Raw genomic sequence first — 44,986 nt, forward strand, 5'->3', positions numbered from 1 at the left:
AGCGTCAGCAGAAGCTGCTGCAGCCTTGCCCTGGAAGAATGCTGAGAAACCGATTGCGATTCCGCCGAAGATACCGATTCCGAGTGAAAGAGCCGGATCGATAGTTCCTGCATTCCATGCACTTGCGATGAAGTTCATGAGAAGGAAACCGTAAATTGTCTGTGTAAGAGGTGCACCTGCAAAAGCTGTCATGATGAATGGAGCCTGCTTGCCGGCTGCATAACACTTCTTCCATGCTCCTACTGCTGCCTGTCCTGCCATACCTGCACCAAAAGCTGATCCTAATGCAGACAGACCAAGTGCTGCTGCCATACCAATATAAGCGATATTCATAGTCTTTCTCCTTTAAATTTAGATTTGAACTTAATTCTTTATTTTATCGTTCATTTTAAATGGCTCATACGCTGTACCTGTCCATTCGAGACCAACCTGTCCTGAGAACTCAAGTACGTTAAGACGTACGCCATGTACTACTACTGAAAGGATACACATAACGATGTTGATTACGTGTCCGATGATCACAACTATAGCTCCCGCTATGATGAGCGGTCCGGAGGACATTCCGGCTGCCATGTTGTTGAAACTCTGTGAGATCGCAAGACCTGCCATTCCTACTGCAAAGAGTCTTATGTAACTCATTACGTTACCGAAACAGCTGATGGTGTTCAGGAAGCTTGTAAATGCTCCTCCGAGACCTGCCTTAACTCCCTCAGCAAAGCTCATTCCAGGAGCCATGCCGCTGAAAAGAACTACCAGCACGAAGCCTACTGCGATTGCCGCAAAGACCGGTGCGATCTGGATGCTCTCTCCTATTACCAGATAAAGTGAAAGGAGGTACATTCCAACGATAGTGATCATCCATCCTATATCCGATACAAAGCTTAGATCCTTTTCTCCCAGCTTCTTCTTTACAGCGAGCAAACTTCCGACTTCCATCTGCAATGCACCGATTGAGAATGAGAATTTCATGATGTTGTTCTGCTGTTCTGCTCCGGTGAGTCCGAAATATTCAGGATAGTTCGCAAATCCCGGAAGTACCATCGCCTTTAGGATAGGTACATTCATTGCCGATTCCATACCGAACCAGGTTCCTGTAACGGCACCCCAGATAACGGTTGAGATGGAAAGGACAAGAAGCAGGAATACAGGTGTTGTAAGCTTCTTGGTCTTTGCAATAATTACGATGGCGGCAATCAGGAAGATCATTCCGTATCCTCCGTCACCGATGATCATCGCGAAGAACAGTGCAAAGAATATCAGGAACCAAAGCGATATATCCGCCTCTCTGTAACCCGGAAGTATACCGAGCATATCATAAAGCGGTGAAATAAGCTTAGTCACCTTGTTATAACGGAGCTTTGTAGGGATGGTCTCATCTTCCGGTGAAACATCTTCTACGGCGTAAGCCCAGTTGTTTGTCTTAGCACCCGCCTTGAATGCCTCGAGATCAACCTCAGGGATATAACCGGATATCCAAACCAGCTTTTCATCACTCTCTGCGGTCTCACTGGCGGAAGAAAAATCTTCTTCGTTCTGTGCCTTCAGCATCTGAGACTGGAAGCTGTTCTCGTATACGGCTGTGTCCGTGAGTGTCTTGACACACTCGGATTCTTCCTTACGGAAGATATCCATATCCTTACGGAGTTCATCCAGTCCCTTTTCGGGAAGGGAGAATTCCGTTGCCGGAATATCCGGCGGAAGTGTTCCGATTACTGCAAGTGTATCGGTCTTTTCTACTGATGCGAGTCTGATGGCCTTAATGTTTTCGTCCTGCAGTATCTGCTCACACTCAGCCTGACCAACCCTGTAAAAATGGAGGTCGAAACCGAGCTTCTTCAGCTCTCGTACATCAGAAGGAGAAAAACTGCCCCATGGCTCGATTCTTTCGATCTCAGCCGCGGTAGTAGATATCTCCTGAGAAAGACTGTCTTTTTTGCTGAGTGCCGCTTTGGCACTCTTGTACATTTTGTCAAATGCTTCATCAGAAAGAACCGGAGGTGTTGTCGTGGTTTCTTTTGATTTTTTGTCCGGCGCGTAATCGAGAAGTCGAGAAACTGTTTTTGCAAGATCACTGAACTTTTCGGTTGCAGCGTGGGTTGCGCTCTTCCTCTCTTTAATGTGCAGGAGACCTAAATCACGTAAGCCCTCCAGCATTTCGTCTTTATGAGAAACAGTGGTAACGACGTGGACCATTTTCATCTTTTCTATCATCGGCCTACCTCCACAAGTTTCTTCTTTGAAATCTTTCCGCGTACAACTGCGGCAGTCTGCTGGTCACCGAGATAAACACCGATGACGCGGATATTTTCCTTTGCCTCCGGTATCTTGACCTTCTCGAAGAGGTTTACTCTCTGGGATGTGGAACGAAGTTCCTTATCCAGAAGTTCTACCTGTTTTCTCAAAGTAGATACCAATGCATCCAGACGCGCAATCTCACGCAGCTTTATAAGTGCAGTGTCGACCCATAAAGGATAGTCGTCAACGCTGTAGGATATATCTTTGAAGGTGAGCTCCTTGAAAGCCGGAAGCTTTACACCGGCGATGTTCTCAGTCGTAACAATTACTTTGTCCGGCTGCACCAGAGTGTTCAGCTGCTTTTCAGCATCGAAAAGTGTATTCTCAGCGAAAACAGCGATCCAGTCATCAAGGTTTCCTATCATATCCTCGCGTTCGGCCTGCTTCTTTTCAAGATCAGCCTTTATCTGCATGATTACCGACTGCAGCTGCTGCTTTTTAAGCTGCAGGGTAGGCAGATATCGTTGATACTGTTTCAGGTGATCTTTCTGCACTTTCTGTTCATTTTTAGTGAGTTTGATCGCCATAAACTGCTCCTTTAATCATCCAATGTCTTTGGCCATCTTTCCTTGATAAGACTTGTCTTAAGACCGGTTTCGTTAGGCTCAAAGCAATCTGCAAGGATTTCCCATCCGAGATCAAGAGCAGCTTCCAGCGGAATGTTTACACTGAGGTCCATAAGCTTGGACTCGAACATCTCACCATACTTCAGAAGCTTGTCATCCCATGCACTCATGGTAAAGCCCATTGACTTCTTCTCAAGACTTTCCTTGTACTGTGCATAAAGCTTGATCATACCATCCATCAGTGCACGATGGTCATCACGGGTCTTGCCGTTAACGTTCTGCTTAAGTCTGGACAGGGAACCGAATGGCTCGATGTGTCCGTTCTTTAAGTAGAACTGACCCTCTGTGATATATCCTGTATTATCAGGTACAGGGTGTGTAACGTCATCACCCGGCATGGTAGTAACACCGAGAATAGTGATGGAACCTGCGCCTTCGATGGCAACCGCCTTCTCGTAACGGGAAGCGAGCATACTGTAAAGATCTCCCGGGTAACCACGGTTTGAAGGAACCTGCTCCATGGTGATCGCGAGCTCCTTCTGAGCATCGCAGTAGCTGGTCATATCTGTAAGAAGTACAAGTACCTTCTTGCCCTCAAGAGCGAACTGCTCTGCAACGGCAAGTGACATATCAGGAACCAGTGTACTCTCAACTGTAGGATCCGCTGCAGTATGGATGAACATAACTGTGTGGCTCATAGCGCCGCCCTTTTCAAGAGTATCCTTGAAGGACAGATAGTCATCATACTTAAGACCCATACCACCGAGAACGATTACGTCAACCTCTGCCTGAAGAGCGATTCTTGCGAGCAGCTGGTTGTAAGGTTCTCCGGATACTGAGAAGATAGGGAGCTTCTGGCTCTCTACCAGTGTATTGAAGAGGTCGATCATCGGGATACCGGTACGGATCATCTTCTTGGGAACGATACGCTTTGCCGGGTTGAATGAAGGACCACCGATATCTATCATGTTATCCTTGAGAGCAGGTCCGTTATCTCTTGGGACACCTGCACCGTTAAAGATACGGCCTAAAAGGTGCTCTGAGAAGGACACCTGCATCGGTCTTCCGAGGAAACGTACAGGGTCGTTAGTACTTACACCCTGAGCGCCGGCGAAGACCTGAAGAGAAACCATATCACGGTCGAGCTTGATAACATTGGCATAGCTGTCACCAACCAGAGCGAGGTCTCCGTTACGGATGCCATCGGCCCTTACGGTGATAACATTGCCGACTATTGACTCAATTTTTGTATATACTTTCTGCATAAGACCTCCTAAGCTAATGCCTTTGATTTAAAGAAATCTGTGATCTTATTCTTCTGAGCTTCAAATTCAGGTGTTTCAAAAACAGTTCCGTGCCAATCGAGGAATTCCTGTCTTAACTGGTTGAAGAAAGAACGGATCTCATCTTTATCTTCGAGGTCATATTTAAGCATCAATGCTTCGTAGAGAACATCGAATTCGATTCTCTGTCTCTCAGGAAGACATGCTGCGTCGATAGGATCAAATGAGTTCTGCTGCAGATATACGGCATCAAGCAGCTCACCCTTCTGATAAGTGATGTAGTCTTCTGCTGTAGTACCTTCCTCACCGATAACCTTCATCATCTGGTTGATCTCGATACTTCTGCGGAGGATTCCACGAGCCTTCTCAACGAGATCCATATCGATGATTCCCGGATACTTTGACCATGACTCCATAGGGTCGATAGCAGGATACTTACGTGCATCGGATCTCTCACGTGAAAGTCCGTGGAAAGCACCTACGACCTTAAGAGTTGCCTGTGTAACAGGCTCTTCGAAGTTACCGCCGGCAGGTGATACTGTACCACCGATGGTTACGGAACCGATTGAACCATCCTTCAGACGAACCTTACCGGCTCTCTCATAGAAGGATGCGATGGTTGACTCGAGGTAAGCAGGGAAAGCTTCCTCACCAGGAATCTCCTCGAGACGTCCGCTCATCTCTCTCATGGCCTGAGCCCAACGTGATGTTGAGTCTGCAAGAAGGAGAACGTTTAATCCCATCTGTCTGTAGTACTCTGCGATAGTTACGGCTGTGTAGCAGGATGCTTCTCTCGCTGCAACAGGCATGGAAGAAGTGTTACAGATGATAACTGTTCTTTCCATAAGTGAACGGCCTGTACGAGGGTCATCCAGCTCAGGGAACTCTGTAAGAACTTCAACTACCTCACCGGCACGCTCTCCGCAGGCAGCGATGATAACGATATCTGCTTCACCGTTCTTAGCCTCCATGTGCTGAAGAACTGTCTTACCAGCTCCGAAAGGTCCAGGTACACAGAAGGTACCACCCTTTGCAACAGGAAGGAATGCGTCTACGCATCGAAGCTTCATGATAAGAGGCTCATCAGGCTTCAGTCTCTCTTCATAACAGCTGATAGGCTGCTTTACAGGCTGAGTGATGACCATGGAAAGCTCCTTCTCCTCTCCTGCGCCGTTTGCGATAACGCAGATGGTAGAACGAACATTGTATGAGCCCTTTTCCTTAATGGACTTAACTGTCCAGTCACTTCCCTTTAATGTGAACGGAACCATGATACGATGGGTGAAGATACCCTCCGGAACTGTTCCGATAGTGTCTCCGGCGGAAACAGAGTCTCCAACCTTTGCTACAGGAGTGAACTCCCAATCCTTGTTTGGAATAGCGTCAAGGTATACACCTCTCTGAAGGAAGAAACCACACTTTTCTGCAAGCTCAGGAAGTGGGTTCTGAAGTCCGTCATAGATCTGTGTCAGAATTCCCGGTCCCAGATCAACGCTCATCAGTTCTCCGGTGAACTCTACCGGATCCCCGATTTTGATGCCGTTTGACATCTCATAAATCTGCATACTGGCTACACCGTTAGTAATACGGATGACCTCGCCCTTCAGACGCTTGTCATCTACAAGAATATAACCAACCTCATTCTTGCGGACAGCGCCTTCGAAGCTGACATTCGCCAAGTTACTGTTGATGCCAGTCACATGTCCTGTTACTGTTTCCATATAAGTCTCCCGATAAATTTATCAAAATTACAAATTGTAAACACGCTGCTGTACCTCACTGAGTAGCTGTCTGAATTCCGAAGAACCCTTGTCGTGATCAAAGCAGCCCTGACGTTCGAGTAACTTCAGCTTCACAGCATATCCGAACAATACATAATCGTCGAACATGTGAAGACCTACAAGCTCGTCAAGCTGCTGGAACTCATAATCCAGCATGATTTTCTCTGCCTCGAGTGGGTCCTTAGCTGCCAGTGCGGAGCTTACAACCTGAGCAGTCATGAAGTCCTTATTTGCCGGAGCGGGATAAGATTTTCCCAGTTTCATGCTTCGCTGATAATTAAGCTCTTTTGTCAGTGAACCATAAACGCGGTTCCACTCCTTTACGAGAGGACCGTCAGTTGAAGAAAGTGTAAGGTCTCTAAGGAGCCTGTACTTATCTTCGCTTACTGTTGACACACACAAATCAAGGAATTCCTGATAGCTGAGAGGCATTTCTCCGTCACTTCTGAGTTCCGGCAAGCTCGATACTAGATAATAATATGCAGCCATCATTCACCTCCCGTTAGATGTCAAGGTTTCTGAAGTACGGCATCACCATCTCGGCAATTTCAGCTTCGGTACAATCAAAATATCCGGATCCATCCTTTGCTGCGAGACGGAATCCTGCCTTGACGCCCTTTGTAGGTTTGATCTCAAGACCATCCTTGATCTCCTGTGCCAGCTGGCTCTTTAAAGCATCTGAAACCTCAGCTATCTCTGCGGTGTACTTGGATACATCCTCACCGGTGACAGCTGCTTTGATAAGTTTTCCGAGAGCTTCTCCGGTCAGCGCCTTTTTTACGTCATCCTTGAGAATTTTCTCGTATGCAGCCTGTACCTCTGTCTTAAATGCAAGCACAGCATCCCGTTTTGCCTGCTCGGCGCTGACAGAAGCACTTTCCTTCATGATTCCGATCTCCTTTTCAGCCGAAGCCTTCACGCTTTCAGCTTCAGCCTTAGCATCGGAAACAATTGCATCTGCTTTTTTCTTTGCTTCTGCAATGATAGATTCTGCTTGTGCGTTGGCAGCATCGATACCCTCTTTACGGATCGATGTGACCAAATCCTGAATCTGTAATTCCATAAGTTTCCTCCTAGTAAAAATCGATACGCTTTTTGATCATACTTTTCTACACTCATCGCTTGTACCACAGATAAAGCTAATGAAATTGCATATTAGTGATTTCTGTGCAAGGAATTAAGAGCAGATGCCGCCTGCCTGCATCCGTTCCGGGAAAAAGACGCGGTTTGACAGCTTACTTTAGTAACATCGGCGTAATTTGGAATAAAATTAGTTTTCATGATTTATAAAGCGTTAATATTTTTATGTAAAAAGAAAATTAATTTCTCCGCTACGATGTATACAATGATAAATTCTACACTAAATTTTTAACAATGGCAATAAAAGAGAGGGCTCTGATTATGCATAATCGTCTATTTTGTGAATGATATATAGCGTTATATTGTAGTTTGTGCCCAAAAAAGTCCCGGGCTGAAAATAGAAAAAATAGATGCTATCCCATTTTTTGAGCATATTTTTAATCAAAGTGGAGGAAACAAATATTGCCATGGTGAACTGTAAGCGGATAAGTGGGAGGAATTGTTAATTTAATAACGATAAATATTTTTGATGGATTTTATAAGTTTTTATCCTGTGTATTTTATAAATACATGGAAATCTGACATAAAAAAAGAGATAACTCACACCCTTAACAGGGAGTGAGTTATCTCTTCTTGGTCTATAGAAATTATTTCTATCAGGCGTTGGCTGTATTATCAGGCTGCTCTGCAGGCTTTTCTGCAGTAGCTGGAGCCGAAGCCTTGGTTTCTACAGCAGCTGCAGCCTTATCGGCTGTGGCAGGTGCTGCCGCAGCAGCCGGTGCCTTTGGAGCTGCCGGCTTAACCGGACGCTTACCTGTGATTGCACCTACAGGGCACTTCTGTGCACAGATGCCGCAATCCTTACACTTGTCATTCATAACTGCAAGACCGTCGATAACGTGAATTGCATCGAATGGACAGTTCTTTTCACACATTCCGCAGGCGATACATCCTACTGCACAGGCATCCTTGACGGTCTTGCCCTTCAGATGATTCTGACATGCAACTATGTGCTTCTTCTTATAAGGAACGAAATCAATGATATGCTTTGGACAAGCCTTTACGCAGGCGCCACAAGCTACACACTTCTCCTTATCTACCTTTGCTACTCCGTTTACGATGTGAATAGCATCGAACTTACAAGCCTTTACACAGGTGCCGTATCCACAGCAGCTGTATGGGCACTCTTTTTCAGAGCCGTTAGGTACTACAGAAAGATCTGAACAATCTGCGATACCTGTATAGTGGAAGGCCTGCTTAGCCTTTGTACAGTCACCCTGACATCTTACGAAAGCAACCTTCTTATCAGCTGTTTCGCCTGAAGCGTCAGTACCCATGATGGCAGCGATCTTCTCTGCTACAGGAGCACCTCCTACAGGACACTGATTAACAGGAGCGGCACCGCTTGCGATAGCCTTGGCACAACCGTCACAGCCCGGGAAACCGCAGGCACCGCAGTTATTACCTGGAAGCGCAGCTCTTACCTTTGCTTCTGTCTCATCAACTTCTACCTTGAACTTCTCGGAAGCAACTCCGAGGAACATTCCAAGGATCAAACCAGTCGCACCGACAAGTCCGGCAGCGACAATAATAAATGTAACTATCATGTCGTTACCTCCTTAAACCAGACCGGCAAATCCGAAGAATGCGATTGCCATAAGTCCTGCTGTAAGAAGTACTATCGGGGATCCCTGGAAAGACTTAGGGATGCTGTCATTGCCCTCGATAACGTTCTCACGGATAAATGCCATCAGGATAAGTGCAAGTGCAAATCCGATGGAGATACCAAGACCATAAACAAGACACTCTGCGAAATTGTATCCATAAGTTACGTTATTCAGTGCTACACCGAGAACGGCACAGTTTGTTGTGATAAGAGGAAGGAAAACACCGAGGGCGTCATAAAGACCCTTCATGTTCTTCTTCATGAACATCTCAACCAGCTGAACCAGTGCGGCGATTACGAGAATGAAAACGATGGTGGTGAGATACTCAAGACCATCCTTCAGACCGAGTGCCTTGCACAGAGGTGATGATGCAGCCATGAATGCCACGTAGATAGCGTGGGAAACTAAGGATGCAAGTACGATTACGAAGATAACGGCTGCGCCCATACCCTTTGAAGAATCTACTTTCTTGGATACACCGAGGAAAGCACAGATTCCGAGGAACTGGGCAAGTACTACGTTTGATACCAGTGAATATTTAATTGCAATTAACAGTAAATCGATCATTCTCATGCCTCCTTCTTCTCTTCAGAAGCTGGAGCTTCTTCTGTCTTGTTGAATGCGCCGAGTACATCACCTGATGTAACGAACTCAGGAACTTCCTCTCCGTTGTTTGTTGCGGATGGAAGTCTCAGCTTGTTCTGAAGCGCTGAAAGGAACGCAAGAACGATGAAAGCACCTGGAGCAAGGGCGAAGATACCGATGCTGAAATCAGAAGGGATAAGCTGGAATCCAAATACAGAACCCTTTCCGATGAGCTCACGTACTGCGCCGAGTACTGTCAGTGAGAATGTGAATCCGATACCCATACCGAGACCGTCACAGAAGGAAACGATAGGAGCATTGAAAAGCGCATATGCCTCTGCTCTTCCAAGGATGATACAGTTAACAACGATCAGAGGGATATAGATACCCAGTGACTCGTATACAGCAGGTGTATATGCCTGCATGAGAAGCTGTACGATGGTAACGAGAGATGCTATAACTACGATCTCGCCCGGGAGACGTACTCTGTTAGGAATAACGTTTCTTAATGCGGAGATCACCATGTTTGAAAACATAAGTACGGCGGTAGTGGAAAGACCCATACCGATGGCATTGAAGGCACTTGTTGTTGTAGCAAGTGTCGGACACATACCAAGCATAAGAATGAAGGTAGGATTTTCCTTGATGATGCCGTTATAAATTCTTTCAAGATACTTATTCATTTATCACGACCTCCTTCACTTTACGATATAGTTCTGTACAAACTCAGTTGCTGCATTTGTTGAGTTAACAACTGCAGTTGAAGTCATGGTAGCGCCGGAGATAGCGTCGATCTCGTTCTCTCCTGCTCCGCCGCCCTTCTTTACGCTGAGCTTTGTGCCCTTGCCTGCAAACTGCTCATAGAATGCCGGCTCAAGAGCTCTCTGACCGAGACCTGCTGTCTCAGGAAGTGTCTCAGGGAAGGAAATACCTGTTACCTTAAGGTCTGAATCTACACCGATTACAACTACAACGTTTCCGCCGTAACCTGCAGCCTGAGCCTTAACGATATATCCGATCTCAGCGCCTGTTGCGTCCTTTGCTGCTACTACAGATATAAGCTCTGCGCCGCCATTGTCGGCTGAAACAGTTCCGTCGCTCTTTGCAGTCTCGAGAGCATCATAGTAAGTTTCGTCATCATACTCTTCTGCTGCCATAACCTGCTGGTAGGAAGCGATAGTGGAAGCATTGTTTATAGCTTCGATCTGATCCTTGGTCATGCCGTATACCGCACCGAGGAGAAGTCCTGATACAAGTGTGATGGCTGTGAGGATGAGGGCATCTCTTACGAATGAATCTTTTTTCATTTCTTCTCGCCCTCCCTTCCGAATGCTACAGGTATAGTCTTTAAGTTAATGATAGGAACGATGATGTTGGTAAGGATGATCGCATAGGAAACACCTTCTGCTGAACCACCGAAAAGTCTGAAAAGACCTGTCATGATACCAAGGATCACACCATAAACTATCTGTCCGTTTGGAGTGATAGGTGATGTTACATAATCAGTTGCCATGAAGAAGGCACCGAAAATGAGTCCGCCGCCCAGGATCTCGCTTAAGAGATAGGTCATGTCGAATCCGTGTCCACCGAAAAGCAGTGTGAATACTGCTACTGTTCCGATATAAATAAGAGGAATCTTTGGAGAGATAACCTTCTTGATGATGAGGTAAGCTGCACCGAAAAGTAAGCAGAGCTTTGAAACCTCACCGATAGTTCCCGGTATACGTCCGAGGAACATGTCGCAAATGTTTATCTTCGCCATGTCTCCGCCTGCCTTGAGGTAAGCAAGAGGTGTAGCGCCTGAAAGTGCATCTGCGCCGATAGTTGTCCAACCGGTCATTTTGCCTGCAAAAGAGATAAGGAGGAAACATCTTGCACCGAGTGCAGGGTTCATCCAGTTCTTTCCGAGTCCGCCGTAAAGCATCTTGATAGCGATGATGGCAAATACTGCACCAACGCAAGGAATCCATACAGGGATATCAGGCGGGCAGTTAAGTGCGAGGATAAGACCTGTTACTGCTGCTGACCAGTCGCCTATGGTGATAGGCATCTTCATGAACTTCTCATATAAGAACTCGGATAACACAGCAACTGCTACGGTAAACAATACAACAAGTGCAGGATTGAGACCCCACTGGATGATACCGTAGAGTGTTGTAGGAATCATGGCGATAACGACATCACGCATGATCTCCGCTGTATTCACTTCATCACGAATGTGAGGATTTGAGGAAAGATTTAACATCTTTTTCATTTCTTCACCTCCTCAGTAGTATTTGTCTCTGCTGCCTTTGCTTCTTCTTCAGCCTTTGCCTTTGCGGCAGCAGCCTTACGCTCCGCATTCACACGGCGCTTCATCTCCTTGAAAGCCTGTGTAAGAGGTCTCTTTGCCGGGCATACATAAGCACAGCATCCACACTCTATACACTCCATTCCGTAAAGAGATGCGAACTTCTCTGTATTCTTGCTGAGAGAAGCTTTCATAAGCATGGTAGGAATGAGGTTCTCCGGACATGCTTCTACGCAACGACCGCAGTTGATACATGCAGTTGTTGGCTCTGCGGAAACCTGATCGTGAAGCAGTGCAATGATTGAAGATGAATTCTTTGCAACAGGAACATCAAGCTTGAAAAGAGGTATACCCATCATAGGTCCGCCGCAGATGATCTTTTCAGGGTCATCCTTGAAGCCGCCTGCCTGATCGATGATCTCCTGATAGCTCATACCGAGAGGTACCTTGAAGTTTGCAGGTTTCACAACAGCGTCACCTGTAACAGTGAGGATCTTGCGAACCAGAGGCTTAGACTCGCATACAGCCTCGTAGATCGCTACCATGGTGTCAGCATTGTCAACGATGCAGCCTGCATCGGCAGGAAGCATGGAAGAATTGATCTTGCGTCCGGTTGTGGCGAAAATGAGCTGACGCTCTCCACCCTGTGGATACTTTGTCTGAAGAGAAACAACTTCGATATTTGACTCGCCTGCAGCCTTCTCAGTAAGAAGCTTGATGGCATCAGGCTTGTTGTCCTCTATGCAGATCATGCCCTTTGCATTAGGGAAAAGAGAAAGCACGACTTTAAGACCTCCGATGATTTTCTCCGGGGTCTCCATCATGTCTCTGTAATCAGATGTAAGAAATGGCTCACACTCAGCGCCGTTCACGAGGAAATACTCGATCTTTGAAGCGTCCTTAGGCATGAGCTTTACGTGTGTCGGGAATCCGGCACCTCCGAGACCAACTATACCTGCATCCTTAACGATGTTAACGATCTCTTCGCTGCTGAGCTTGGTATAGTCTCTGGCCTGACCAAAGCCTTCGATCGTTTCGTACTGCTGGTCGTTTTCAACAACGATTGCGTCTACCATGGCTCCACCGGCAGAAAGACGCTTCTCGATAGCCTTAACGGTACCGGAAACGGAACATACTACCGTACTGGAAATGAATCCTGCTGCCTCAGCCAGCTTCTGACCAACCAGAACACGGTCTCCCTTAGCCACTAAAGGCTTCGCAGGAGCGCCGATATGCTGAGAAAGCGGATATACCATGAGTCCCTGCGGCTTAAGCTCTACTATAGCCTGATCCTTTGCAAGATCCTTGCCGTCATAGGGATGAACGCCACCCTTAAAAGTGGTAACACCCATGTTTATATACCTCCCAAAATAATTTCATAGACTGTTAGTATTATAACGAAACTTGCTAATCATAACAATAAAAAACGCAAATGTGTATTGTATTTAGTTCATATTTTATACAAAAAATTTGTTAATTTATTGTCGCTTTATACAAAAAAACAAGGCGTATTGCTTGAAATCTTCTGATTTGGGATATTGTATACAACAAATGCCGCGTGATTCGAAGCCGAAAGATTAAAAGACCGATGTTTCTTTGTAAAATTAATAAATATGCATTGTCCGTACATTAATACCTCGGTAGAAAGGAAAATGATTATTACATAAATATTCGGAATATACAGTATTATTTCCCGACGTAAATGAGTGACGGGTATATATTGGGATGTGAGTGTAAAAAGTTGATATCGAACCGCTATGCACTTTCGCTTATATTATATTGATATTTTGACAATAAAAAGGAGAACATGGCATCGCCATGCTCTCCCGTTTTTTTGTAAATAATGTAAATATCAAGAACCGGTATGGTATCGTCCGGTACTCTTCTCTTTCGAAGTGAGCCCCAAACGATCATAAAAACAAATCACTCTACTGTGACTGACTTTGCAAGGTTTCTAGGCTTATCAACATCGAGACCCTTGGCTACACTCACATAGTATGCAAGAAGCTGTAAAGGTACTACTGCAAGTGAAGTTGAGAAGTAAGGATTTGTTGTAGGAACATAGACGGTGAAGTCCGCTGTGTCCTCGATGTTGTAGTTTCCGTAGGTTGTGAGTCCCATGAGGTATCCGCCTCTGGATTTTACCTCTACCATGTTTGAAACTGTCTTCTCAAAAAGCTCAGGCTGAGTAAGTATTCCCACGATAAGTACACCCTTGTCGATGAGGGAAATGGTTCCGTGCTTCAGCTCTCCTGCCGCATAGGCCTCTGAGTGGATGTAGCTTATCTCCTTAAGCTTCAGTGAGCCCTCAAGACCGATGGCGTAATCAATTCCTCTTCCTATAAAGAATACGTCCTGAGTGTTTGCCTGTTTTGATGCGAACCACTGGATACGCTCCTTATCCTTCAGAGTTTCTTCGATCTTCTCCGGAAGTGCCTGAAGATCATTGATGAGCTCGTTGTAGGTAGTCTCATCGATCTCGCCTCTCACCTTTGCGAACTCCATGGCAAGGGCATATCCTGCGATGAGCTGTGTTGAGTAAGCCTTGGTTGTAGCAACCGCGATCTCAGGACCTGCTAAGGTATAGAAAACATTATCGGCTTCACGAGCGATTGACGAACCGATGACATTAACGATACCCAGAGTCTTAAGGCCTCTCTCCTTTGCCTCGCGGAGAGCTGCAAGTGAATCAGCAGTCTCACCGGACTGGCTAATGATGATAACGAGACCCTTTGGATCAAGGATAGGATTACGGTAACGGAACTCTGATGCCAGCTCTACGCGAACCGGAATTCTGGCAAGACCCTCAAGCACATACTGGCAGACAACGCCAACGTGGTAAGCTGAACCGCAGGCCACGATATAGATCTGGCTAATGTCTCTGATCTCTGCTTCACTGAGACCCACACTGCTGAGATCGAGCTTTCCATCCTTGAGAACTGAATTGATGGTATCGCGGACTGCCTTAGGCTGCTCGTGGATCTCCTTCATCATGAAGTGCTCATAGCCGCCCTTCTCTGCTGCCTGAGCATCCATCTTGATTTCAACAAGCTCCTTTGTCACAGGCTCCTGATCAAGTGAGAAGAACTCGGCATTGCCCTCTGTAAGCTTTGCGATCTCCTGATTGTCGATGTAGTAAACGTTCTTGCAGTACTTGAGGATGGCAGGAACGTCGGATGCGATGTATGTACAGCCGTCCTGAACACCGATGATCATTGGCGCGTCCTTACGTGCAACGTAGATCTCTCCCGGACAGTCTGTGAACATGAACTCAAGTGCGTATGAACCGCGAATTCGGACCATGGCACGGGAAATGGCATCGATAGGTCCCTGACCGTACTTCTGGTAATAGTAATCAACAAGGTTTACAGCTACCTCTGTGTCTGTCTCTGAATAGAACTGATAGCCATTTTTAAGGAGCTTATCTTTGATCTCCTGGAAGTTCTCGATGATACCGTTGTGAACTGCAACCACCTGATGATGGAAGCTCATGTGAGGGTGAGCATTGGTCTCGCTTGGCTCACCGTGGGTTGCCCATCTGGTGTGACCGATACCGCAATCGCCCTTAAGAGCCTTTCCGTCATCTGTCTTCTCTGAAAGGTTCTTGAGGCGTCCCTTTGCCTTAACTACTTTTATTTCTGATTTTTCGTTTCTGACGGCGATACCTGCTGAGTCATATCCTCTGTACTCCAGCTTGCTGAGTCCGTCCAAAAGGATAGGTGCCGCCTGTTTATTTCCTACAAAACCTACAATTCCACACATAATAAAAAATCTCCTCTCTCATTGAACAAAGATGATATGTGAAGAGGATGCTAAAAAAATCAGCAACATATCAAAACTGATATAGCAAATCTTTCCCGGACATTATATGCCTGAATCCTGAAAGGAACCTGCAAAACAGAGGATTCCAAAAACAGGTCAGGTTTGAATGCAACAAAAGAAAGAGGCTACTACACCGTCTCTTCTACACATATATCAAAATGTCAGTGAGTGAGAAAATTTCTGTTACGGTTTTGATTCCGCTTTTTCTTTTTTCTCTTTCGATTCACAATTCCGTGACAGCATCCGCCGAGTCTTTCGATAACTGTCATCCTCGTCGACCAATTACGGTCCTGGCGCTAACGAGAGATTATTTCCTCCATATATTAAGTCTCTTGTTTGGTCGTACTATAACATAAAATGCATGATACGGCAAGTCGAGGGGAAGCTGCGGTGCGTTGGCGGGCATGGAGCCTGAGTTATGTAAAAAGCCGGATTCGAAGATGGCGCACATCCTTTAGAAAACAGGTGTGCAAATATTGCACATTAAAAGACGATGAATGTGCAAAAACAGCATTTTGCGTTAAAATATAGATTGTGTTGTCATAGTTTATGGGATGACATGGCATATCGTATATTGTGCTTTTTAAAGGAAGCAACACTTAAAGACAGCAACACTTTACAAAATTGGGGATATTTATGAGGACAGTTGTGGCAAAATTCGGCGGTACATCACTGGCTGACGCCGGCCAGTTTCAAAAGATAAAATGCATCCTGGAAAAGGATCCATCAAGAAGGTTCATCGTGGCATCTGCTCCGGGAAAGCGATTTCCGGATGATATAAAGGTGACTGATATGCTGCTCGGATGCTATCAGCATGCAAAAAACGGGGAGGATTACGAGAAGGATCTAAATGATATAAAGAACCGTTTTCAGGATATCATTGACGCCCTGAATGTTGACTTTCCTCTTTCGAATGAAATAGACATTATCAGAAAACATCTCAGTGAAGAGCCTGACAGTCAGTATATGGCAAGCCGGGGCGAATATCTTAACTCTCAGATTCTTGCCGCATACCTTGGATTCACATTTGTAGATCCCGCATGGTGTGTCTGTTTTAATGAAGACGGATCCCTTGACTCTGCCATGACAAAACGTGCCATGAGCGCTGCTCTCCGTCCGCTGAAGAATGCTGTTGTGGCAGGTTTTTACGGGGCTGATTCGGAGGGAAGGATCCATACCTTTTCAAGGGGCGGTTCCGATGTGACAGGAAGCCTTGTGGCAAGTGCGATCCAGGCAGATCTTTATGAAAACTGGACTGATGTTTCAGGACTTCTGGCTGCGGATCCGCGTATAGTTGATTCACCGAAGTCTGTTGAGTATCTGAGCTATCGTGAACTTCGTACTCTCTCCTATATGGGTGCCTCGGTCCTTCACACAGATGCGGTACTTCCGGCATCAAACCTCGGAATTCCTATAAATATCAGAAATACAAACAGCCCTGATGATCCCGGAACCACCATCGTAAGAAAACTTCCCGAGGGAAAGATCAAGTATCCTGTTGTTGGAGTAGCCGGACGTCTCGGAATGTCTGTGATTCAGGTAGAGAAGGTCATGGTCAGTGACGGCTCAGGCTTCAGCGCCGTTATGCTGGATATCCTCAGGGAGCGGAACCTTCCATTCGAGCAGTGTCTGACGGGTATAGACACCATCACTCTTGTCATCAGAAGCGATCTTCTGGAGACTTGCAAGGATGAACTTATGGAGGAGATCAAAACAAAACTAAGCCCTGATTATCTCGGCATCAAAGAAAACTTAAGCATGATAGCCGTTGTGGGAGAAAGAGGCACAGAGACCAGTGATGCCAATGTCAAGGTCCTCCGCGCTCTCGATGAAGCCGGTATCGAAATAAGCACCATAAATCAGGGAGCCGGAAAACTGAATCTCCTTATAGGCGTACCTGAGGAAAGATACAGAGATGCAATTCGAGCAATATATGCCTCTATTGACAGTTCACTTAACGAAGCTCAGTAGTCGTTCGGTGATCGACACTTACGTCGATCAGATTCAAGTAAAAAATTAAGCTTCTCTTTAGCCGCACGATTCTGTGACTGCATCCGCAAAGTTATTCGATAACTATCATCATTGATTTACTGATTCCAACGTAAAATACGGCAACCCGAGAGGGTTGCCGCAGATTAGGAATATATACGAATCTGATATCGACTTATGAAACTTAAATCATAAAATTTAATCCCAATATGAAGTAGACTCTACTTTGATAGAGCCGTTACATTTTGGGCAGTTAAGTTTTTCCAGATCTTCAGGAAGAAGTTCCAGTTCCTTTCCGCAGTTTGGGCAGGCTTCAGCAAACTTTTTATCATCCAGTACGATGGATGGCACACTGATGATATTCTTACATGTATTGCATATACATAATCGATAAGCAAATCCATATGGCGGAATAGGGGTATCCTTGATCATGTTTTTAACATGAGCGGTGTATCTGGATTTGAAACTATTTACAACAAATTTACGGTCACTTGCCATCAAGCCGTACCCCAGTTTGATGTCCCACTTTGAATTACATTTTGTACATACTAATTCATGACTGATCCCCATTGTTACTAGAAACTCCTTTTGTTATGGTATTTAAAGCTTATCCAAGCAGTGCCAGAACTCCCTGCGGAGTCTGATTTGCCTGTGCAAGCATGGATTGTGAGGCCTGAAGAAGGATATTGTTTTTGGTATATTTCGTTATTTCCTTAGCCATATCCGTATCGCGAATTCGTGATTCTGCGGAAGTCACGTTTTCATTTGAAATCTTAAGGCTATTTATGGTGTGTTCCAGTCGGTTCTGCTTTGCTCCAAAGTATGCCCTTGTTAGTGAAGTGTAATTTACGGCAGATCTAAGCGTTTCTATAGCCTGATTTGCATTGGAACGTGTCAGAACATTGGTGTCGCCGAGCCCCAATCCTTCAGTGGACATGTCAAATCTGAAAATCGTTATGGTCTCAGATGCAGATGCGCCGATCTGAAGAGTGACATCACCGCCAACTGTGCCGAAACTTGTGGTATTTACATTATCAACTATAAAATGAGTTCCGGTATACTCGTTATAGTAAGAAGGGATATTTATGGAAGAACCTAATCCGTTCACTACACTTCCGCTTCCGTCAACACCGGCTTCCTGCGCGACATTTATAAGGAAATTAACAAAGTTATCATTTGAGTTGCTTCCTGAAAAGTGTCCCATCAGTTCAGATTCTGTCTTACCGGTTGTTGCATATATGGCATCCTCCAGAGATTTATGATTATTGATGATCTCATTAAATATTTTATCTATGCCGGAGATTATCTTTGCTGCATTACCCGTCTCACCTAAGGTTATCGTGCCATCGGGTGCTGCGCTTCCGCTTGCGAGATAGCCGATATATGCAGTCATAAGGGCACCTGTACCGTAAACTTCGCCTGTAGGAGAACCATGATTTCCCAAAGCGTTTTTCATATGCGCTATTCGTTCTGAATCTGTAGTTAAGGATGTAGATGCATTAGCTCTTATATTGGTGTTTCATCCTGCAGTAAAAATACCGCCTGCCAATTGAGCCGTTCCTTCAGTAAACCATAAATTGTCTGAAGCCTTTAAAGCAGTCATCGATGTACCGGCATTGGCGAGAGCTACCCCCATGACTCCATGCATGACTTCGTGAGAAAGCGTAGATTCTTTGGTCGCAGTGTTGATTGAGTCAATTTTATCTACATCGACATTTACGTTGATCAATCCCTGACCAGATGAAACGGTTCCGCCGGCGGTTGCAAGTGTTGAACCGGGTAAGCTTTTTATAGTGATGTTAACTTTTGAGTCCGGATATCCGGTTTTCAGTGTATTAAACGAATCAAGAATATCTTCTCCTGAGTTACAAACTATGTTTGAAATATCTTTTACGATCTGGTCGACCTCGTCGGTAGTCAGTACAGATGCTACCTTGTCTATCTCGCCTGCTGCATGGAGACCGTTTAAAAGATTGATTCCATTAAACTCTGTGGAGGCAGAAATACGGTCTATTTCCTTCTTTAATTCTTGTAATTCCGCATCTATGTTTTTTCTGACATCATCTTTGTAGGTGTCATTTGCAGCCTGTGTTGCCAATGTTGTACCACGTTCAAGCATGGAATGAACTTCAGATAGAGCTCCTTCTGCGATCTGAATCATAGAAATGCCATCTTGAGCATTGGTCTCTGCCTGATTTAGACCATTGATCTTATTTCGCATGGACTCGGAAATAGCAAGTCCTGCAGCATCATCTGCTGCGCGGTTTATTTTATATCCGGTGGAAAGCTTCTCCAGATTTTTATTCAGATTAGTCCTGTTATAAGAAAGATTCCGGCCTGAGTTTATCGCCGGAACGTTATGCTGTAGTACCATGACGCGCCCTCCTTGGCAAAAAAATCCATTAGTTTATAACTCATTATCGACCGTTTTTTGATTTATATAAGATTATCTTCTAAACCTGTAAGATGATTTTTCAGTTTCCTTCTGTGCCGGTTCTTTGCCTTTTCCGCATGAAGTTAAACAGATAAGCATTCGACACTTTAGGGACATTTAAAAACTCCTCGCCCTTTGGACGAGGAGTTAGTGTGAAGTGTTATGTTTAAGTACAATTTTCTTCTGCCGCGGATTTAATTGCTTTTCTTTTCGGAATTCTGACCTTTTTCAGGTCTTCTGCCATGGTTACCGACGTGGTCATCGTTTCCGGAATCTCCGCCGCGGTTATTCTTTGGTTCACCACCTCCCTGGCTTCCCATATCACTGATGGTGATGCCTGAGGCATCCACTCTGGCAGATTCATCCTGCTCATCGGTTTTTGCAGAGAGCTCACCGTTAAGCTGCTTTTTGATGCTCTCGGCTCTCAGGGCGATAAACTCCTTGATGGTCTCAAATGCAGTCTTAAACTCATCGGCAGTGTAGAAAGCTGTGGCATCCTTCTCCACATACGGAAGAAGCATCTCATAGAGTCTGTCAAGCTCTGCTGTGAATTCATCGGAGGTCACATACTCAACAAGTTCCGCAAATCTTTCATGATACTTCGTAAGATACTCATCACTTGAAGTGATCCATGACCACATAGGTCTGTCATCTTTCTGAGCGCCGGAAAGAGGTGAATCTATACCATAGTTGATGATATAAGTTGCATTGTTCTCACTGTTCTTTGATGCTTGCTTTCCGGAATTTTTGTCCACTGCTGAATGAGTTTTGGAATTATCTCCGGATTTATCAGATGATGCGGAGTTGTTCTTGTCAGTGGAGCCGCCATTCTGATCGGCATTTGCATTATCAAACGGATTACCCTGTGGTCCGCCGCCCATGTTCATGAAAGCGCCGAAAGCAAGGTTATAGTCCCATGGAATCATCTGGAGCTTACCGTCTGCCTCATAGAGGTAATAATTGTGAAGCATGTTTCCGGTGTAGCTGTCGTAATTCATGACGAAGTTGTGGACAACGAAATAGTTGATGACGCTGTCAATGTCTACACTATCCGAAACATTACCCTCAGAGAGGTTCTTCAATGCTGCGATGAGTCGCTTCTGATCCTCTTCATTCACCTTTGTCTCAGCATTGTCAAAGATATCTGAATAGCTTTCTATCTCATCATCAGTGTACTTGAGTGATGCACCTGAATCATTTCCACCGAAACCGCCGGGACCACCGAAACCTTCAGGAATTTCGCCATTTCCAAAGGAAGGCATCTGGCCATCAAAGCCTTCCGGTGCTCCATCAGGTCTTCCGCCCTTTTCACCGAATTCCGGCATCTGTCCGTCAAATCCCTCGGGAGGCTGCATTCCGCCCTTTCCGGGGCCACCATTTCCCATGTTGGCGAGTCCTGCCGTCTCAGGCTTGTAAAGCTCACCCTCTGAATTTCCGGTTCTTTCAAGGAAAGAATCATCCACATCCTCGATGGCGAGATACAGTCCCTGACTTTCACCGTTCACAGTCACATTGATGAAGCTGGTAAGAGGGGCAGCCACATCCATATGATTGAAAAGCTGATAGCTGAGATAATCCTTTATATATGTGGCATCAGCATAGATGTTGTTGAGATTCAGCTTGTCGAGACCGTAGTAGGTCTGGTCATCCACGTACTTTCCGAAATTGATCTTGAAGCTGTATCTGTCAGTTGTGTCATCCGATGCGATAGAGGAAAGAGAAGTATTTCCCTTGGTGGATAGTGCTACTTCATCCACTTTCTCGCCATCTATGGTGACATTGACCTTGTACTTGGTCTTGTCTGTCGGGTTCGCGATGAGATCCGACCAGTCATCCTCTGCTATTTCGATAGCAATGGTATGGACATAGCTCGTGTCAAAAAGCTTTGAAACATATTCGGAAGCTGTTGTGGAGGAAGCGGTATCTGAAACGGATTTTCCGGATTTTTCATGAGATGTTTCCGAGGATTCCATAGTACTTTCGTTTGCTGTGCTTTCCTGAGCTGCTGTAGCAGCCTGAGGTACAGAATTTCCGCAGGCTGACAGTATCAGGGCTCCGCTGAGGGCCATGGCAGTCAGACCGTAAATTTTTCTTCGCATGATATTCCTTTCTGATCAGACAGGGGGCTTGATCATATGTACTTATATTTAAGACGGCTTCCGGAAACAGTATCCTGTGCTGCTGACAGCAGAGGATTTTCAGCGTCGATTTCAGGATAGTCTTATGTTTCGATATCATCATTAAAGCACGCGAAACTGAAACGTAACTTAAAAGAAAAGGACTATTCCTGTTTTTATCGGAATAATCCTTTTCGAAAAAATCATTCGGCTTAGTTCAGCTGACTGCACCTGAATGGTTGTAAAATCCTATATTGGACCGCTACGTGCTTCGCACTCTCGCGTTACGCCCACATTCCGCACTAGCAGATCGATAAATAGTTATTTCATGCTTTCTGGGAACGTCAGACCTTTCCGGTATTTTTTTTTGCCTGAGAAGCGGCTTCCCCTTCATTTGTTACTTCGTTTGATGCGGTACCGCCTTCAGCCGGTACTAGTGCGGAGTTGTCTGCTGCCGGAGCAGAAGCATTGACAGCTGCCTGAGCTGAGTTTCCGGTTGCTGCGCCCGGATTCTGTGCGTTTATACCACCGTTCAGTTTTGCGGCCATGGCTTCGGCCTTTTTTGCGGCCTTCTTTTTATGACCACGGATGATTGCGCGGCCGATGAACCAGAATATAGCACAGAGAACTGCCCAGAAGAACAGGATAGGAAGACTTGAAAGGAACCATACAAGGAAGTCAGTGATGGCATCCATGAGATCACCGAGATTGTTTTCAAATCTTGAGGAAACGCGATCCCAGAAGGTGGTCTTTTCAGTCGGTGTGTAAACCTTTGCTTCGGTAATGTCTACATTAACGGTGGAATATTCTACCTGATTGTCATACATGCGTAGATCTGACTCGAAGCCGTCCAGCTCATATCTGATATCAGAGAGACGTTCCTCAATGGTGATGATGGCGTCAACCGACTCTGCCTGGGCGATGAGCTCCAGAAGTCTGTCATATTCCTCTTTGAGAGCCTTTTTACGGGATTCTGTGTCGTGGTATTTTAATGTTATGTCCTGGCTGTTTTCGTACTTTCTTGTGAGGTTGGCACCGCCTTCAGTAAAGTCAAGGAAGGTGTCGAGGTTTGGCTTGGGGATACGAAGCGTGAAGTAAGCCGAGCGTCTGGTGCTGGTCTTTTCGTTGCCGCTGATGTCGCTTGATTCCACATAGCCACCGAGTTCAGTGGTCTTATGCTGAATGTCCTGTACAAATGTATCGAACTCGGTTGTCTCAAAGGTGAGGCTCACAGTTCTGATGAGCTTTCTGTCTGAAGGAACCTTTGAAGGATCTACGCCCTCCTGGATATTGCCGGTGCTTCCTGAATTGTCGGTTCGGGCTGAACTTGCCCCCTCTTCCATCGCCTCGGTGTCAGCCTCATAGAAAGAATCCGAATTATCTGCCATCTTTGCAGAAAGCATGGGAGCTCCTGCCATTTCAGGCGCGGCAATTTCTTCCATAGCCGCAGATTCTGCGGAACGTTCTGAATTTGACCTATAGCTGGAGGAAGCGGCTCTTCCGCCTCCACAGGCTGTAAGGGAAGATGTGGCTATCATGGCAGCCATAAACAACGCAGCGGCACGTGCCAGCTTTTCAGAACTCATAATGTTAAAAGATCTTTTTCTCATTTGTATTCTCCCTCCTATAACATTGTATCTTTTTTCAGGATATCTCTTCCACAAGCTTAGTGATATCCGTTTCTGTAAAATGATTATTCTCCGCGATTACGACTGCGAAACTGAAATTATCCTTTTCCCATGAAGCTACGAAAACATCTGTACCGTTTTCCTTTATATGTATTGTCTTATCACCTGCAGATATATCCTTTTCGTTTTCATAAACATTGTAATCTCCGCTTATATCCTCGGTTCCGGGAGCCTTTCTGATGCGGAAGACCTCCTGATCATCGGCATCGCAGTAAATTATCTCAAGCATTTCGTTCTTTATTGATCGATAAATCTTGGGAATGAAGCTGTTCACATTTTCAGGAATCGTCATATCAAATCCTGCGTCGGCTTTTGCTTCAGAAAGACTGTCACTGTCCTTCCAAGGATTTGCGATCATCATACGGGACTGAACACCGTTGTCAGCCACTGCTGATTTTTCTTCGGCGCCCGGGGCATCCTCTTCAGCAGAAAAGGCACGGATATTAGCCGGTTCATGAGCTTCGCCTTCGGCTGCTTCTACCGGGATCTGCTCATTTCCGGTGTTCTGTTCGGAGTTACCGGATAAAGTATCATAGGATTTTTCCTGGGCGGCTTCATCTGATCCATTTGCAGATATATTCGGTGCTGCTGCTTCCTCTGCACCGGCGGGTGCCATCATGGCGGCAGTTTTATCATTCACATTCATCTTCATAAATACTCCGAGACCCAGGATGATAACTGCGGCAGCAGCCATGATACCGAGAGGTTTCCAGCTCCTTTTTGCAGCTATTCGAACCACCTTTTCCGGCTTTGCTTCTTCTATAAACTTTTCGTCAATATCTCCTATGGCCTTAAGAAGTTTCTTTTCTTTCTCCATAATTCTCCATTTCTTCGACTCTAAACACTTTTTCAGAACTCAGGATGATGCATCTACATACAGATAGCTATCCATATGGCTGCACTGCTTCAGGTAGCTTTTCTGTACGGACATGGCACATCCGTGTCATCCTGCAGGATCTATACCGCGATCTCTTCCTTTGCAAGTTCCTTCAGAAGTGCAGCTCTCATGCGGCTCAGGGTCATCTTTACCTTGCTCTCGCTGAAACCGTACTCGGCAGCTATTTCGCTTATGGGAGCCATGTACCAGTAGCGGCGTACAAAGAGCTTTCTTGAATCATCACTCTGCTTCTCCAAAAAACGGTTGATACAGTCTGTCAATGTTATTCTGTCGGGGATATCATCCGGCCTGTCACCCTTTGTATCCGCGAGACATTCAGAAAGTTCATCCAGTACGGCACTTGTTTCACCGCTGCCGCGTTTTTTTGCGCTCTGCTTCTCATAGATGTTTAGTGCAAGGTTACGGGTGATCTTTCCGAGAAACGTTCTGAGGATGGAAGGTCTCGTAGGTGGAATGGTATTCCACGTGTTGAGCCATGTATCATTGACACACTCCTCACTGTCCTCCTTGTTATATAGGATGTTCATGGCTATATAGCTGCAGTAACTCCCGTATTTTTTCGCAGATTCATCTATAGCTGATTCTGACCTTGCAAAATAAAGATCTATGATTTCCTGATCGGTCATATAGTGTCCTCGTTTCTGTTTTGGATCATCAGTGATCTTATGTGAAACTGATGTTGCATCCGGGGGTTCATGAAGTCTCCGATGCTATCCTTATGTTCTTCATCCTAATACACAGGAAATGGAGATTTCCCGTCACATATTTTTTGAAAAAAAGTTATTTTTGATATGATGATATCGGAACGCTTCGTGCTCTTAAAATAATTGTATTTCATTCACAGGATACTGTGAAGAAAAAACTTTCGAATAACAAAAAAGCACGGAAAAAATCCGCACTTTGTAGGAATTTAAGAATACAGGTAACTGATTTTGAAAAAAATGATGTAGATATTGGCATCAAAAAACCGTCCGGCATAAATGCCGAACGGTCAGATGATAAAGTTTGTATCGCACAACGCTCATATTACGTAAAAATGATTTGTGCATCAACCTGATTTATTTGTATGAAGCAGGATCGAAACCCGCGCTCTCGAGAGCCTTCTTAGCAGCTTCCTTGATGGCGTCTGATGTTACGGTAGCACCTGAAATGGCGTCTACATCAAGGCTGTTAGCTGAGACGATCTTTCCAGGAAGCTCCTCAAGAGCCTTTGAACCGATACCCGGTGTCTCCTTGTCTCCTGTAGCAACTACGTCAAGGATCTTGTCAGCAGTTGCAGTGATCTCAACCTTTACAGGACCGCCGAGACCCTGAGCCTCGCCTGTGGCTTTAACTTCATCAGAAGAAGCCTTCTTGTCATCAGCTTTTTCAGTATCCTTTGAGCTATCCTTCTTATCATTAAAGTTTGCGCTCTCAAGAGCCTTCTTAGCGGCCTCCTTGATAGCATCTGAAGTTACGGTAGCACCTGAAATAGCATCTACATCGATGCTGTTAGCTGAAATGATCTTTCCGGGAAGCTCTTCAAGAGCCTTAGTACCGATACCCGGTGTCTCTTTATCTCCTGTAGCAACAAGATCGTAAATCTTATCAGCTGTAGCTGTGATCTCAACCTTTACAGGACCGCCGAGACCCTGAGCCTCAGCTGAAACCTTAACTGCATCAGCAGGAATATCCTTTGCTTCATCGGTAGCCTTTTCAGTCTCAGCAGGAGTCTCCTTAGTCTCAGATGAACCGCCTGAAAAGTTAGCAGCATCAAAGCCTGCACTCTCAAGAGCCTTCTTAGCGGCCTCCTTGATGGCGTCTGAAGTAACAGTAGCACCGGAAACAGAATCAACTGAAATGCTGTTAGCTGAAATGATAGCGCCTGGAAGCTCCTCAAGAGCCTTAGTACCGATGCCCGGTGTCTCGCTGTCTCCTGTAGCTGTGAGGTTATAGATCTTGTCAGCAGTTGCAGTGATCTCAACTGTAACAGGACCGCCGAGACCCTGAGCCTCTCCTGTAGCAGTAACTGCATCAGATGGGATCTCCGAAGTATCTACAACTACTTCCTTCTTCTCTTCCTTTACGAAGCCGAAGTTTGCCGGATCGAAGCCTGCGCTCTCGATAGCCTGAGCTGCAGCGTTCTTGATGGCTGTTGAAGTAATTGTGGCACCTGATACAGAGTCAACTGCAAGACTGTTTGCTTCAAAGATGCTTGCAGGAAGCTGATCAACAGCAAGTGTACCGATATTAGGTGTCTCACCGGATGCATCTATGACATTGATAGAGAAGATCTTCTCAGCATTTGCGATGACTTCAACCTTTACAGGACCGCCGAGACCCTGAGCCTCACCGGTTGCGGTAACTGCATCGCCCGGAATCTGACTTTTTGCAACGCTGCTGGATGTTCCTAAGTTTCTTGCCTGGTATCCTGTAATGGCAGCGGCAACGATACCAACTCCGATTACACCAAGGGCTATCATATTCTTCTGTTTCATTTTAAGTCCCCCATGACCTAAGTATAATGACAATATATGATGATATGAGTGTCAAAGGAATATGCAGAGCTCCGATGATGCCTTAAAAGCGAGTATCTTCTGCTGTATTCTCATCAAACTGTGACGCAAAATCGCTAATAGTACAAAGCATCACAGAATGAGCGTCAAATTCATTTGCCGCCCACATCATTACATGCCTGATTGTTTCTTTAATATAACACAGTTAGATGATGTTTTCATAGAAAAAATGCAAATAAAATAACAATATTTATAAGTAAATAAAAACAGCTCCATACCGTTATCGGAATGGAGCTGATATAGTATCAACCAGCCAGCATGATCATCATACCGTAGTGACACATGGATCCGGCGATTACGAAGCAATGGAAAATTTCGTGATTTCCGAAGTACTTCGGCATACGCTTAAAAATCGGAAGTTTAAGTGCATATATAATGCCACCGATCGTATATATGACTCCTCCTGCGAACAGAAGCCAGAATTCAGGATCGGTCAGTGCTGAACGTATCTTAAATATGGCAAAGATACATGCCCAGCCGAGGGCGATATAGATCAAAGAATTGAGCCATCTGGGGGTATGGATAAAGATGATGTTTACAGTCATACCGATAACGGAAAGTACCCATACGATCAGGAGAAGTCCCCATCCGGTCCTGTCTCCGAGAGCTATGGCACAGACCGGAGTATAGCTTCCGGCGATGAGCATGTAGATCATCATGTGGTCTATCTTCTTCAAAGTATCGTTGACCTTCGGAGAGATATCAAAAAGATGATATGTGGCACTGGCTGCATAGAGAAGGACGATACTCAGGGCGAAGATACCGAAGGCAAATATCCGTTCTATACTTGGATTCTGAGCAACTCTGTAAAAAAGAGGAACTGCTGCGAAGATGGACAGAATCATGGCGATATAATGTGTCAGAAAACTTCCGGGGTCTTTTATCTTCAAAAAAAGTGAATTCTCTTTAAATGTCATAGAGTACCTCCTTCATAAAGTGCTGATATGAGTGCCAGAACAGGCACCTGCTGATATACATGCCAGAATCATAAGAAACAGATTATGCCTCTCATGGTGAAATGCCACTGTATAGTGACGAACAGGTGCCTCAATTTCTTGAGGTTATAACAAGTATAGTCCTATCACATGCACGTTTCAAGATGTAGTAATGAAAACTACATCAGATTATATCAACAATTTTAAATAATGCAATAGCTTCTATGACCAAAATATATGTTAAGTAAGAAATTTGTACTATCAAATCTGCTTTATAAACCGTTTTTTTTTGGCAACAAAACACCCGGACATAACGGAAATGTCCGGGCGTTTTGCGTAAAAAGAGAACTATGTGAAAAAAGATATTATCGATATCTCATTCTCGAAAAGCGTATCAAAGGCTTGCAATGTAATTAACTGCATGACGTGCAAAGGTCATGGTACGTCCGCAGGCAAGACCTGTGAAGAGGTTCGGATAGTTGTTTGCGAAGAAGCCGCCGGAGCAGTCTCCTGTCGCATAAAGACCCTCGATGGGATCTCCGTTCTTATCGATTACCTGCATGTTGGTGTTGATGCGGATACCGTCAAGTGTTGTAAGATGCCAAGCAGCTGTACGGACACCGTAGAAAGGAGCTGTATCAACAGGGGTCATTCTGTGAGGAGCCTTTCCGTAATCCTCATCCTCGCCCTTTGCACAGAGCTCATTGTAACGCTCTACAGTTGCAACGAAGGTATCTACAGGGATATTGAGACCCTTTGCAAGATCCTCGAGAGTATCTGCCTTAACGATGTAGCCCTTCTCAATGAGTTCTTCATTTGACTTCCATACTCCGTCATAATCTCTGTTCATGAGTGCGCCGTTATCGAATGGCCAGAGACGGCAGCATCCTACTTCCTGGAACTGCTCTGTATACTGCTTGTTGTTGGCATCAAAAATGTCGCAGTAGGTGTGATGAGGCTGCATCTCCATGGAGTGAAGCATGAACTCATAAGGTCCTGACTCATTACAGAAACGCTCACCCTTCAGGTTAACCTTCAGGAACGGCTGCTCACCGAACCAGAACCACTCTCCTGATGTCTTGTAGCCTGCAGTCTCGTCAGGCTTCATACAGCAGCGGTTGAACATCATGGACTCGTGGATAGGATCCATCTGTCCGCCTGCCCAGAGCATAGCCTTGATTCCGGAACCGTCACATGTTGATCCCTTTGTACACTGAACCTTCATTTCCTGAGTCATAGGCTGCAGAGCATTCATCATAGATGTGTTTGTAGCATATCCGCCGGTAGCCATGAGAACGTTGTCAGCAAGGATCTTTACATAATGGTCATCTGTCTGATCCTGTGCGATAACACCTGTTACCTTGCCGGACTCATCCTGAAGAAGCTCAACGAGAGCTGTTGAGAACTTGAAGGTAACATTGCCCTTTGCATTACAGTAATCTGTAAATACAGCAGAGGTTGTTAAAGACTTATCGTCCTTGAATTCATCCTTCTTATGAGGTGAATGTCCTGTTGCGTAAGCCTTGTCACGCTCCTGATATCTGGTATCACCAACACCCGCCTCATGCTGCATGTAATACTTTCCGGAATCCTCAAGGATACCGCCTATCCAGTTAACAAGCTCGCCTGATTCATTGGCCCAGAGCTTGATAAGGTTGTAATCAACGTAACCTGTGCCGTATCTTACGATATCCTCCATAGCCTCCATCTTGTCGATGGCAAGATTTGGCATGGTCTTTATGGACTCTAACTGCCACTTGGAACCGATACCGCCTATATCTTCACGAACATTGGTAGGGGTCTCCTTCTTCTCGATAACGAGTGTCTCGATTCCTGCATCAGCGGCAGCAAGTGCAGCAGGCCATCCACCTGTTCCGAGTCCAACGATGAGAAGCTTGGTGCTGAGCTCTTCTGTGATATCGGAATCACTTATCTCAGGCTTGGTTCCCAGCCAGTCAGCATCTGTTGCGGCATCATCTGAAAGAGCAACCTCCTGACCTGATGCCTGTGAGATACAGTCTGCAGCAGCCTTCTTTACCGCATCTGTAGTAACGGTAGCACCGGCGATGGCGTCAATGTCGGCTGTCTGACCGTCGAGAATGCTCTTTGCAACGTCATCAGCGATCTTTCCGCCGATGGTGGGAGTTTCTCCGGAGGTATCTACCTTTACATCCTTGATGGATGTTTCGTCAAATGTCATGGTGACCTTTACATCTGATGCGATACCCTTTGCAGTAGCCTCATAGGTACCCGGTGTAAATGTCATGCCCGCAGCCTTTGCGGCGGTGTTGGCAGCCTCGATGGCAGCCTGTGTTGCGGCTTCTGCGGCAGCTTCGGTAGCTGCTGCTGTGGTCGGATCTGCTGCAGTTGTTGCAGGAGCAGGTGCATCTGAATTGCTACATGCATTCAAAATGCCGAGACCTGCAAGTGACATGAAACTTGCAGCAAAACCTTTAACGAAGCCTCTTCTTGAAATAGTTTGTTTTGTCATTTTCTATTCTCCTCTATACTAACGAAAAACCTGACTATATTTTATCGTAACTAGTTATTTGGATACAATAAAGTTAGCCGATTTAATAGTTTTTTTACATTTCAAAGTAAGGCTCCAGAGCTGATATTGTTTCTCTCTGCGGTGATGAAATAGAAAAGCAGACAAAAAAATCTCCCGGCAGATTTTGCCGGGAGTTTTATGACTCTTGTTATTCAAAATATTCCTTTGCTGCTCTGAAGAGTCCCATATCGTAGTTTCCGGGAACGTTCTTGTAGAGGCTGTGGCCCCAACGCTCAGCGTGGCCCATCTTTCCAAGTACTCTTCCATCCGGTGAAGTGATACCCTCGACCGCATAGTAGGAACCGTTCGGATTGTACTGGATATCCATGGTTGGATGTCCCTCAAGGTCAACATACTGGGTAGCGATCTGACCATTCTCCACAAGCTTTTTGAAAAGCTCAGGCTCACAGAGGAAACGGCCCTCTCCGTGAGAAATAGGAACACTGTAGATGTCCCCCGGATTTGTATCCTCAAGCCATGGTGACATGTTGGATGCCACACGGACATTGACGATCTTTGACTGGTGACGGCTTATGGTGTTGAAAGTAAGTGTAGGACAATGCTCATCTGTATCACGGATCTCACCGAACGGAACGAGACCGAGCTTTATAAGTGCCTGGAAACCGTTGCAGATACCGAGCATGAGACCGTCACGCTTGGTAAGCATATCCATGGTAGCAGTCTTCACAGCTTCATTTCTGAAGAAGGAAGTGATGAACTTTGCTGAACCGTCCGGCTCGTCTCCGCCTGAGAAACCGCCCGGGATGAAGATAAGCTGTGACTCTTCGATACGCTTTGCAACGTAGTTGACAGAATCAGCGATATCCTGCTTTGTAAGGTTCTTTACAACAACTATCTCAGGCTCGAGACCTGCATCAGCCATGGCCTTTGCTGAATCGTACTCACAGTTGTTTCCGGGGAATACAGGGATAAGCACGCGAGGCTTTTCAACCTGTACTGCAGGAGCTGTCCAGTGATCCTCTGCGAAGTCAGGAATGCTCAGGTCGTAGACATTGTCCTCTGAAGTCTCCTTATCGAGATTCATGTTGCAGGTGAATACCTTTTCAAGCTTGTCCTCGTAAGCCTCTTCAAGGTCAGTGAGTTTGAGAGCCTCATCGTTATAACGGATTTCTGAATCATCTGTGGTCTCACCGAGGTCAGCGATGATTATGCCTGTGGCCTTGAGCTCCGGTGCAGCGTAGATCTCATCCAGAGTGCTGTTGTCGTTAAGCTCCAGAAGGAAGCTTCCGTACTGGTATCCGAAGATATCCTGAACAGAGAGACTCGGTGCAAATGTAAATCCGAATCCGTTACCCATGCACTGCTTGAGAACTGCCTCTGCAGCACCGCCGTAGGTAGGTGTGTAAATAGAAGCAAGCTTGCCCTCAAGAACCAGCTTGTGAACGTAGCTGAAAAGTGTAAGGAGTGATTCCTTTGCAGGAAGCTCATCCTTATACTCAGGCTTCAGCCAGAGTACCTTGTGTCCTGCAGCTTTATACTCAGGGCTTGTGATGTACTTTGCATCCTCCGTTGTGATGGCGAAGGAAACAAGTGTAGGAGGAACATCCAGCTTTTCGAAGGTTCCTGACATTGAGTCCTTACCGCCGATGGCAGCGATTCCGAGATCGAGCTGAGCATTGAAAGCACCAAGGAGTGCTTCAAGAGGCTGACCCCAGCGTGAGCTCTCGTGACCAGGCTTTCCGAAATACTCCTGGAATGTAAGGTAAGTATCTTCGAAGCCTGCACCTGTTGCAATGAGCTTTGCAGCAGACTCTACTACCGCAAGGTAAGCGCCCTTATAGCAGTTCTTCTCTGTGATGAAAGGATTGTAGCCGTAAGCCATAACTGAAGTGTCATCTGTGTGACCCTTTTCAACGGAAATCTTTGCAGCCATGGCCTGTACAGGTGTGCGCTGGTTCTTTCCGCCGAACGGCATGAGCACTGTTCCCGCACCGATGGTGGAATCGAAACGCTCGCTGAGACCGCGCTTTGAGCAGACATTGAGATCCTCTGCGAGAGCACTCATGTTCTCACTGAAGCTACCCTTGACCTCGCGGCCAATGCTTCCGCCGGCTGCTGTCTTCACTTCGATATGCTTCTCGGCACCGTTTGAGTTAAGGAAATCTCTTGAAAGATTGATGATATCCTTACCGTTCCAGTGTGCTACCAGGCGATTTGTATCTGTAACTGTGGCAACATGTGTAGCCTCAAGGTTCTCATCATGAGCAAGCTCCATGAATCTCTCCATGTCCTTTGCTTCAACCACAACTGCCATTCTTTCCTGTGACTCTGAGATGGCAAGCTCTGTTCCGTCGAGACCCTCGTACTTCTTCGGCACCTTGTTAAGGTCGATATCAAGACCGTCAGCAAGCTCTCCGATGGCAACGGAAACTCCGCCGGCACCGAAATCGTTGCAGCGCTTGATAAGCTTTGAAGCCTCGGCACTACGGAAAAGACGCTGAAGCTTACGCTCCTCGGGAGCATTACCCTTCTGAACCTCTGCACCGTCCTTCTCAAGGGACTCAACGTTGTGAGACTTTGAAGAACCTGTAGCACCGCCGATACCGTCACGGCCTGTACGACCGCCAAGGAGAATGACTACATCTCCTGCAGCAGGAACCTCTCTTCTGACATTTTCGGCAGGAGCGGCAGCCACTACTGCACCGATCTCCATACGCTTTGCGGCATAGCCAGGATGATAAAGCTCATCAACGAGACCTGTTGCGAGACCAATCTGGTTTCCGTAGCTTGAGTAACCGTCAGCAGCTGTTGTAACAAGCTTTCTCTGTGGAAGCTTGCCCTCCATGGTGTCCTTAACGGAAACTGTAGGATCGGCAGCACCTGTTACACGCATAGCCTGATATACATAGGATCTTCCTGAAAGAGGATCTCTGATGGCACCGCCGATACATGTTGCGGCACCACCGAAAGGCTCGATCTCTGTAGGATGGTTGTGGGTCTCGTTCTTGAAAAGGAGAAGCCAGTCCTGAGCCTCGCCGTCAACTGTGACCTTGATCTTTACTGTGCAGGCATTGATCTCCTCTGACTCATCAAGCTTTGTAAGCTTGCCTTCCTTCTTAAGGACCTTTGCTGCAAGAGTTCCGATGTCCATAAGGTTGACAGGCTTTGTACGGTTAAGATCCTTGCGTGCACTGATGTAGCGGTCCCATGCCTTCTTGAGCTGCTCGTCCTCGAAGGAGACATTATCGATAGTAGTAAGGAAGGTGGTATGACGGCAGTGGTCGGACCAGTAGGTGTCGATCATGCGGATCTCTGTGATGGAAGGATCACGATCCTCTGTCTTAAAGTAATTCTGGCAGAACTTAAGGTCGTCAAGGTCCATGGCGAGTCCCATATCCTTTAAGATAGCCTGAAGCTCGTCTTCGGAAGCCTGAATGAAGCCCTTGAGAGTCTCTACCTCAGTAGGGATATCGTACTTCACATCAAGAGTTTCGAAGGTATCGAGGGAAGCCTCTCTTGCCTCCACAGGGTTAATGACATACTTCTTTATCTCAGCTATCTCCTGCTCTGTGAGATCACCGTAAAGGAGATATACCTTTGCGGAACGAACCTTTGGACGCTCCCCTGTTGTAAGGATCTGGATACACTGTGCTGCTGAATCCGCACGCTGATCGAACTGTCCCGGAAGGAACTCTACAGCAAAAACATGAGCATCGCTTATTTCCGGAAGCTCTGTGCATGTATCGTCAAGCTGAGGCTCGCTTAAAATGAGTTTGGTGACTTTATCGAAGGTTTCCTGATCCAGACCTTCAACATCATAACGATTTAAAAGACGTACGTCTGTCAGATTCTTGATGAGAAGAATATGACGGATGTCGTGACGGAGTCCTTTAGCCTCATGGCGAAGACCTTCTTTTTTCTCAACATAAACTCGATTTACCATTTGTTTCTCCTTTGGTAAGAATCCGGGAATTTATCGCTTTTTCCCGAAGATTCATTGATGATATGAATAATGGATTTTTGGATCGTCAGAAGTGTTTATGATCCTTAAAGTGCTTTTAATGCTCTCTGACCTATATCTTTTCTCATGTGCATATCCTGGAAAGTGACCTTCGATGCACTCTGGTATGCCTTGTCAATGGCTTCCTTAAGTGTTGGAGCTGTCTCCACAACACCGAGAACTCGTCCTCCGTGGGTGTAGAGCTTTCCGTCCTTAAGGTCGGCACCTGCCACATATACATTTTGAACCTCATCTACACCTGTAATCTCATAGCCTGACTTGTAGGACAGAGGATATCCGCCGGAAGCTTCAACTATGCAGCAGGCTGATTCATTCTTCCACTTGATATCAAGCTCACTGAGTGTACCGTTTGTTGTAGCCTGCATTATGGTGAGAAGATCCGAATCAAGAAGAGGAAGTACTACCTGAGTCTCGGGATCACCGAAACGGCAGTTGTACTCGATCACCTTTGGACCGTTCTTTGTAAGCATGAGGCCGAAATAGAGACAGCCCTTGAAGGTTCTGCCCTCCTTGTTCATGGCCTCGATAGTCGGCTTGAAGATCTTCTCCATGCACTCCTCTGCGATCTCCTTTGTGTAGTAAGGATTTGGAGCGATAGTGCCCATTCCGCCGGTGTTGAGACCCTCGTCATTGTCATTGATACGCTTGTGATCCATGGATGAGATCATAGGAACCACGACCTTGCCATCGGTGAAGCTGAGAACGGAAACCTCAGGTCCCTCGAGGAACTCCTCGATAACTATCTGATCACCTGAATGGCCGAACTTCTTCTCCTCCATGATGGTCTTTATGCCATCGAGAGCCTCTTCTCGTGTCATGGCGATGATAACGCCCTTTCCGAGAGCAAGACCGTCAGCCTTTATAACTGTAGGAATAGGACAGGTCTTAATGTACTCTTCCGCAGCGTTGATGTCGTTAAATACCTCATAGGCCGCTGTAGGGATTCCGTACTTCTTCATGAGGTTCTTGGAGAAGACCTTGGAACCCTCGATGATGGCAGCCTTTGCCTCAGGACCGAATGCAGGAATGCCTGCCTTTGCAAGCTCATCCACAGTACCAGCAACAAGAGGATCATCCGGAGCCACAACCACATAATCAAGAGCCTGCTCCTTGCAGAAATTAACAACAGCAGTAACATCGGTAGCCTTTATATCAGGAACACACTCTGCATCCCTTGCGATACCGCCGTTACCCGGAATCGCATATATCTTCTCTATAGAAGAGTTCTTCTTAAGAGCCTTAATGATGGCGTGCTCACGACCGCCGCCACCTACAACACCAATTCTCATTGTTATCCTCCATTTGTTGAATGGGTCGAGAAAATGCTTCCGGCGTGCGCCGGCCCACGAAATTGAAAGTACAGTCCTGCGAGTGCCGTTCTTTCAATTCGCAAGCTCAGGCACACATCCTGTCGCATTTTCTCTTACGTATTGATAAACGTTAAATGTATCACAATATTAAACAGGACCTTATGCTTTTGCTTCCCGTATCTCCCGGCTCATCATTTCTGCCGCCTGAGGAAGCAGCTTCCACTCAGCCTGCTCCATGACACGCTTCTGAAGAACCTCGGCAGTGTCCCCCGGCTGGATCTCAACAGCCTTCTGAAGAAGGATGCGTCCACCATCCGGAATCTCATTGACAAGATGCACCGTAGCACCGGTAACTTTAACGCCCCTTTGGAGAGCCGCCTCATGAGGCTTCAGCCCGTACATACCCTTACCGCAGAAACTCGGAATAAGTGACGGATGAATGTTAATGATCCTGTCCGCATACTTCTTTGTGAAATCCTCACTCAGAATAGTGAGATAACCTGCAAGAATTATAAGCTCGATGCCATGCTCCTCAAGAACACTTATAAGCTTTGCCTCGTCCTTGTGAACCACAACATGTTCGATTCCCGCATTCTCCGCCCTCTCAAGAGCAAAAATGTTTTCCCGGGATCCAATCACCAGAGTGATCTCACCGTCAGGAATCTCCCCACGCCTCTCGGCATCGATGAGTGCCTGCAGATTAGTGCCGCCCCCGCTCACAAGAACAGCAATTTTAGTTTTATTATTCATAATGTGTTTGCTTCTCCGAAATATTGTTGAATAACTTTGTCCTTCAGTCATAACGTGAGAGAAAATGCTTGGGATGGGCGCCAGGGCTTGCGAGTTGAAAGAACAGACTTTGAAGTTATGTACGCATCAGGTTGTACGAAGTACAAACTGTGCGAACATGACGAGAAGGATGTACTTTCAATCGAGTGGGCCGGTGCCCGCCCGGGCATTTTCTCGTACCATTTCATCAATGATGGAACAGTCTCATACCGGTGAAGCAAACCACCATACCGTACTTATCAGCAGTATCGATAACATGGTCATCACGGATAGATCCGCCCGGCTCAGCCACATAAGTCACACCTGACTTGCGGGCACGCTCGATATTGTCACCGAACGGGAAGAAAGCATCTGAACCGAGAGCTGTACCTGTAAGAGTCGCGAGGTACTCCTTCTGCTCTTTTCTTGTAAAAGGAGCCGGCTGCTCGGTGAAATACATCTGCCATGCACCATCGGCGAGAACATCCTCATACTCCTCAGAAAGGTAAACATCGATGACATTGTCACGATCAGCTCTTCTGAGACCATCCTTGAAAGGAAGGTTGAGAACTCTGTCACACTGACGAAGATGCCAGTGATCGGCCTTGTCACCTGCGAGACGTGTGCAGTGGATTCTTGACTGCTGACCTGCTCCGACACCGATAGCCTGACCATCCTCGGCATAAGCAACAGAATTTGACTGAGTGTACTTAAGAGTGATGAGAGCGATGGTCATGTTGAGACGGGCTTCCTCAGGGATGTCCTTGTTCTTTGTAACGATGTTTGCAAATGCTTCGTCCGTTACCTTGTAGTCATTCCTGCCCTGCTCAAAGGTCACACCAAATACCTGCTTGCGCTCTACAGCGTCAGGTCTGTAGGAAGGGTCGATCTTTATGACATTGTAACCGCCCTTCTTCTTGGTCTTAAGGATCTCAAGAGCCTCATCAGTATATCCCGGAGCGATGACACCGTCGGAAACCTCGCGGTGAATGATCTTTGCAGTTGTGGCATCACAAACATCTGAAAGGGCAATGAAATCGCCGTATGAAGACATTCTGTCAACACCGCGTGCTCTTGCGTAAGCACAGGCAAGAAGAGAATCATCGAGACCCTCGATATCATCAACGAAGCATGCCTTCTTGAGCTTGTCGGAAAGCTTGCGTCCGATGGCAGCACCGGAAGGAGAAACGTGCTTGAAAGAAGCGGCAGCTACCTGACCTGTAGCTTCTTTAAGATCTGAAACAAGCTGCCAGCTGTTCAGGGCATCAAGAAAATTGATGTAGCCCGGACGACCGTTCAAGATCTCGATTGGGAGCTCGGATCCGTCATGCATGTAGATCTTTGCAGGCTTCTGATTTGGATTCATACCATACTTTAATTCAAATTCCTTCATTTGTTGATTCTCCTCTTCTTAGTTGACCTTCTCGAACTTGTTGATAAGTTTGTTCACAACACTTCCGTCGGTAACATTGATATAGCGCACATAAAGGGCTATCTTGTTCTCTTCGTTCAGGCTGTTCCAGATCATATCCGCAAATTCATCTGCGCTGTTCGGGATCTTTACGCGCTCAGGCTCTCCCTCAAAGGTCGGGATAGGATTTCCGTTGTGCTTGTATGTATGGATGAAATGGCCAAGGCCCTTCTGAAGCTTGTAGGAAAATGTATAGCGCGCGCAGTCTGTGCCCTCGGCGTCCTGAGATTTAAGGATAGACATCTTATAGCTCTCGGAATCATCAAGAGAAACAACACCGCTGATTCTCGGAGTCCAGTTAGGACCGTCCGGCTCGAACTCTCTTGTCTCAAGGGCTTCTTCAAAGGTATCCCCGTTCTTCATGAAATCAAAGATGGTATCTGTCTGATCACCGTTTGTAACGATGAGGTTGTCTCCGATCTTTCGGATAGGACTGTAAATGATGAGGCTTGGATCCTCGACCTTGCTTGAATCAGCAGGATAGATGGTAACTGTATCGCCATTCTCTGTGAAAACTCTGTTTCTTGAGTTAGCGGAACGTCCCATGATGAAATATGCCACTGCAACAGATAAACCGTCCTCTGACTTTCCGATGATGATTCCGCGTCCCGGATATTCGTTGTTCTTAAGCAGAGCGTCGATATCTGCGATGTCGTATGTTGCCATAATTATCCTCCCAAATGATATATGTATATAAGTTTTGATACCGTGAATTTGTTATTATTCAAGAACTACCTTGTCATCAGATCTGATGATCTCTCCAAGATGATAAGCCTCAACTCCGTTCTCTCTGAGAACCTTAAGTGCTGTCTCCTCATCCTTCTTTGATACAACAACGCTCATTCCCACGCCCATGTTGTAGGTATTGAACATATCACGGGTTGAAACGTTGCCGGTCTTCTGGATGAGCTTAAAGATAGGAAGAACTCTTACATCAGACATGCTGATCTTTGCTCCGAATCCGTCAGGAATGGATCTTGGGATGTTCTCATAGAATCCGCCGCCTGTGATATGGCTGATGCCCTTGACCGTCACAGCCTCGAGAAGCTTAAGTACAGGCTTTACATAGATAACGGTAGGAGTGAGAAGTGTCTCTCCGAGAGACTTTCCCTCAAGCTCGGGAAGCGGCTTCTTAAGCTCTTCCTTACTGATGTTGTCAATGTCAAAAACCTTTCTCACAAGTGAGAAACCATTGGAATGAACACCGGAGCTTGGAAGTGCGATAACGACGTCGCCCTCTTCCATGGAGTTGTTGTCGATGATATTTTCCTTGTCAACGATACCTACAGAAAAACCTGCGAGATCGAACTCGTCCTCAGGATAGAAGCCCGGCATCTCTGCTGTCTCACCGCCAACGAGAGCACTGTCACTCTGAACACATCCCTCGGCAACACCCTTTACGATGTCGGCGATCTTCTCGGGAACATTCTTGCCGCAGGCGATATAGTCAAGGAAGAAAAGAGGCTTGGCGCCGCAGCAGATAACATCGTTCACACACATGGCAACGCAGTCGATACCCACTGTGTCATACTTCTCCATAAGGAAGGAGATCTTCAGCTTGGTTCCTACTCCATCGGTTCCTGAAACAAGAACAGGATGCTTATATCCCTCAGGAAGCTCGAAAAGTCCGCCGAAACCGCCGAGGCCGGATGCAACTCCGGCTGTCATGGTTCTGGCAACATACTGCTTCATGAGTTCAACTGATCTGTATCCGGCGGTAATGTCTACACCGGCATCCTTGTAAGCTTCGCTATAGCTCTTTGTATTCATAATCAAATCTTCTCCTCTTCCTTCAGTGACGCACATGAGTTGTCGTCGAATTTTTCTATATACTCATCATCGGAATGCTCATCCGATTTAACAGTATGCTGTTCTCTCCATTCCTTTGAGATCTTCTCTTCAAAGCGGTTCTTCGAAGTAACGGAAGGAATTTCAGTAGGATATTTTCCATCGAAGCATGCGGTACAGAAGCCCTTCTGACCGGTCTTGTCTGCGATTTTGACGATGTTTTCGACAGAAATGTATCCGAGGGAATCTGCTCCGATTATTTTGGCAGTTTCTTCAACGGAATGATGGCAGGCTATGAGATTATCACGGGAATCGATATCTATGCCGTAGTAGCATGGATTCATGAAAGGAGGTGCTGTAATACGCATGTGAACTTCCCTGGCACCGGCTTCTCTTACGATGCGGACGAGACGTTCACTGGTAGTACCGCGGACGATGGAATCGTCTACGAGGATGACTCTCTTTCCTTCGATCTCGGAACGGATGGCATTGAGCTTGATCTTAACGAGATTCTCACGCTCAGTCTGTCCCGGAGCTATGAAGGTACGGCCGATGTACTTGTTCTTCAAAAGGCCTATACCGTATGGGATTCCTGATTCACGGGAATAACCGACAGCTGCATCGAGACCTGAATCAGGTACACCGATTACCACATCGGCATCAACAGGATGTTCCTGAGCAAGGAAACGTCCGGCCTGAACTCTTGCCTCATGTACTGAAGCGCCGTCAAGAATCGAATCAGGACGTGCAAAATAGATATATTCGAAAACGCACATTGAGCGCTTTACTTTATTGCAATGATCTTTTATAGAACGGATTCCGTTGTGATCTACAACGATGATCTCACCCGGTTCAACATCGCGGACCAGTTTGCCGCCTACTGCTTCGATGGCGCAGGACTCGCTGGCAAAAACCACTGAACCGTCTTCGAGCTTTCCATAGCAGAGCGGATGGAAACCATGCTCGTCTCTTGCAGCGATAAGCTTGGAAGGAGACATTATAACTAAGGAATATGCACCGTGAAGCTTATCAAGTGATTTGTTTACAGCTTCCTCGATGGAACCTGTCTTTATACGCTCTCTGGTGATAATGTATGAGATTGCTTCTGTATCTGTGGTTGACTGGAAAATGCATCCATTCATCTCGAGTTCTGAACGGAGCTCATAAGAATTTACCAGATTTCCGTTGTGGCAGAGAGCCATGCGACCCTTAACATGGTTCACAACGATAGGCTGGGTATTGATACGATTTGTGATTCCGCTGGTGGCGTAGCGTACATGTCCGACAGCCATCTGACCGTTACCGAGACGTTCTATCTCGCTTTCAGGCATAGCTTCGCTTACGAGTCCGAGCTCGCGGCGGAAACGGAAAAGACCCTCATCGTTTACTACGATACCTGCAGATTCCTGACCTCTGTGCTGCAGAGCATAAAGTGCATAATATGTAAGACGTGCCAATGGTTTTGTTGTCTTGGAATAAATTCCGAAGACACCGCACTCCTCATGAAGTTTACCCATAAATCTCCTTACTGAAAAAACAAATTAGTATTGCTGTTTATAAAAGGTTCGATCATTCAGCCCGAATGCATTATTCGGATTTCTTATCAAATGAAAGAAGCAGAATTAACAGCAGCAATATCAGTGTTACTTTTTATTGCAGAAACAAAAAATCAGTTATTGAACTGAGCTTCTATGGCTGTGTTTTTTTCAATGATCTTTTTGTGATTCTCGTCACGCTCAGCCTGAAGCTTATCTGCAAGTTCCTGATCTTCTACTGCAAGTATCTCAATGGCGAGAAGAGCCGCGTTCTTTGCAGTGTTTACACCTACTGTAGCAACCGGGATTCCGGGTGGCATCATAACTGTTGAAAGCAGGGCATCCATTCCATCCAGTACCTTTGAAGAACATGGGATACCGATAACAGGAAGTGTGGTGTTGGCAGCGATGGCACCTGCAAGATGAGCAGCCATACCGGCAGCGGCGATAATGACACCGAAGCCCTTATCTCTCGCTGATCTTGAAAACTCAGCAGCCTCCTCAGGGGTTCTGTGGGCACTGTACACATGAACCTCGACAGGTACGCCATAGTCTTTAAGAACAGTGATACCTTTTTCAACGATAGGAAGATCTGAATCGCTTCCCATAATGACAGCAACTTTTTTCATTAAAACTCCTTTTCCAACCACGCTTTAAGCGCAAAAAAAGGGAACAGCATATAGCTGTTCCCTTTGGTTATATAAAGATATTGATGAAATTGCGGAATGAACGCTTGATTCCGATAGAAATCTGCACGAAAAAAACCACGCAAAGAGCATACACTCCGGAGGATATGAGGGCAGAATTTTCTCTGCAGTGAACAGTATTGTCAAAACCCATTCGCTTCATCCTCAAGAATCCTTTCAACTTAATCTGCTGAACAATAACAACAGAATTATATTAAATGGATATTTATGCGTCAAGTCTGTAAAAACGCTGTAATATTTCCAATTTGTAAACACTAATTTGGAATACTAATGCATTGACAGTATTATTCAGCCATCTTCAGAAGGATGTCATTTGATCTCTCGATGAACTTTGTCATCTCCTCGGCAGGCAATGGTGACTGCTGGATCCTTGCAAGATCATAAAGCTGCTCTGAAATAAGGGCGATAGTTTCCTTCTTGGATTCATCCTTTCCGTTGTTCATAAGGTACTTAACGAGAGGATGCTCTGTGTTAAGAATAAGAGTCTCCTGTACAGGCATAGCACCCATGCTCATGCCGCCCATTGCGTACATTTTCATCATGTCGTTCATACGACGGCTCTCCTCAGAGATGGAAAGCATAGCTGCAGTCTTTTCCTGAGTGAGCTTCTGAAGCTTTACAGTGAGGCTGTCCTTCTTTGTTGCAGTACGGATCTCTGTCTCCAGCTCCTTGGACTGCTCATCGAAGAGCTTCTGCTCATCTTCTGTTACCGAAGCCTTGAACTCCTCTGTAAGGTCAGCATCGATTCTTCTGAAGTGAACGCCCTGATTCTTTGCCTCAAGCTCAGAGATGAATGGCTGGTCGATACGCTCTGAAAGAACTACAGCATCCTTACCTGAATTCTTGAACATGGCGATGTACTGGCTCTGCTGAACCTCGTCAGTTACATAGTAAATTACCTTGTTCTTTTCCTTATCGTCTGAAGAAGACTCTTCTGTCTTGGCACTTGTGTCAGCATTGGCATCTGACTTAGCCTCGGTTGAAGCATCATTCTCAGAATTTTCTTCAACATCGATCTTGTTTACTTCGAGACACTCAGGAAGAGCGAGATACTTGCCGTTGATATCCTTGAAAAGGATGTAATCTGTCATCTTCTGACAGAACTTATCGTCACGGAGGCAACCGTACTTGATGAACGGTGCGATGTCATCCCAATATTTCTCATAGTTCTCACGGTCAACCTTGCACATGCCGGAAAGCTTGTCAGCCACCTTCTTTGTGATGTAATCGGAGATCTTCTTAACGAATCCGTCGTTCTGAAGCTGTGATCTGGAAACATTGAGAGGAAGATCCGGACAATCGATGACACCCTTAAGGAGCATGAGGTACTCAGGGATAACTTCCTTGATGTTGTCGGCTACAAATACCTGGTTGTTGTAGAGCTTGATAGTTCCCTCTGCTGACTCATACTCCATATTGATCTTAGGGAAGTAAAGAATTCCCTTAAGGTTGTATGGATAATCCATGTTGAGGTGGATCCAGAACAGAGGCTCCTTATAATCGTGGAATACCTTGTGGTAGAACTCGATATAGTCTTCCTTCTTGCACTCGCTCGGAGACTTTGTCCAGAGAGGATGTGTGTCGTTAAGAAGAACAGGACGCTTTTCGATCTTTACCTTTGCAGGAGTCTTGGTCTCCTTGCCGTCCTTGTCTGTCTCTGTCTTCTCAGGAATCTCTTCGAGAACTACATCTGAATCAAGCTTCTTGTCAGCATCAATGGTCTCTGAGTCCTTAGGGAGCTTTGTGATATATATTTCAACAGGCATGAAAGAACAATACTTATCTATGATCTCTCTCATCTCCCACTCATTGTCATATTTGAGAGCATCGTCGTTAAGATGGAGAGTGATCACTGTACCGATATCAGTCTTGTTTCCGTCTGTAAGCTCAAAATCTGTTCCGCCGTTGCAGTTCCAGTGTACAGCCTTAGCTCCTTCTTTATAGGAAAGAGTATCGATCTCAACCTGATCTGCAACCATGAATACGCTGTAGAAACCGAGACCGAAGTGACCGATGATCTGGTCGTTGTTGGCCTTATCCTTATATGTATTGATGAAATCGGTCGCACCTGAGAAAGCGATCTGGTTGATATATTTATCAACTTCTTCCTCAGTCATACCGATACCGTTGTCCTTGATGGTAACTGTGCGCTTATCGGAATCAACGATAACGTCTACTCTTCCTTTATAGTCTGAAGGTTTTGTCCACTCGCCAATGAGGCTGAGCTTATCGAGTTTTGTAATAGCATCGCAGGCATTGGATACTACTTCACGTACAAAGATATCCTGATCTGAATACATCCACTTCTTTATGATAGGGAAAATATTCTCAGAATTGATAGATAATGAACCTTTCTTTGACATATAAACACCTCTTTATGTAAATTTTTAGTATTTTTTTAATCAACGAAATGTAGTATAGCACCGCTATTAGCACTCTGCAAGATAAGCTGCTAACAATTAATAATTTCTTCATTTAGTGAAGTGGTGCGAAAAATCCGCGAGATGTTACCGGCTCACTCGGTTGAAAGCTATTAATACAAAAAAAGAATTCCTTTTGGGAATTCTTTTTTTAATGGAACCGCGGGGACTCGAACCCTGGACCGATCGGTTATGAGCCGACTGCTCTAACCAACTGAGCTACGGTTCCATACGATATTTACTTGATCTGTTTATCTCAAAGATAAAAGCCGGGATTCGGACTCGAACCGAAGACCTACTGATTACAAATCAGTTGCTCTACCAACTGAGCTATACCGGCAAAACTCCTCCAGTTGGACTCGAACCAACGACACCGCGGTTAACAGCCGCGTGCTCTACCGACTGAGCTATGAAGGAATATTTAAATTTTCAAAGCTTATATCGTGCCTTGAAAACTGTACACCACATG

General features: G+C 45.9%; 34 protein-coding genes and 3 tRNA genes (1 of these 37 running past the window's edge). 1 reads left to right on the forward strand and 36 read right to left on the reverse strand.

Annotation, left to right across the window (positions count from 1 at the left end; genetic code table 11):
• From BXO88_RS10430 to glmS, 14 genes are all read right to left on the reverse strand, one after another.
• On the reverse strand, nt 1-333 hold the 5' portion of the coding sequence (locus BXO88_RS10430; protein WP_036610178.1) for an ATP synthase subunit K. Its footprint begins 120 nt before the window's first position; only the first 333 of its 453 coding nucleotides appear in the window; it begins with the start codon at nt 331-333; its stop codon lies off the left edge, out of view.
• A 30-nt stretch (nt 334-363) separates the two neighbouring features.
• Nucleotides 364-2,211, reverse strand: coding sequence for a V-type ATP synthase subunit I (locus tag BXO88_RS10435; protein ID WP_078037671.1), 1,848 nt, complete (start codon nt 2,209-2,211; stop codon nt 364-366).
• Nucleotides 2,208-2,822 carry a V-type ATP synthase subunit D gene (locus tag BXO88_RS10440; protein WP_078037672.1) on the reverse strand — a complete coding sequence of 205 codons (615 nt, stop codon included), beginning with the start codon at nt 2,820-2,822 and terminating at the stop codon, nt 2,208-2,210. The genes BXO88_RS10435 and BXO88_RS10440 overlap by 4 nt, the downstream gene beginning before the upstream one ends.
• 11 nt (nt 2,823-2,833) lie before the next feature.
• Nucleotides 2,834-4,126, reverse strand: a complete 1,293-nt coding sequence (locus BXO88_RS10445; protein ID WP_036610188.1) for a V-type ATP synthase subunit B — start codon at nt 4,124-4,126, stop codon at nt 2,834-2,836.
• An 8-nt stretch (nt 4,127-4,134) separates the two neighbouring features.
• Entirely contained in the window at nt 4,135-5,865 is a 1,731-nt protein-coding gene (locus BXO88_RS10450) for a V-type ATP synthase subunit A (RefSeq protein ID WP_078037673.1), read from the reverse strand.
• A gap of 27 nt (nt 5,866-5,892) precedes the next feature.
• Entirely contained in the window at nt 5,893-6,414 is a 522-nt protein-coding gene (locus BXO88_RS10455; RefSeq protein ID WP_044994618.1) for a DUF2764 family protein, read from the reverse strand.
• 13 nt (nt 6,415-6,427) lie between these two features.
• Nucleotides 6,428-6,988: a hypothetical protein gene (locus BXO88_RS10460; RefSeq protein WP_078037674.1), complete on the reverse strand. Its 561-nt coding sequence runs from the start codon at nt 6,986-6,988 to the stop codon at nt 6,428-6,430.
• A gap of 673 nt (nt 6,989-7,661) precedes the next feature.
• Nucleotides 7,662-8,612 (reverse strand): RnfABCDGE type electron transport complex subunit B, encoded by a 951-nt coding sequence (locus BXO88_RS10465; RefSeq protein ID WP_078037675.1) that lies wholly within the window; start codon nt 8,610-8,612, stop codon nt 7,662-7,664.
• A 12-nt stretch (nt 8,613-8,624) separates the two neighbouring features.
• Nucleotides 8,625-9,239: an electron transport complex protein RnfA gene (locus BXO88_RS10470; RefSeq protein WP_078037676.1), complete on the reverse strand. Its 615-nt coding sequence runs from the start codon at nt 9,237-9,239 to the stop codon at nt 8,625-8,627.
• 2 nt (nt 9,240-9,241) lie between these two features.
• Nucleotides 9,242-9,940: an electron transport complex subunit RsxE gene (gene rsxE / locus BXO88_RS10475; RefSeq protein WP_078037677.1), complete on the reverse strand. Its 699-nt coding sequence runs from the start codon at nt 9,938-9,940 to the stop codon at nt 9,242-9,244.
• A 15-nt stretch (nt 9,941-9,955) separates the two neighbouring features.
• Nucleotides 9,956-10,564 (reverse strand): FMN-binding protein, encoded by a 609-nt coding sequence (locus BXO88_RS10480; RefSeq protein ID WP_078037678.1) that lies wholly within the window; start codon nt 10,562-10,564, stop codon nt 9,956-9,958.
• Complete coding sequence (locus BXO88_RS10485) at nt 10,561-11,511, reverse strand: RnfABCDGE type electron transport complex subunit D (protein WP_078037679.1); 951 nt, start codon at nt 11,509-11,511, stop codon at nt 10,561-10,563. The genes BXO88_RS10480 and BXO88_RS10485 overlap by 4 nt, the downstream gene beginning before the upstream one ends.
• Nucleotides 11,508-12,899: an electron transport complex subunit RsxC gene (rsxC, locus tag BXO88_RS10490; protein ID WP_078037680.1), complete on the reverse strand. Its 1,392-nt coding sequence runs from the start codon at nt 12,897-12,899 to the stop codon at nt 11,508-11,510. The genes BXO88_RS10485 and rsxC overlap by 4 nt, the downstream gene beginning before the upstream one ends.
• A gap of 571 nt (nt 12,900-13,470) precedes the next feature.
• Nucleotides 13,471-15,309, reverse strand: coding sequence for a glutamine--fructose-6-phosphate transaminase (isomerizing) (glmS, locus tag BXO88_RS10495; RefSeq protein ID WP_078037681.1), 1,839 nt, complete (start codon nt 15,307-15,309; stop codon nt 13,471-13,473).
• 696 nt (nt 15,310-16,005) lie between these two features.
• Between glmS and BXO88_RS10500 the strand changes: the two genes are divergently transcribed.
• The gene (locus BXO88_RS10500; protein WP_078037682.1) at nt 16,006-17,340 is read left to right on the forward strand and encodes an aspartate kinase; all 1,335 of its coding nucleotides are present in this window, start codon (nt 16,006-16,008) and stop codon (nt 17,338-17,340) included.
• A gap of 216 nt (nt 17,341-17,556) precedes the next feature.
• Here BXO88_RS10500 and BXO88_RS10505 read toward each other — a convergent pair whose 3' ends face one another.
• The 22 genes from BXO88_RS10505 to BXO88_RS10610 form a co-directional block, all read right to left on the reverse strand.
• Nucleotides 17,557-17,928 carry a hypothetical protein gene (locus BXO88_RS10505; RefSeq protein WP_078037683.1) on the reverse strand — a complete coding sequence of 124 codons (372 nt, stop codon included), beginning with the start codon at nt 17,926-17,928 and terminating at the stop codon, nt 17,557-17,559.
• A gap of 37 nt (nt 17,929-17,965) precedes the next feature.
• Nucleotides 17,966-18,814: a flagellin gene (locus BXO88_RS10510; protein ID WP_078037684.1), complete on the reverse strand. Its 849-nt coding sequence runs from the start codon at nt 18,812-18,814 to the stop codon at nt 17,966-17,968.
• Between the two features lie 63 nt (nt 18,815-18,877).
• Nucleotides 18,878-19,732, reverse strand: coding sequence for a flagellin N-terminal helical domain-containing protein (locus tag BXO88_RS10515; protein ID WP_078037685.1), 855 nt, complete (start codon nt 19,730-19,732; stop codon nt 18,878-18,880).
• A 254-nt stretch (nt 19,733-19,986) separates the two neighbouring features.
• Nucleotides 19,987-21,891, reverse strand: coding sequence for a CotH kinase family protein (locus tag BXO88_RS10520; protein WP_078037686.1), 1,905 nt, complete (start codon nt 21,889-21,891; stop codon nt 19,987-19,989).
• A 362-nt stretch (nt 21,892-22,253) separates the two neighbouring features.
• Entirely contained in the window at nt 22,254-23,519 is a 1,266-nt protein-coding gene (locus BXO88_RS10525) for a DUF4349 domain-containing protein (protein ID WP_078037687.1), read from the reverse strand.
• 34 nt (nt 23,520-23,553) lie between these two features.
• The gene (locus BXO88_RS10530) at nt 23,554-24,414 is read right to left on the reverse strand and encodes a hypothetical protein (RefSeq protein ID WP_078037688.1); all 861 of its coding nucleotides are present in this window, start codon (nt 24,412-24,414) and stop codon (nt 23,554-23,556) included.
• A gap of 140 nt (nt 24,415-24,554) precedes the next feature.
• On the reverse strand, nt 24,555-25,121 hold the full coding sequence (locus BXO88_RS10535) for an RNA polymerase sigma factor (RefSeq protein ID WP_078037689.1): 567 nt from the start codon (nt 25,119-25,121) through the stop codon (nt 24,555-24,557).
• Nucleotides 25,122-25,553: 432 nt separating this feature from the next.
• Nucleotides 25,554-26,972: an FMN-binding protein gene (locus tag BXO88_RS10540; protein ID WP_078037690.1), complete on the reverse strand. Its 1,419-nt coding sequence runs from the start codon at nt 26,970-26,972 to the stop codon at nt 25,554-25,556.
• A gap of 323 nt (nt 26,973-27,295) precedes the next feature.
• Entirely contained in the window at nt 27,296-27,967 is a 672-nt protein-coding gene (trhA, locus tag BXO88_RS10545; RefSeq protein WP_078037691.1) for a PAQR family membrane homeostasis protein TrhA, read from the reverse strand.
• Between the two features lie 412 nt (nt 27,968-28,379).
• The gene (locus tag BXO88_RS10550; protein WP_078037692.1) at nt 28,380-30,476 is read right to left on the reverse strand and encodes an FAD-binding protein; all 2,097 of its coding nucleotides are present in this window, start codon (nt 30,474-30,476) and stop codon (nt 28,380-28,382) included.
• Between the two features lie 208 nt (nt 30,477-30,684).
• A complete protein-coding gene (locus BXO88_RS10555) occupies nt 30,685-34,440 on the reverse strand; it encodes a phosphoribosylformylglycinamidine synthase (RefSeq protein WP_078037693.1) in 3,756 nt (1,251 codons plus the stop codon).
• Nucleotides 34,441-34,544: 104 nt separating this feature from the next.
• Nucleotides 34,545-35,807: a phosphoribosylamine--glycine ligase gene (gene purD / locus BXO88_RS10560; protein ID WP_078037694.1), complete on the reverse strand. Its 1,263-nt coding sequence runs from the start codon at nt 35,805-35,807 to the stop codon at nt 34,545-34,547.
• Between the two features lie 180 nt (nt 35,808-35,987).
• Nucleotides 35,988-36,578: a phosphoribosylglycinamide formyltransferase gene (gene purN / locus BXO88_RS10565; RefSeq protein ID WP_078037695.1), complete on the reverse strand. Its 591-nt coding sequence runs from the start codon at nt 36,576-36,578 to the stop codon at nt 35,988-35,990.
• 226 nt (nt 36,579-36,804) lie between these two features.
• A complete protein-coding gene (locus tag BXO88_RS10570) occupies nt 36,805-37,989 on the reverse strand; it encodes a phosphoribosylaminoimidazolecarboxamide formyltransferase (RefSeq protein ID WP_078037696.1) in 1,185 nt (394 codons plus the stop codon).
• Nucleotides 37,990-38,007: 18 nt separating this feature from the next.
• Entirely contained in the window at nt 38,008-38,733 is a 726-nt protein-coding gene (locus BXO88_RS10575) for an IMP cyclohydrolase (RefSeq protein WP_078037697.1), read from the reverse strand.
• A gap of 54 nt (nt 38,734-38,787) precedes the next feature.
• A complete protein-coding gene (gene purM / locus BXO88_RS10580) occupies nt 38,788-39,837 on the reverse strand; it encodes a phosphoribosylformylglycinamidine cyclo-ligase (RefSeq protein ID WP_078037698.1) in 1,050 nt (349 codons plus the stop codon).
• A 2-nt stretch (nt 39,838-39,839) separates the two neighbouring features.
• A complete protein-coding gene (purF, locus tag BXO88_RS10585) occupies nt 39,840-41,372 on the reverse strand; it encodes an amidophosphoribosyltransferase (RefSeq protein ID WP_078037699.1) in 1,533 nt (510 codons plus the stop codon).
• 152 nt (nt 41,373-41,524) lie between these two features.
• A complete protein-coding gene (gene purE, locus BXO88_RS10590) occupies nt 41,525-42,019 on the reverse strand; it encodes a 5-(carboxyamino)imidazole ribonucleotide mutase (RefSeq protein WP_078037700.1) in 495 nt (164 codons plus the stop codon).
• A gap of 362 nt (nt 42,020-42,381) precedes the next feature.
• Entirely contained in the window at nt 42,382-44,460 is a 2,079-nt protein-coding gene (gene htpG / locus BXO88_RS10595; protein ID WP_078037701.1) for a molecular chaperone HtpG, read from the reverse strand.
• 212 nt (nt 44,461-44,672) lie between these two features.
• Nucleotides 44,673-44,746: transfer RNA gene (locus tag BXO88_RS10600), tRNA-Ile, on the reverse strand.
• A 38-nt stretch (nt 44,747-44,784) separates the two neighbouring features.
• A tRNA-Thr gene (locus BXO88_RS10605) sits at nt 44,785-44,857 on the reverse strand.
• A gap of 4 nt (nt 44,858-44,861) precedes the next feature.
• A tRNA-Asn gene (locus BXO88_RS10610) sits at nt 44,862-44,934 on the reverse strand.
• Between the last annotated feature and the right edge of the window lie 52 nt (nt 44,935-44,986).

The organism is Oribacterium sp. C9, assembly GCF_002007235.1.
GTDB lineage: Bacteria > Bacillota > Clostridia > Lachnospirales > Lachnospiraceae > Oribacterium.

Excerpts from the sequence above, each read along its gene's own strand:
- BXO88_RS10530 (WP_078037688.1), bottom strand. The coding sequence starts at position 24,414 with ATGGAGAAAGAAAAGAAACTTCTTAAGGCCATAGGAGATATTGACGAA.
- purF (WP_078037699.1), bottom strand. The coding sequence starts at position 41,372 with ATGGGTAAACTTCATGAGGAGTGCGGTGTCTTCGGAATTTATTCCAAG.
- BXO88_RS10485 (WP_078037679.1), bottom strand. The coding sequence starts at position 11,511 with ATGAAAAAGATGTTAAATCTTTCCTCAAATCCTCACATTCGTGATGAA.
- BXO88_RS10510 (WP_078037684.1), bottom strand. The coding sequence starts at position 18,814 with ATGAAAAACGCTTTGGGAAATCATGGTTCTCCTACAGGCGAAGTTTAC.
- BXO88_RS10575 (WP_078037697.1), bottom strand. The coding sequence starts at position 38,733 with ATGGCAACATACGACATCGCAGATATCGACGCTCTGCTTAAGAACAAC.
- htpG (WP_078037701.1), bottom strand. The coding sequence starts at position 44,460 with ATGTCAAAGAAAGGTTCATTATCTATCAATTCTGAGAATATTTTCCCT.
- BXO88_RS10445 (WP_036610188.1), bottom strand. The coding sequence starts at position 4,126 with ATGCAGAAAGTATATACAAAAATTGAGTCAATAGTCGGCAATGTTATC.
- glmS (WP_078037681.1), bottom strand. The coding sequence starts at position 15,309 with ATGTGTGGAATTGTAGGTTTTGTAGGAAATAAACAGGCGGCACCTATC.
- BXO88_RS10525 (WP_078037687.1), bottom strand. The coding sequence starts at position 23,519 with ATGAGAAAAAGATCTTTTAACATTATGAGTTCTGAAAAGCTGGCACGT.
- purN (WP_078037695.1), bottom strand. The coding sequence starts at position 36,578 with ATGAATAATAAAACTAAAATTGCTGTTCTTGTGAGCGGGGGCGGCACT.
- BXO88_RS10520 (WP_078037686.1), bottom strand. The coding sequence starts at position 21,891 with ATGCGAAGAAAAATTTACGGTCTGACTGCCATGGCCCTCAGCGGAGCC.
- BXO88_RS10515 (WP_078037685.1), bottom strand. The coding sequence starts at position 19,732 with ATGGTACTACAGCATAACGTTCCGGCGATAAACTCAGGCCGGAATCTT.
- BXO88_RS10470 (WP_078037676.1), bottom strand. The coding sequence starts at position 9,239 with ATGATCGATTTACTGTTAATTGCAATTAAATATTCACTGGTATCAAAC.
- BXO88_RS10500 (WP_078037682.1), top strand. The coding sequence starts at position 16,006 with ATGAGGACAGTTGTGGCAAAATTCGGCGGTACATCACTGGCTGACGCC.
- purM (WP_078037698.1), bottom strand. The coding sequence starts at position 39,837 with ATGAATACAAAGAGCTATAGCGAAGCTTACAAGGATGCCGGTGTAGAC.
- BXO88_RS10465 (WP_078037675.1), bottom strand. The coding sequence starts at position 8,612 with ATGATAGTTACATTTATTATTGTCGCTGCCGGACTTGTCGGTGCGACT.
- rsxC (WP_078037680.1), bottom strand. The coding sequence starts at position 12,899 with ATGGGTGTTACCACTTTTAAGGGTGGCGTTCATCCCTATGACGGCAAG.
- BXO88_RS10555 (WP_078037693.1), bottom strand. The coding sequence starts at position 34,440 with ATGGTAAATCGAGTTTATGTTGAGAAAAAAGAAGGTCTTCGCCATGAG.
- BXO88_RS10455 (WP_044994618.1), bottom strand. The coding sequence starts at position 6,414 with ATGGCTGCATATTATTATCTAGTATCGAGCTTGCCGGAACTCAGAAGT.
- trhA (WP_078037691.1), bottom strand. The coding sequence starts at position 27,967 with ATGACATTTAAAGAGAATTCACTTTTTTTGAAGATAAAAGACCCCGGA.
- BXO88_RS10505 (WP_078037683.1), bottom strand. The coding sequence starts at position 17,928 with ATGGGGATCAGTCATGAATTAGTATGTACAAAATGTAATTCAAAGTGG.
- BXO88_RS10540 (WP_078037690.1), bottom strand. The coding sequence starts at position 26,972 with ATGAAACAGAAGAATATGATAGCCCTTGGTGTAATCGGAGTTGGTATC.
- BXO88_RS10460 (WP_078037674.1), bottom strand. The coding sequence starts at position 6,988 with ATGGAATTACAGATTCAGGATTTGGTCACATCGATCCGTAAAGAGGGT.
- BXO88_RS10450 (WP_078037673.1), bottom strand. The coding sequence starts at position 5,865 with ATGGAAACAGTAACAGGACATGTGACTGGCATCAACAGTAACTTGGCG.
- BXO88_RS10570 (WP_078037696.1), bottom strand. The coding sequence starts at position 37,989 with ATGAAGGAATTTGAATTAAAGTATGGTATGAATCCAAATCAGAAGCCT.
- BXO88_RS10535 (WP_078037689.1), bottom strand. The coding sequence starts at position 25,121 with ATGACCGATCAGGAAATCATAGATCTTTATTTTGCAAGGTCAGAATCA.
- BXO88_RS10550 (WP_078037692.1), bottom strand. The coding sequence starts at position 30,476 with ATGACAAAACAAACTATTTCAAGAAGAGGCTTCGTTAAAGGTTTTGCT.
- BXO88_RS10480 (WP_078037678.1), bottom strand. The coding sequence starts at position 10,564 with ATGAAAAAAGATTCATTCGTAAGAGATGCCCTCATCCTCACAGCCATC.
- purD (WP_078037694.1), bottom strand. The coding sequence starts at position 35,807 with ATGAGAATTGGTGTTGTAGGTGGCGGCGGTCGTGAGCACGCCATCATT.
- rsxE (WP_078037677.1), bottom strand. The coding sequence starts at position 9,940 with ATGAATAAGTATCTTGAAAGAATTTATAACGGCATCATCAAGGAAAAT.
- BXO88_RS10435 (WP_078037671.1), bottom strand. The coding sequence starts at position 2,211 with ATGATAGAAAAGATGAAAATGGTCCACGTCGTTACCACTGTTTCTCAT.
- purE (WP_078037700.1), bottom strand. The coding sequence starts at position 42,019 with ATGAAAAAAGTTGCTGTCATTATGGGAAGCGATTCAGATCTTCCTATC.
- BXO88_RS10440 (WP_078037672.1), bottom strand. The coding sequence starts at position 2,822 with ATGGCGATCAAACTCACTAAAAATGAACAGAAAGTGCAGAAAGATCAC.